At 67.0% G+C, this 56,471-nt stretch carries 50 protein-coding genes, 3 tRNA genes and 1 pseudogene (1 of these 54 only partly in view); 21 read left to right on the top strand and 33 right to left on the bottom strand.

Annotated elements, in window-relative coordinates; genetic code table 11:
* Nucleotides 1-186 precede the first annotated feature (186 nt).
* The 10 genes from IU459_RS27545 to IU459_RS27500 all read right to left on the bottom strand — a co-directional run bounded on the left by IU459_RS27545 (nt 187) and on the right by IU459_RS27500 (nt 12,510).
* Nucleotides 187-1,299 carry a phage tail tip lysozyme gene (locus IU459_RS27545; protein WP_195132484.1) on the bottom strand — a complete coding sequence of 371 codons (1,113 nt, stop codon included), beginning with the start codon at nt 1,297-1,299 and terminating at the stop codon, nt 187-189.
* Between the two features lie 442 nt (nt 1,300-1,741).
* A complete protein-coding gene (locus IU459_RS27540) occupies nt 1,742-2,647 on the bottom strand; it encodes an NlpC/P60 family protein (RefSeq protein WP_195132483.1) in 906 nt (301 codons plus the stop codon).
* Nucleotides 2,648-2,704: 57 nt separating this feature from the next.
* Nucleotides 2,705-5,209 (bottom strand): hypothetical protein, encoded by a 2,505-nt coding sequence (locus IU459_RS27535; RefSeq protein WP_195132482.1) that lies wholly within the window; start codon nt 5,207-5,209, stop codon nt 2,705-2,707.
* Complete coding sequence (locus IU459_RS27530) at nt 5,206-7,734, bottom strand: ATP-binding protein (RefSeq protein ID WP_195132481.1); 2,529 nt, start codon at nt 7,732-7,734, stop codon at nt 5,206-5,208. Before IU459_RS27530 ends, IU459_RS27535 begins: the two co-directional genes overlap by 4 nt.
* The gene (locus tag IU459_RS27525; RefSeq protein WP_195132480.1) at nt 7,734-8,267 is read right to left on the bottom strand and encodes a hypothetical protein; all 534 of its coding nucleotides are present in this window, start codon (nt 8,265-8,267) and stop codon (nt 7,734-7,736) included. The genes IU459_RS27530 and IU459_RS27525 overlap by 1 nt, the downstream gene beginning before the upstream one ends.
* Nucleotides 8,264-8,524 (bottom strand): hypothetical protein, encoded by a 261-nt coding sequence (locus IU459_RS27520; protein WP_040775570.1) that lies wholly within the window; start codon nt 8,522-8,524, stop codon nt 8,264-8,266. Before IU459_RS27520 ends, IU459_RS27525 begins: the two co-directional genes overlap by 4 nt.
* A gap of 16 nt (nt 8,525-8,540) precedes the next feature.
* Nucleotides 8,541-9,545, bottom strand: coding sequence for a conjugal transfer protein (locus IU459_RS27515; protein ID WP_324199050.1), 1,005 nt, complete (start codon nt 9,543-9,545; stop codon nt 8,541-8,543).
* A gap of 69 nt (nt 9,546-9,614) precedes the next feature.
* Nucleotides 9,615-10,739: a GAF domain-containing protein gene (locus tag IU459_RS27510; RefSeq protein ID WP_195132479.1), complete on the bottom strand. Its 1,125-nt coding sequence runs from the start codon at nt 10,737-10,739 to the stop codon at nt 9,615-9,617.
* Nucleotides 10,740-11,114: 375 nt separating this feature from the next.
* Nucleotides 11,115-12,008 (bottom strand): ROK family protein, encoded by an 894-nt coding sequence (locus tag IU459_RS27505; protein WP_195132478.1) that lies wholly within the window; start codon nt 12,006-12,008, stop codon nt 11,115-11,117.
* A gap of 49 nt (nt 12,009-12,057) precedes the next feature.
* Complete coding sequence (locus IU459_RS27500; RefSeq protein WP_195132477.1) at nt 12,058-12,510, bottom strand: hypothetical protein; 453 nt, start codon at nt 12,508-12,510, stop codon at nt 12,058-12,060.
* Between the two features lie 268 nt (nt 12,511-12,778).
* Here IU459_RS27500 and IU459_RS27495 point away from each other — a divergent pair, with 268 nt between their 5' ends.
* Together IU459_RS27495 and IU459_RS27490 are read left to right on the top strand one after the other, a co-directional pair.
* A complete protein-coding gene (locus tag IU459_RS27495; protein WP_195132476.1) occupies nt 12,779-13,510 on the top strand; it encodes a MerR family transcriptional regulator in 732 nt (243 codons plus the stop codon).
* 25 nt (nt 13,511-13,535) lie between these two features.
* On the top strand, nt 13,536-14,582 hold the full coding sequence (locus tag IU459_RS27490; protein WP_195132475.1) for an asparagine synthase C-terminal domain-containing protein: 1,047 nt from the start codon (nt 13,536-13,538) through the stop codon (nt 14,580-14,582).
* A gap of 12 nt (nt 14,583-14,594) precedes the next feature.
* On the opposite strand, the gene IU459_RS27485 is transcribed toward IU459_RS27490, so the two are convergent.
* Together IU459_RS27485 and IU459_RS27480 are read right to left on the bottom strand one after the other, a co-directional pair.
* Nucleotides 14,595-14,671 (bottom strand) — tRNA-Pro (locus tag IU459_RS27485).
* A gap of 47 nt (nt 14,672-14,718) precedes the next feature.
* A tRNA-Gly gene (locus IU459_RS27480) sits at nt 14,719-14,792 on the bottom strand.
* A gap of 1,111 nt (nt 14,793-15,903) precedes the next feature.
* Here IU459_RS27480 and IU459_RS27475 point away from each other — a divergent pair.
* On the top strand, nt 15,904-16,854 hold the full coding sequence (locus IU459_RS27475; RefSeq protein WP_195132474.1) for a GGDEF domain-containing protein: 951 nt from the start codon (nt 15,904-15,906) through the stop codon (nt 16,852-16,854).
* 30 nt (nt 16,855-16,884) lie between these two features.
* Here the strand turns inward: IU459_RS27475 and IU459_RS27470 are convergent, their stop codons facing one another.
* Both IU459_RS27470 and IU459_RS27465 read right to left on the bottom strand, forming a co-directional pair.
* Complete coding sequence (locus tag IU459_RS27470) at nt 16,885-17,697, bottom strand: Fpg/Nei family DNA glycosylase (RefSeq protein ID WP_195132473.1); 813 nt, start codon at nt 17,695-17,697, stop codon at nt 16,885-16,887.
* 23 nt (nt 17,698-17,720) lie between these two features.
* Nucleotides 17,721-18,194 carry a ribose-5-phosphate isomerase gene (locus IU459_RS27465; protein ID WP_195132472.1) on the bottom strand — a complete coding sequence of 158 codons (474 nt, stop codon included), beginning with the start codon at nt 18,192-18,194 and terminating at the stop codon, nt 17,721-17,723.
* A gap of 169 nt (nt 18,195-18,363) precedes the next feature.
* On the opposite strand from IU459_RS27465, the gene IU459_RS27460 reads away from it, so the two are divergent.
* Nucleotides 18,364-19,470, top strand: coding sequence for a M48 family metalloprotease (locus IU459_RS27460; RefSeq protein WP_440446534.1), 1,107 nt, complete (start codon nt 18,364-18,366; stop codon nt 19,468-19,470).
* Between the two features lie 278 nt (nt 19,471-19,748).
* Here IU459_RS27460 and IU459_RS27455 read toward each other — a convergent pair whose 3' ends face one another.
* The gene (locus IU459_RS27455; RefSeq protein WP_195132471.1) at nt 19,749-20,390 is read right to left on the bottom strand and encodes a mycothiol-dependent nitroreductase Rv2466c family protein; all 642 of its coding nucleotides are present in this window, start codon (nt 20,388-20,390) and stop codon (nt 19,749-19,751) included.
* Between the two features lie 177 nt (nt 20,391-20,567).
* Here IU459_RS27455 and IU459_RS27450 point away from each other — a divergent pair, with 177 nt between their 5' ends.
* The 4 genes from IU459_RS27450 (at nt 20,568) to IU459_RS27435 (ending at nt 24,407) form a co-directional block, all read left to right on the top strand.
* Nucleotides 20,568-21,803: an NAD(P)/FAD-dependent oxidoreductase gene (locus tag IU459_RS27450; RefSeq protein ID WP_195132470.1), complete on the top strand. Its 1,236-nt coding sequence runs from the start codon at nt 20,568-20,570 to the stop codon at nt 21,801-21,803.
* A gap of 105 nt (nt 21,804-21,908) precedes the next feature.
* Nucleotides 21,909-22,310 (top strand): YciI family protein, encoded by a 402-nt coding sequence (locus tag IU459_RS27445; RefSeq protein WP_195132469.1) that lies wholly within the window; start codon nt 21,909-21,911, stop codon nt 22,308-22,310.
* Complete coding sequence (locus IU459_RS27440; RefSeq protein WP_195132468.1) at nt 22,307-23,551, top strand: RNA polymerase sigma factor; 1,245 nt, start codon at nt 22,307-22,309, stop codon at nt 23,549-23,551. Before IU459_RS27445 ends, IU459_RS27440 begins: the two co-directional genes overlap by 4 nt.
* A 373-nt stretch (nt 23,552-23,924) precedes the next feature.
* The gene (locus tag IU459_RS27435) at nt 23,925-24,407 is read left to right on the top strand and encodes an NUDIX domain-containing protein (protein ID WP_195132467.1); all 483 of its coding nucleotides are present in this window, start codon (nt 23,925-23,927) and stop codon (nt 24,405-24,407) included.
* A gap of 431 nt (nt 24,408-24,838) precedes the next feature.
* On the opposite strand, the gene IU459_RS27430 is transcribed toward IU459_RS27435, so the two are convergent.
* Together IU459_RS27430 and IU459_RS27425 are read right to left on the bottom strand one after the other, a co-directional pair.
* The gene (locus tag IU459_RS27430; RefSeq protein ID WP_195132466.1) at nt 24,839-25,318 is read right to left on the bottom strand and encodes a hypothetical protein; all 480 of its coding nucleotides are present in this window, start codon (nt 25,316-25,318) and stop codon (nt 24,839-24,841) included.
* Between the two features lie 207 nt (nt 25,319-25,525).
* A complete protein-coding gene (locus IU459_RS27425; RefSeq protein WP_195132465.1) occupies nt 25,526-25,744 on the bottom strand; it encodes a hypothetical protein in 219 nt (72 codons plus the stop codon).
* 219 nt (nt 25,745-25,963) lie between these two features.
* Between IU459_RS27425 and IU459_RS27420 the strand changes: the two genes are divergently transcribed.
* The 4 genes and pseudogenes from IU459_RS27420 (at nt 25,964) to IU459_RS27410 (ending at nt 27,655) form a co-directional block, all read left to right on the top strand.
* On the top strand, nt 25,964-26,296 hold the full coding sequence (locus tag IU459_RS27420; protein WP_195132464.1) for a hypothetical protein: 333 nt from the start codon (nt 25,964-25,966) through the stop codon (nt 26,294-26,296).
* Nucleotides 26,274-26,807, top strand: a complete 534-nt coding sequence (locus IU459_RS27415; RefSeq protein WP_195132463.1) for a DUF6879 family protein — start codon at nt 26,274-26,276, stop codon at nt 26,805-26,807. Before IU459_RS27420 ends, IU459_RS27415 begins: the two co-directional genes overlap by 23 nt.
* Nucleotides 26,807-27,001, top strand: a pseudogene (locus tag IU459_RS38755) (helix-turn-helix domain-containing protein); the annotation flags it as partial. The gene IU459_RS27415 and the pseudogene IU459_RS38755, both read left to right, overlap by 1 nt.
* A 54-nt stretch (nt 27,002-27,055) precedes the next feature.
* Nucleotides 27,056-27,655, top strand: a complete 600-nt coding sequence (locus tag IU459_RS27410) for a DUF5753 domain-containing protein (RefSeq protein ID WP_228838606.1) — start codon at nt 27,056-27,058, stop codon at nt 27,653-27,655.
* 62 nt (nt 27,656-27,717) lie between these two features.
* Here the strand turns inward: IU459_RS27410 and IU459_RS27405 are convergent, their stop codons facing one another.
* Nucleotides 27,718-28,554, bottom strand: a complete 837-nt coding sequence (locus IU459_RS27405) for a phosphoribosylaminoimidazolesuccinocarboxamide synthase (RefSeq protein WP_195132461.1) — start codon at nt 28,552-28,554, stop codon at nt 27,718-27,720.
* A gap of 209 nt (nt 28,555-28,763) precedes the next feature.
* Here IU459_RS27405 and pepN point away from each other — a divergent pair, with 209 nt between their 5' ends.
* A complete protein-coding gene (pepN, locus tag IU459_RS27400; protein ID WP_195132460.1) occupies nt 28,764-31,346 on the top strand; it encodes an aminopeptidase N in 2,583 nt (860 codons plus the stop codon).
* A 206-nt stretch (nt 31,347-31,552) separates the two neighbouring features.
* Here the strand turns inward: pepN and IU459_RS27395 are convergent, their stop codons facing one another.
* The 6 genes from IU459_RS27395 to IU459_RS27370 all read right to left on the bottom strand — a co-directional run bounded on the left by IU459_RS27395 (nt 31,553) and on the right by IU459_RS27370 (nt 36,823).
* On the bottom strand, nt 31,553-32,419 hold the full coding sequence (locus IU459_RS27395) for an alpha/beta fold hydrolase (RefSeq protein WP_195132459.1): 867 nt from the start codon (nt 32,417-32,419) through the stop codon (nt 31,553-31,555).
* Between the two features lie 112 nt (nt 32,420-32,531).
* A complete protein-coding gene (locus tag IU459_RS27390) occupies nt 32,532-33,686 on the bottom strand; it encodes an MFS transporter (RefSeq protein WP_195132458.1) in 1,155 nt (384 codons plus the stop codon).
* Nucleotides 33,687-33,897: 211 nt separating this feature from the next.
* Nucleotides 33,898-34,362 carry a DUF5130 domain-containing protein gene (locus tag IU459_RS27385; protein ID WP_324199049.1) on the bottom strand — a complete coding sequence of 155 codons (465 nt, stop codon included), beginning with the start codon at nt 34,360-34,362 and terminating at the stop codon, nt 33,898-33,900.
* On the bottom strand, nt 34,349-34,627 hold the full coding sequence (gene ctaJ, locus IU459_RS27380; protein ID WP_195132457.1) for an aa3-type cytochrome oxidase subunit CtaJ: 279 nt from the start codon (nt 34,625-34,627) through the stop codon (nt 34,349-34,351). Before ctaJ ends, IU459_RS27385 begins: the two co-directional genes overlap by 14 nt.
* Before the next feature lie 104 nt (nt 34,628-34,731).
* Complete coding sequence (locus IU459_RS27375) at nt 34,732-36,336, bottom strand: glycoside hydrolase family 13 protein (RefSeq protein WP_440446533.1); 1,605 nt, start codon at nt 36,334-36,336, stop codon at nt 34,732-34,734.
* Between the two features lie 82 nt (nt 36,337-36,418).
* A complete protein-coding gene (locus IU459_RS27370; RefSeq protein WP_067468486.1) occupies nt 36,419-36,823 on the bottom strand; it encodes a globin in 405 nt (134 codons plus the stop codon).
* A 236-nt stretch (nt 36,824-37,059) separates the two neighbouring features.
* On the opposite strand from IU459_RS27370, the gene IU459_RS27365 reads away from it, so the two are divergent.
* On the top strand, nt 37,060-37,764 hold the full coding sequence (locus IU459_RS27365; protein WP_195132455.1) for an HNH endonuclease: 705 nt from the start codon (nt 37,060-37,062) through the stop codon (nt 37,762-37,764).
* Between the two features lie 4 nt (nt 37,765-37,768).
* On the opposite strand, the gene IU459_RS27360 is transcribed toward IU459_RS27365, so the two are convergent.
* On the bottom strand, nt 37,769-38,335 hold the full coding sequence (locus tag IU459_RS27360) for a helix-turn-helix domain-containing protein (protein ID WP_195132454.1): 567 nt from the start codon (nt 38,333-38,335) through the stop codon (nt 37,769-37,771).
* 53 nt (nt 38,336-38,388) lie between these two features.
* Between IU459_RS27360 and IU459_RS27355 the strand changes: the two genes are divergently transcribed.
* Both IU459_RS27355 and IU459_RS27350 read left to right on the top strand, forming a co-directional pair.
* Complete coding sequence (locus IU459_RS27355; protein WP_195132453.1) at nt 38,389-39,084, top strand: AzlC family ABC transporter permease; 696 nt, start codon at nt 38,389-38,391, stop codon at nt 39,082-39,084.
* On the top strand, nt 39,081-39,392 hold the full coding sequence (locus IU459_RS27350) for an AzlD domain-containing protein (RefSeq protein WP_195132452.1): 312 nt from the start codon (nt 39,081-39,083) through the stop codon (nt 39,390-39,392). The genes IU459_RS27355 and IU459_RS27350 overlap by 4 nt, the downstream gene beginning before the upstream one ends.
* A gap of 590 nt (nt 39,393-39,982) precedes the next feature.
* On the opposite strand, the gene IU459_RS27345 is transcribed toward IU459_RS27350, so the two are convergent.
* The 7 genes from IU459_RS27345 to IU459_RS27315 all read right to left on the bottom strand — a co-directional run bounded on the left by IU459_RS27345 (nt 39,983) and on the right by IU459_RS27315 (nt 52,072).
* Nucleotides 39,983-40,651, bottom strand: coding sequence for a hypothetical protein (locus tag IU459_RS27345; protein WP_324199048.1), 669 nt, complete (start codon nt 40,649-40,651; stop codon nt 39,983-39,985).
* A gap of 45 nt (nt 40,652-40,696) precedes the next feature.
* On the bottom strand, nt 40,697-41,149 hold the full coding sequence (locus IU459_RS27340) for an acyl-CoA thioesterase (protein ID WP_195132490.1): 453 nt from the start codon (nt 41,147-41,149) through the stop codon (nt 40,697-40,699).
* Between the two features lie 8 nt (nt 41,150-41,157).
* Nucleotides 41,158-46,098: an NAD-glutamate dehydrogenase gene (locus IU459_RS27335; RefSeq protein ID WP_195132451.1), complete on the bottom strand. Its 4,941-nt coding sequence runs from the start codon at nt 46,096-46,098 to the stop codon at nt 41,158-41,160.
* Between the two features lie 560 nt (nt 46,099-46,658).
* Entirely contained in the window at nt 46,659-48,335 is a 1,677-nt protein-coding gene (ettA, locus tag IU459_RS27330) for an energy-dependent translational throttle protein EttA (RefSeq protein WP_195132450.1), read from the bottom strand.
* A gap of 80 nt (nt 48,336-48,415) precedes the next feature.
* On the bottom strand, nt 48,416-48,913 hold the full coding sequence (locus IU459_RS27325) for a single-stranded DNA-binding protein (RefSeq protein ID WP_195132449.1): 498 nt from the start codon (nt 48,911-48,913) through the stop codon (nt 48,416-48,418).
* A 160-nt stretch (nt 48,914-49,073) separates the two neighbouring features.
* Nucleotides 49,074-50,042: a serine/threonine dehydratase gene (locus IU459_RS27320; protein WP_324199047.1), complete on the bottom strand. Its 969-nt coding sequence runs from the start codon at nt 50,040-50,042 to the stop codon at nt 49,074-49,076.
* Nucleotides 50,039-52,072, bottom strand: a complete 2,034-nt coding sequence (locus IU459_RS27315; RefSeq protein WP_195132448.1) for a cytochrome c oxidase assembly protein — start codon at nt 52,070-52,072, stop codon at nt 50,039-50,041. The genes IU459_RS27320 and IU459_RS27315 overlap by 4 nt, the downstream gene beginning before the upstream one ends.
* Nucleotides 52,073-52,273: 201 nt before the next feature.
* Here IU459_RS27315 and IU459_RS27310 point away from each other — a divergent pair.
* The 5 genes from IU459_RS27310 (at nt 52,274) to IU459_RS27290 (ending at nt 56,431) form a co-directional block, all read left to right on the top strand.
* A tRNA-Arg gene (locus tag IU459_RS27310) sits at nt 52,274-52,347 on the top strand.
* Nucleotides 52,348-52,661: 314 nt separating this feature from the next.
* Complete coding sequence (locus IU459_RS27305; RefSeq protein ID WP_195132447.1) at nt 52,662-53,480, top strand: class II glutamine amidotransferase; 819 nt, start codon at nt 52,662-52,664, stop codon at nt 53,478-53,480.
* Nucleotides 53,481-53,842: 362 nt separating this feature from the next.
* Nucleotides 53,843-54,619, top strand: coding sequence for an ABC transporter permease (locus tag IU459_RS27300; RefSeq protein ID WP_324199046.1), 777 nt, complete (start codon nt 53,843-53,845; stop codon nt 54,617-54,619).
* On the top strand, nt 54,612-55,439 hold the full coding sequence (locus tag IU459_RS27295) for an ABC transporter permease (RefSeq protein WP_195132446.1): 828 nt from the start codon (nt 54,612-54,614) through the stop codon (nt 55,437-55,439). Before IU459_RS27300 ends, IU459_RS27295 begins: the two co-directional genes overlap by 8 nt.
* A gap of 2 nt (nt 55,440-55,441) precedes the next feature.
* Nucleotides 55,442-56,431 (top strand): ABC transporter ATP-binding protein, encoded by a 990-nt coding sequence (locus IU459_RS27290; protein WP_195132445.1) that lies wholly within the window; start codon nt 55,442-55,444, stop codon nt 56,429-56,431.
* A 37-nt stretch (nt 56,432-56,468) separates the two neighbouring features.
* Here IU459_RS27290 and IU459_RS27285 read toward each other — a convergent pair whose 3' ends face one another.
* Nucleotides 56,469-56,471 carry the 3' end of a DUF4389 domain-containing protein gene (locus IU459_RS27285; RefSeq protein WP_195132444.1) on the bottom strand. The gene runs 675 nt beyond the window's last position, so 3 of the gene's 678 nt are visible here — the last part of the coding sequence; its start codon lies off the right edge, out of view — the gene reads right to left on this strand; its stop codon occupies nt 56,469-56,471.

Below are 56,471 nucleotides of genomic sequence, written 5' to 3'. Positions count from 1 at the left end.
TACCACCGGCTCACAATCCGCTACGACCGCAAAGGAACTCACTATCTGGGCTTCCTGACGTTGGCGGCCACGCTCACCTGCTTCAAGAAGCTGGCGAAAGCAAAATCAGCCATGTGAGACATGGTCTTAATCGAGGCCTGGTCTACTTGTCTCAGGCGATATCCCCATGGCCGGGAACGCACCGCGCTACGCGGGGACGTTGCGCATAGCTGCCGCGATGGCGTTCGCATACGCCATGCGTTGCCCGCGGGCCTCGCCAGAACTTCTTTCGTAATATTGATCGAATACCGCCGCCGCGGCTGCGGGCGTTTGCGCTGCTCTGAGACGTGCGTAGGCACCCGACTCGCCACTGCGCAATTCGTGCATCATGAAATCGATTTGGACCTTCCAGTCGGTGACCGGCTTTCCATAGGTAGCGGCGAACCGCTCGAGATTCCGCCGTCGTCCACCCAGCCACTGACACAGACCTATGGCGCCTTCGCGCGGGTTGAAAGCGTCGGTCCTGAACCCTGATTCGACCTGGATATTGCCCAGAATTCCGGCTGCTTGCGCAGGTGTGAGCCCATAGTGCGAGACGAGGTACCGATACATGTCGGCGACCTGCGGATTCTGGCCGCCGGGGATATTGTCGGCAGATACGCCCGGCCGGCTCGGCGGTCGGTAGTTTTTTCCTGCGATGTTGTACAGATACTGCTTCGTCAACCGATTGATCGCCGCCGCAGTATCCGCCGACTTCGCCTGCCCCCCCGACACAATCGCCTGCGCCTTCTGCAACGCCGCGGTCAGAATCTGATGAACCTTCCGCTGCCCCGCCTTCGTATACGCCTGCGGACCCAACTCCGCCAACGCCACATTCACCTCACGCACCAACCCGACAACAGCCTTCTTATCGACCTTGTTCGACCCCGCCAACCCCCGCACATACGACACCAACTGGTTATCCAAATTATTGAACGCCTTCGCCGCCGTCCGCTGAAACAACCGCGTCGCCCGAATCGACGCCGCCCCCGCACCCCGACCCGACGAAACCCCCGACCCCCTACCCAACTCCCGCCCCTGCGGATCCGACGGATCACCCCCACCATAAACCGCCTCCAACTCCCGCAACACCTGCAACGCCCGCTGCGCCTCCGGCGACATCCCCCCACCAACCACACCTCCACCAGCATCCGCAGCCACCGGCGCAGCACCACCCCCACCGCCACCACTACCCAACCCCGCCAACGCCGACGCAATCATCGGCAACATCCCCAACGCCAACGGCGCCGCCATCGCCGCCACCGGCAACAAATCCCCCACCAACCCACCATCCACCAACGGCCGCGGCTCCCCCTCACCCCCACCCTGCGGCGGCGGAACCTCCCCCACCTGCGGAGCCACCACACCACCCGGCACCACCTCACCCGGCACCGACTGACCCGGCTGACCCTGACCCGGCTGACCCTGACCCGGTTGACCCGGGTTCCCCTGCTGCCCAGCAGAACCCGGAACCCCCCGCTGACCAGGCGAACCCGATTGGTCCGGCTGCCCAGCACCATGCGACTGCCCCGGACCAGGTGCACCATTCGACTGACCAGGTCCAGGCGACGGAGTTTCCGATTGCCCAGGCGGCACGGTCCCGGGCCGGGAGCGTGGATTCCCCGGTCGACCCGACCACGGCGTCACCGGAACAGGCGGCGCCGCAACGTCCTCACCGGGCACGATCTGGGGCTCTACTTCGGTAGGTGGCATCGCGTACTCGTCACGTCCCGCTGCCGAGGACTCGCTTCACCCGCACGTCACTGCGGCTGGGGATGGTCAGTTGAACGAACCCGCCGGTCACCGAATCGGCGGTGACGAGCTGAGTGGCGCTGACGGCGATTCCGACGTGGGTCGGCGCGTTGTTGCGGTAGTCCCAGAAGACCAGATCGCCCGCCGACACCGCGGACGGATCCACTCGCTGACCGCATGCTCCCTGCGCCGCAATCGTGTGCGGCAGAACGACAACCGCGACACCGGAACTGTCGGACTGTCCGCATGCCCGCCGAGCGGAACCTCCTGGTCGCCCCGCGTCTCCAGCGGGTGGCTGCGCCACCGGCCCCGCGGCGAGTTCACACCGTCCCGTCGACTCTGCGGCCGAGGCCCCGTAGATGATCGATCTGGCGAATCCCGCCGCTTCCTCCTGGCCACCCGTCCCGTTCCGAGCCCCGCTCGCCGACGAAGCTGCGCCCAGCTGTGCGAGCGCGAGCTCACGCGCACACTGGGCGCCGGTTCCCGCACTGCCGGTCAGCAAAGGGGCATTCTGGTATGGCGCGTCTTTCAGCGCCGAGGCGCAGGCGCGCTGCCAGTCGGACGCGCTGGTGTCGTCCGGCGCGATGGTCAACTCCGCGAACGGGTTCGTAGTGGGAGCGGTGTACACACCGGCTGCCGGTGTGCTCCGCGCAGTCGGCCGCTCCACGGCTGTGGCGCGACTCGGAGTCACGGTCTGGGAGGGATCGGGTCCCACCACACTGTCGCACTGGTAGTGCAGGTCCGATGCGATCGACGATGTAGCGCCACCGACCACGAGTACCAGAACGACGACCACACCGAAGAGGCCGGTCGTGACCGCCAACACCACCCACACCCAGGCCGGGATCATCGCGAGGATCAGGAGACGACCGATCATCGAATACCCTTCTGTGAAATCCGGCCGGTTGCCCAGCGTTCGGAACCTCGGTGCTGATCAGGGGCGCCGGAATCTCAGGTCATTCAGCAGACCCTCCGGGATGTGCTCATGTGGGTCCCGATTCCCCGGGTGCACCGGGAGTGGGGTCCTGTTGATGTCCGGTTGCGCAAGCGAGACAGCACCCGTGATATTCCGCCCTGCTTCCAATTGGTTCGTCATGGCGGCTTTGTCGATCTCGGAACGTAGCACCCGGACCCGCTCCAAGTCGGCAGGATTTTGTGCCACCCAATTGGTGGCGGCCTGGACTCGGAGCGCATGCTCGTTCGAGAGCCACTGCCTCAGCCGGTCCGCCTCGTTTTGTGTCACCCTTTCCGTCCCCCCGCCGGCGAGTGACAAGAGTCCGCCGGTTTCCGAGTTGGCAGCGTCTCGCAGGCTATTGATGAACTGTGCGTCAGGGTTTCGGATATACGAATACCCGACATCGTGCAGCCTCTGCCTGCCAAGCTGGACACCGCCGGAGTAATCGCCTCGATACCGATCGACGCTGGCTTCCAACCCGTGGAACCTGGCTATCGCCCTGGTTCCTCCCGGATTCCTGATGGCATCCCGCTCGAAATGCTTGTGGGCGGCGACGACATGACCGAGGTGCGTCGAGGCGAGTGGCTCTTTGTCCGCGTGCCGCATGATGTCCACTCGTACGTCACTGGCCAGCTGCGCTTCCTCCTCGCTCATACCGGCCATGATGAGGGAGTGATAGATACCGCCCGTCAGGCCTGCCGCATGCGAGACATTCTCCGCGGCGAAGGCAGCGTGTCTCGCACGGCCCCGGCCACTCCTTCTGGAGCGTGCGATTCCAGCCCGCGCCTCGTTCGCCAGCCAAACGCGATCGAACACACTAGCATGTGCGGCGGCTCGCAGATCCCTGGTCTTCAGTCCCCTTGCCTTGTTCTTCTTTTCGACCTGGTCCAGCCAGGCCCAACGACTGAGCGGGTTGTTGCGGCCGGCGAGCCAGCCTGTGATCGGCGAGCTGTTGATAGTGGTGGCGGCGGCGAGGACCCCGAGCGGGCCCATCGAGTTGCTCGCATTCGCATCACCCATACCCAGGGCCCTCCCGCCGCCACCACCACCGGCGCCGGCGCCCTGCGCCGAAAGGCCGTTCTGCATCGCCAGCGAGAACCGGTTGGCTATCCAGTCGTTGCCGCCGTCCAAACTCTTGCTGAGGCGCCGCAGCTGCACGATTGCGACGATCTCGACGATCGCTCCGATGACGAACACCGCCATGACCTGGCCCCGTGCCTGTTGGAACAGACTGCCCATGAACAGCTGGTACAAGCCCAGAAAGATGACGAAAACGGCCATCCGAAACGCGGATATGAAGCCGTGGACCACACACCGGACGGTGAACGTCTGCGTCGGCCCGTATACGAACCCACCAGCGGCGAACCCGAAGATCGTCATGAACCCGTAGTAGATCGTGTCCAGTGCAGCCCAGATGATCTTGATGGCCATGTACACGGCGAACAGCAGCAGGATGATCGCGCACAGCAACAGCAGCAGTCCGGCTCCGATCTGGCCTACGCTCGGATTGTCGGCCGCGGCATAGGCGGCACTGTCGCCGCACGCCTTCAGCCCGTCCTTGACCCGCTCTTCATCACCAGCCATGACACCAGCCGACCATGCCGCCTTGCAGGCCGGTCGCTCGTCCACCACGTGCCCGAAGTTCCACACCTGCAATGGAGCCCGCATGAAATTGTCGGCGCCGCTCACCTGTATCGCGGCCACCACCTGCTTCGGATCCGGACTGCTGTTGCCGTTCAAGCCGGCCGCAACCGAAATACCGAGGTCACGCCCCTGCGCCAGCAAGCCGTGCGAAGACAAGACCTCGGCCAGCGGATCGGCCAAGAACACCGGCCCGAGGATCGCCACTCCCACCATCGTCACAACCTGCGCGGTGGCCTTCGCGGAATAGCCGCGCACGATGAACCACCCCACCGGGACTGCACCGATCGTCACGAAGGTCACCAACACCATCGGCGTCGCGATCTGCGCGGTGAGGTTTTCGGCCACCCCGCGCAACGGCGCGCCGAACATGTTCAGCCACCCGAAATCCAGTGCTTCACCGGGCAACCAGACGAATGTCGTCGTGAGAGGGTGCCATATCGCGAAGAAAAGAATGATCAGGCTCCACAACACAAGCCTTCCGAGGTCCAGGCTCCACACGCTGCCGCGATTGCTGACGAACATGTAGCTCGAAACATTGACGCCGGACGAGTCCTTGATATCCATCCAACCGAGCGCGCTGTTGGGCGCGGCCGCCGGCGTCACGGTACCGGTCTGCGCCATGGATATTGCAGAGATGAGGCCTGGGAATACGAACACGACGAAAAGGGCGATGAGAATCCAGGCGGTCCAGCGCCGGGGGCGACTCGCCGCGATCCAGGCACGACATCGCCGGAACACCGCCTGCGGCCGGTAACGCTCCGTATCCCAGAACTGCGGTTCCCACGGCATGCCGAAGGAAGGCTGGTCCGATCGAAAGGTCCGCTGGAGACGCGACTTCATGGCCGGACCGGTCGTTCCGAGAGGGCGGAGCGAAGGCCTGCGACGCTGGTCGGGGTGCTGGTGATCGCCGCGGCGCGGTCCGGACGCGCCGGGCCGAGCACTTTGCCCCGACCGATGCGGTTCAGCGCGTCACGCATGAACATCTCACCGCGACGCTCCTCTGGCACCTGACGCCCTGGGCCGACCGGAGGCGAGGTCTCTTCGCGAAGGATCTGCAACAAGAAGGGCGCCTCCTCCAGATCGACGCCGAGCCACTCCAAGCTGTTGCGCGCCAGGGTTTCGTCGCGCTGCCGGAAGATGAACCGGTTGGGGATGAGGTTGTGCGCGGCGCCCTGGAAGTCGGTGGCCGGATCGTGCGAAGCCAGGCCGATCGCGGCCAGGTGCTTGCGGCCGTCACGACTGAAGTCCGAGGTGACCGCGGCGCCGACCTGCGTTTGTGTGAAGTGATGCGCCTCATCGCCGACCAACAGGCCGAACCTGCCGTTGTCGTTGAGAAACGCCTCCCGCGCGGCCACCCCCACCAGCTCGTACAGCGCGGTGCCCAGCCGTTTGGTCAGCGGCAATCGGTTGTACAGATGCGGGGTGGTGAGTTCCTCGGCCGTCGGCAATTGCAGGTTGTGGCTGCGCACTACGGTAGCGGCGGCATCGAGGCGCAACGGGCGCAGCTTGGGGTCGAACAGCACCGGCACCCGCTCGACCACGGTGCCGATCCGCGCCGCGAGATCGGCGTACTCTTCGCCCTGGCCCGGGTGATCCCGTAACCGCCGCACGACGTGGAATAGATCCAGCAGGCTCTTGATCCCGTGCTCGGCCATTCCTCTCGGCGACAGCAGATTGCTCACCGCGGCACCTGCACCGGAGGTCGGCGACAGGTCGAGCAGCGGCAGGATCGAGTCCAGTGCGCGTTCGCCCGCGATCCGCGGGTCGAACAATCGCAGCGGGTCCAGCGACACCGTCGGATTGGCCAGGTCGATGATGACCGCGTCATCGATCGACTTCGCGAAATGCTCCCATTCGCCGACCTGACTGCGGTCGATGGCGAGGAATTGCCCGCCCATGTCGTGTACGAGCACCGCCATCAGCTTGAGGAAATACGACTTGCCCGAACCGAGTTCGCCGGTCACCGCGAACGAGGCGGACAGGTCGTGCAGCGCGGCCTCCATGATGCCGAAGTGGATCGGCTCGAAATGACCCGACAGCAGGTTGACCCCGATCACCGGCCCGCTGTCGTCGCCGATCTGACTGGTGGTGAACGGCACGAAACCGGCCCACATGTCCGAGGGGAGGATATGGGCGTAATCGTCGAAGGCCCGCCGCGGCGGGCTGCCGGGAACGAACATCGACCACAGGTCGACTTGCGCGCCGACCGGCGCGGTCATCTCTACCTGGAACCGCTTGTAGCGGCGCTTGAGCGTGTTGACGGCATCCATGGTGGCGTCCCGCGACGGTCCGCCGATGGCGATGACAGTGGTGAACGAGACCTCCGATTCACCGCCGTTGACCTCGAAGTGGTGGTTGTACTCGCCGAGCATCTGCGCCTTCGAGGTCAGCGTGTTCTGCGCGAAGGAGATCTCCTGGTCCCGCTGATCCATCTGCTCACCGAGCCGTCGCAGGCTGAGCTCATTGTTCTTGAGCACCTGATCGGCGGGTTTGGTCGAGATCCGCATGGCCCAGTCGACGGTCACGTCGCCGAGGCCCTCGAGCACGTTGAGGAACTCGCTGCCGCCGGGAAATGTCATGCCCGCGTATGGGAACGAATGCGGCGTCAGCATCGCCTGATAGGACGGGCGGTACTCGAAATCCGGCTGCACCACCTTGATCACGGGGACGAAGGACGGCCGGATACGCCGATTGCTCTCGGCCTGGGCGCCCTCGTCGAGCGCGGCGGAGCGGAACACCGCCGCCGTCGCGTCGTCCAGCGCGCCCGCCCGGGTCGGCGCCACCGGGTCCCCTGCGGCACCGCGCGACAGATAGTGCTCCCACAGCCATTGGAACAGGGCGGCGGGCACCGGCACGGGATCGAAGTCACTGCCGACCCTGGACAGGATCTCGTTCGCCTTCTCGTCGTAGGCGTCCAGGTCGGCCCGGGAGATCGCCGTCGCGTCGATCGTGGCGGTGCTGCCGCGCCACAGGCGCGACAACGCGGACATGCTGGAGTTACTGGCGCCGACCGGGATCGACAACAGGAAGATGCGCGTCTGCGGCATGATCGCGTTGACGCGCTCGTAGGAGGCGACCACCTCGTCCGCGTAATCCTCGCACTCGTCCAGGTCGACGCCCTCCACCATCTTGGTGAGCACGTCGATCGTATTCAGCCGCGCCTGGATGCCGAGCAGCAGCGAGCCATTCGGCAGATTGGTCACCAGCGCGTGATGCGCCGCTTTCACGTCGTGCTTGTCGCCGGCCTTACGCAATCCGTAGCCGAGCGGATTGATGAAGTAGGTCGCGGTGACCAGACCCGAATGGGTGAACTGGAGATTTCCGCGAATCGCCGCGGTGGGCTGCAGATCTCGTCCGAGTGCCATCAGGCGCGTCCTCCGGAAGCCGGGCCGTTGCCGTTGCCGTTCAATCGCTGCTGCAGGTCGGCGCCGCTGCCGCCCCCGGCGACCGCCTCGAGCAGCCGGCGATCGGGCTTCGGTTGGGCAGCCGCGGCCACGCCCGGGCGGTCGGGCAGCAAGAGCACCACGGTCTCCTCGATGAACATGGTGTGGCGCACCGAGTCATTGTTGATCGGCATTCCCGAGGCGGACACCGGCTTGCGGTAGACGATGAGCCTGCCCAGCCACAGGGCGCGCGAGGTCATCCGCACGCCGGTGTACGGCACGAGTCCGACCGCGAAGACGGAGACAATGGTCAGTGAGAGACCGGCGATGAAGGTGACCGCCGGGTTGACCGGAAGAGTCATCGCGGACACCGACGTGATCAGCAGCAACACCGCGCCGGTGCCGACCTGAGGCAGGGTGTAGGGACCGAACGGGAGTTTCTGCCCGTTCTGCGCCTTGCCGATCATCGTGGGAACACGTTTGATCGGCGTGAACACCTTGATTACCTGGGTCACCGATAACCGCCGACCGGGTGATCAGGAACGATGAGGTTCGCATCGGTCCGCGCGTAGTTGATCGTCGTAGGCAGAATCCAGATCACCACCCCGGCCATGATCCCGGAGAAGAAGACGACGATGATCCTGGCCGGAGACAGCCTGGATTTCGCTCCTTCGGAAATCACCACACCGATGGTGATAATGGCGATGATGATCAGCCCGCCCCATCGGACAAAGATCAGGATGCCATAGAGGATGTTGCTCAGATTACCCATCGGGCTGCCTCTCTGATCAATTCTGTGTCGCCGGCGGAATCTGCACCGACGTCGAGGGTGACGAGGTCGAAGTGGGCGGCGAGCCGCCGCGGGAATCCTGACCGACGACCACCGCCAGCGGACTCGACAGGGCGGGAATCGGATCGATGGACGCCACCTGCCACTGGCCGGCATTGCGGATCATCGTCAGCGGGTAGGCCAGCGTGGCGGTGGCGCCGGTATCGGCTTTGGGGTTCACGGTGGCCAGCACTTGGGCCTTCGCGGCGGAGGATCCGCAGCCCGCGTCGTCCGCGCTGAGCGAAACGAGCTCGACCGCGGTGAAGGGGGCGGGTTTCAGCGCGGCCAAGCCGGCATCCGGTGTGGTGTAGCGCGCCACGTCACCGGTTCCTGCCAGCAGGGCGCCAAGGAACCCCGCGGCCACCTGCGCCAGCGGCGTATCCGCTGCGCAGGGCGAACCATAAGCCAGTTTCAGATCGACGCCCTTCGCGGGTGGTTGGACCACCGCGGGCACCGACAGCGCACGTAATCGTCCGTCCGACACCGACACCGCGACCCGGTAGAACTGCCGCGTCTCCGGAGCCGTGGCCGCACCGCTCTTTCCGACTCGCACCGATACCGTCACCGACCAGACATCGAGCCCACCTGTCGATACCGCGCGCGAGACATAGACGACCGACGGGTCGGAGACTTGCCGTGCGGACGAAGGCAGCGCGATCTGCTGATTCGAGCCGACGAATTCGCCGATCCGATCCTGCTGCCCCGCAACGGCGGTGAGGTAGGTGACGACGAACTGCTCGGCGAAAGAACCGGCCAATTGCGCACGCCCGACAATTGCCGTGGTCGAATCGTCCGACGGCGGAGGCGGGCCGGAATCGAAGACGCTGAGAATCGCGTGGCCACCGCCGAGTACGGCGAGTACGGCGAGCACCGCGACCACCACATTGTCGCGACGGCGGCGGGCGGCCATCCGGCGAAGCAGAGCCTCACCCGAATCTGCCGGCCCACGAACCACTGTCCTCACTCCCGAAATGGTAGAGAGCACAGGCCATCCCAACCGGCCGGTAGTTCCCAGCAGTGGGAACCAAAAGGCTCAGCAGGCCGGGCTGCTTTTCATCCTGCCCGCCAGCCAATGCCGCAATTGTTCGTCATAGCCGATCGGCGCGCTGCGCTGCCGCGGCTCCACGACTTGGCGCTGGGTTTCCAGCAGCGGAACGTCATCGGCGGCCCGGACCAGTTGCGCGATCGCGAGCTGCCTGCTCGAGTACCCGGGGTATGGATAGAGCAGCAGAGATGTCGGCGTGTATCCGCCGCCGTAGTTGAGTACCCGAAGGGTTACGCCCGCACTGTCGCCCGACCGCAGCCGTTCACCCAGTTCGACCAGGCGAGGCCGGTCATCGGGGTGGAACACGTCGACGGGCCGGAAGAGATAGTCCCAGCGCACCCACGGCGCGGGATCGGTGAGCCAGTGCGAAATACTGGTGCGCTCGAGCTGGATCACGGCCAGATGCGTACCCGCGCGACGATGCGCCTCGCGCAACCCGATCCGCTCCAGGGTCGGCCACGCCGACGGCGCGTTTTCCGAGGTGACGTCCTCGATCAGCAACCAGGCGCCGCGAGTGCGTTCGTCGTCGCGGGCACGAATGGTGAGCCGCCACTGCGCCGGACGGCCGAACCCGTGCACCACGGTGGTGTCGAACTGCATCCGGTCCCCAGGTTTGGGGTCATAGAGGAGATCGAGGACCTCCGCGTGCCGATCGAAGCTCGACACGCGGTGGAACAGTTCCGCGATGGACATCCTGGGCACGTACTGCTCGGCCGTGCTACCGGACAACCGCGTGATACCGCTGGGCTGCTGGATGGTCTGACTGCTCAGGTCCCAGATGGCGCCCACCGCGGGGCGCAGCACCGGCACCCGCTCGGCGGCCGGGCCGAGCCACAGGCGCACCGCATGCACGTCAGCCGCCGGACCGAAGACCGGCCGGATGAGCAATTGGTGCGGGCCGGTGCGCGTCTGGATGACCAGGTCGACGTCCTGTGCCTGGTCATGCGCCGTATGAATGGCCTCGGTCAGTCCCGCGGTCGTGAGCTTGTCGTAGAGGGCGGGCGTTTTGGACAGCGTCCGCTGCAACACCCGCTGCCAGTTCGCGAACTCACGCGGCGCATCCCCCACCGACGCGACGGACATGCCGTCCGGCGCCAACGTCTCGATCGTCACCCATGGAATCACTGCGCCACTTCGCTTCGCACTTGCCCGTACCAGCCGTTCCTCCGGATCCGCCTCAATCCGGATGAGACATCATGTGACATTAGGCAATGTACCGTTATTCAGCGGCGCAATCAACTCGTAAGGCTCAAGTCTTTGTTCCTATCAAGTCTCCATCATGTTCATCGGACACGCCGCAGCGTGTTCATTTTGTTCAGGTTTCGTTCAGTCGACCAGGCCCACAGACGGCACGTGGTCCGGCGGCACACCGCGCGCAAACCGACCACACACCAGCATGGGCGACACGCGGGCTTCCGCTCGGCAAATCATCCGACGTGTCCGGAAACCCTTTCTCACACAGTGCATTACGCGACTGTGAGGATGCGATCAAGCGCTCTGCGCGCTGAGCGCAAGCAGACCTGCACCTGCAAGCAACGCGACATCGCCGAGCTGCGAAGGAACGACGCGCAATCCCGGTAGGAAGCTCAGCCTGGCATGGGTGGCGACCGCCTCGTTCAGGGGCTTCCACAGCACCGGACCCGCTTCGACGAGCGGGCCGCCGAGTACGACGAGATCCATGTCGAGCAGTGCGGCCACCGACGCGATCGCCCTGCCGAGCGCGGTACCAGCCCTGCCCAGCGCGGCGGCGGGAATGCCTTCGCCCACACGGGCGGCTTCCACCAACTCCGCCACCGAGTTACCCGCCCACCCTTGCTCCTGAGCCCAGCGCACCGCCGATGCGCCGCTGGCGACGGCTTCCATACAGCCTCGTCCGCCGCATATGCAGCGATCATCGAAGCCGGGGACCAAGACATGACCCACATGTCCAGCATTACCGGTCCGCCCCACGACCGTGAATCCGCCCACGATGATCCCGCCACTGATGCGATGAGATGCGATGATGGCCATCGCGTCCACCACTTCGGTCATGGCGCCGAAGTTCCGCTCGGCCAGAGCCAGGCACACACCGTCCAGAGCGAGATGCACCGATGCCGAGGGAAACAACTTCCGAGCGGCGTCCACGATGGCGAACCCCGTCCGCCATTCGGGAACTTCCACGGGCGCGACCACCCCTGCAGCCATGTCGATCGGCCCGGCCGAGGCGATGCCGAGGGCGGTGACCTCGGCACCGCCCGCGGCCTCGAGCAACATCTCCTGGCACCGCTCCCACGCGCCGGAGGCCGGGACCGGAATCTGCACCACGTCGTCGGTGCCGACGTCGTCAGCGATTCGGCTCGCCGCGAACCTCGATGAACCGATCTCCAACGCCAGCACTGTCATGACTTACGCACCACCAAGGACTCGACGCCAAAAGGTCCACGCAGCATAGTCACAGGCCGTCGGTGCCAGTCGGTTTGAGGGGTTGCCCGAGCACGATGTGCCTGCGGGGCGCGGGCAAGGTGGACACAGTACGGAGCGGGCGCGGCCCATTGCGGATGATGCGCATGGGGCGCTTGTGGTCGATCGGCGCGGCGCGGTGCCGGTCGAGGTTCTCGATGACGCTGCCGGAGTTGTCGTAGGCGACGCCCGCCCAGATCATCGCGCGGGGACCGTCACCGCGGGCTGTGAGCGTCTGCGCCAACTGGCGGCATTGCACGAAGAGGGGGCAGCTCTGGCAGGTTCGCACGGCTGACCGCCAGGCATCCGGATTCCCGGTGTCCATGTCCCAGTTGTCCGGGACGTCGGCGCACGGGGGCCGCTGGTTCGACTTTGCCGGAATCGACGAGATCTTTGCTGGCGCAAGGGCTCCCGTGTCCATCGGAAGGGTTCGCGTAATGCTCATAGCCATCTCCGGAGATGCCGAGGGCACACCTGTGGCAGGTGTTTGGCCCATGGATCGGACGGTCATCAGGGCTGCTCAACAGTCCCCGGAACCCAGCCGCGATAAGCTGGTCTACGCCACGGTAGCCCACTGTTGCCCAGCACACAAGATCTTGTACCGCTATGTAACGGCTCGTTGACCTTCGAGCAACACCCAGCTACCGTTTTTAACGGCACGTTATGAAACGGCCCATTTTCCACGGGGGCCCAACTATGGTTTCCTTTTAAACATGGCTGCAGACTCTGAATTCACGATCGACGAACTGGCACGGGCAGCCGACACCACCGTGCGCAGCGTCCGCGTGTACCACGAGCGAGGTCTTCTGCCCTCGCCGGAGGTGCGTGGGCGGATCGGGTACTACGGGTCGGACCACCTCGACCGGCTGCAGACCATCAGCCGCCTGCTCGGGCGGGGCATGAAGCTGAACGGGATCAGGGAGCTGCTCGAGGCCTGGGACCGTGGCGACGGACTCGCGGACGTCCTCGGCGTGAAGGACGCGGCCGCGGCCGCCACCGCCGAACCGGACCCGGAAGCCATCACCGAACCCAACGACGAGTACGCCGAGTTGCCGGAGTATGCGAAGCAAGCGCTGGCCGCCAGCGACGATCCGCTCGAGGCGTACCGGGTCACGAACCCGCGTTGCTGCGATCTGGCCACCCGGCTCACCGACACCGGACTGCCGATGCGGGACACGTTCCAGTTGGTCGAACGTCTGCGCGCCGACTGCGATCGCATCGCCGACCGCTTCGCCACCGAGCTGTTCTACCGCTTGGCGGGGCAGACGTACGAGGAATCCGCGCGGACGCCGCGGGATCGCACCAAGCTCGAGACCGACCTGGCGATCGCTCGGCTGATCGTCACTCGCGCCACCTCCGAACTGATCGATCAGGCCTTCGCCAGGCACTCCGAACTGCCACCGCCCTCGATGACCTCGGGCACGCAGGCACCGTCCGATCGGTGACGGCGCAGCGGTTCGCGCCCGTGCGGTGAACAACGAGACAAACACGGAAGCACAGACTTCCGAGCCGATCCAGTTCGTCACCGATCTACTCGGAGACACCGTCGCGACACCCGATCCCGCGGTACGGACCATCACCGACCCCCGAGCCGCGGCCGCACTCATCGCGGAGGAGACCCGATCGCGCGTGCGCGCGGTGGTCGAACGCTTCGACGGCGTCCCGGCGGTCTTGCTCAGCGGCGGGGTCGACTCGATCTATCTCGCCGCGGTCGCGGTGCGCCTCGGCGTCCGGCCACATGCGATCACGATCGTCACGACGGGTGACACCGACGCCACGGGCGCGGTGGCGGCCGCGGCGGCGCTCGGCCTCCCCCATGACGTCATCCGGCTGACCGGGGCCGAAGTGATCGACCTCGCCCGCGACGCCATGCGCAGGCTCGGCACGTCAGAGCTGTGGGAGGTGGCGGCGGGCATCCCGCTGCTCGCCGCGCGACGCAGCCTCGACCGGCTCGAGCGCGTCGGCGCCATCCTCACCGGCTCCGGCGCCGACGCGATCTTCGGCGGTGGCCGCTCGCTGCGCCACCCGCTCCACTCCCCCGCGGCCCGCGCGGAACTCGACCGCCTGATCCGTGCCGAGTCGGCGGCGAACTTTCGCTACCGGCGGCTGGTGCCGCATTTCCATCCGGCACTGTTGAATACTTACGCAGACAAACTCGTTCACGTCTTTCAAACGGTGCGCTGGTGGCGGCTGGCCGAAACTCTCGCGCCGCCGGCATTGTTCGGCGAACACAATGGCCGGCGAATCGACAAACTCGCCTTACGCATGGCCTGTGCCGAAGAGTTGCCCAGCGGCGCAGCAGACCTCGCCTGGCGGGCGAAAGCCCCGATCCAACGCTCCTCCGGGCTGTTCACCGCACTCGCCGCGGCCGCACGTTCGCACGCGGCGAATCTCCCTGGAGCACGTACGTATACCGATCCCATGACCGAAGACGCCGAAGCAGTCGCCATCCGGCTCTACCTGACGCTGCTGAATCAGAATGAACACGGCCCCTCCGCCCCGGGCCGCGAACGATGATCGCCTGAACGATGGTCGGGGTGACAGGATTTGAACCTGCGACCCTCCGCTCCCAAAGCGGATGCGCTACCAAGCTGCGCTACACCCCGTGGCCCTCGCGGCGGCGGGGCCGCCGCCGACGAGGATGAATGCTCCGTGGAGCGGGTGACGGGAATCGAACCCGCACCATCAGCTTGGAAGGCTGAGGTTCTACCATTGAACTACACCCGCAGGCATACGACACCGATGGGATCGCCACGATGTCGTGTGCGATCCGACTGTACCGAATCCGGCTTCCGGAACGCCAATCAGCCCCCCTGAGCCGCCTGATCTCGACGGTGCGGACCGGAGCGCTCCAGGGTTGCCGCACCGAGTGTCGCACGAGTCGTCCGCCGGACCGGACCGGCGCGCGGGCGGTGAAATTTTAGAGGTGATTTTTCATTGAAACTCTGGCGTGTCGGATGCCGGTGGGCGAAACTCGAGTGACGCGCGATGACTCCGCCGGGGAACATCGCCGACCCGCCGCCGACCAGGCCAGGAACATCGCTCAGGGGATTTCCGATGAGGACCGCACGACTCGCCGTCACAGTTGACTTGTTCGGCGTGTTGCCGAGCGTCGGGCGCTGCACCGGCGGGTCGGCGGGGCAGTGTGCCCCGAGAACGTCCCGCCACCGCGCACGGTCGGCTAACCGCGCGGCAACCGGCTGCGTCTCCCGGCCGAACGTGGGAGCGACGTCCACCCCGGCCATCGCGCCTCAGGCACCGCCGTTCATCGTGACCGCGCGTGCCGCTGTCCGGCATCCGGACGACGGCCTCGGCGGGGGTGGAGCAGTGCGCGATGCGGAACATGCAGTGCAGGCGGCGAGGACGCGAGCGCCGACCCGAGAACATCCGGAACAGTCATTCGAAGCTCGACAGGGAAGACAAGGACGTCGCGTGCGAGAACGAATTCTCGGAGAACCGGTGGCGCGGGGTGGGTTCGGGCCGCACTCATGGCCCGCACGCCCCTTCCCGCCCACGTCCTGCAGCGTGTCACCAGCGCGTCGTGGCGCGATTTCGCAGCGAACGGAATTCGGGTGTAACACCAACGCGAAGGGTACGATCACAATCCCGATCGCTATTCGCGAGGTGTCGAGAACACGTTGTAAAACGGTGCTTTTCGATGCCGAGTGGCTTGCTAGGATCCTTTTTGCCGGACGGGGGTATCTGGAAAGGGGGCGGTGAGCGTGCGCCGAACCAGGTGGACACAACCGCGTAGCAGTGGGCACGATCAGCGTGACGCCGGCGCCTGTGTCAGCACAGGGCAGCTGGGCACCGACGTCACCCGTACCGGGTGAGTCCGATGTCCGCCGACATCGAACCCCCGGTAGCCACCATGGCCCGAGCATGGGCTCGTGCGGTCTGCGCCGAGCCCGGGTCGGGCGCCACACCCCAGCAGCTGGAGCCGGTGCTGATCGAGATCATCGAGCGGCTGCTCACGCTCGCGCGGACCGAGCCGTTCCCCTGGCTCGAAGCGCGGATGCTCGGAGCCAGGCTCGCCGAGGCGCCGTTCGAGCGGATCCGGATGTTGGCGCAGGCCACGCGATGGCTGCTCGGCTTCCCCTCCGGCACGCCCGGTTCCTTGGTGGCCACGCGCTGGCCGTTCATAGCCAGCCAGGCCATCGACAGTTACGCGCAGGCGCTGCAGGAGCGGGCGCTCGCGCAGCAGGAGCAGAACCTGTCGGCCAAGGTGTCGCTGCGGGTGCAGGAGATCGCCGCGTTGCAGCACCGGCTGCGCCACGAGGCCACCCACGACGCGCTCACCGATCTGGCCAACCGCACACTGCTGCAGGACAAGGTGCGGCTGATGGCCACCGACCCGACCCGCGGCGTCGGGCTACTGCTGATCGACCTGGACCGGTTCAAGCAGATCAACGACGGATACGGGCACGCGATCGGCGACGAGGTGCTGGTCGAACTGGCGGGCAGGCTACGCGAAGCCTGTCCGCCGGACACCGTGATCTGCCGGTACGGTGGCGACGAGTTCGTCCTCGCGATCAACGCGCACCGCAACACCCTCGGCGACCTCGCACACCGGATCGTGGCCGCGCTCCGCGACCCGGTCTGGTCGTCGGCGGGTCCGGTTCCGGTGTCGGCCAGCGTCGGAACCGCCTACAACCCGCCGGGCAGGCCGATCGATTTCACTGATCTGCTTCGCCGCGCCGACCGGGCGATGTATTCCGCCAAGACGGCGGGCGGGCGCCGGTTCGCCTTCGCGGACGAGCCGGATATCGACACCGCCGTCGCGGGATGACCGGTATAGGCGGCCTGCGATCGGTTCGGGTCAGTCCGGTTGGCAGGTCGGGCACCAGAAGAGGTTGCGGCCCTGCATGACCTGATCCGCGACCGGCGTGCCGCACAGGCGGCACGGCGCGCCCTGGCGGCGGTAGACGTAGGTACGGGGACGATCGGGCGCATACGAAGGCTCGCCGTGGTCGTGTTCGGGCCGGACCACGACCATCTTCCCGACGCGCACCCCCACCCGCATCAGCGCGACGAGATCGGTCCACATGGCCGTCCATTCGTCGGCCGATAGCGCCGTTCCCGGGCGATGCGGCGAGACTTGATGGCGGAACAGCAGTTCCGCACGATAGACGTTGCCGACACCGGCCACCACCTGCTGATCCATCAGCAGTGCACCGATCGGCCTGCGCGAGCGATGGATACGTCGCCAGGCACGGTCCGGGTCGGCGCCGCGGCGCAGCGGATCCGGGCCGAGCCGATCGGTGAGCGCGGCGACTTCGGGCGCGAGCAGGATCTCGCACGCGGTGGGCCCGCGCAGATCGGTGCCGAAGCCTGACGTTCCGTCCGGTCCCCCGATCATGCGCATCCGGACTTGCCCGACCGGTTCCCCCATCGGCAGCTCGGATTCGGTGAATGCGCCGTAGAGGCCGAGATGCACGTGCACGACCAGGCCGGAGTCGTAGTGGTGCAGCAAGTGCTTGCCCCACGCCTCGGCCGCGAGCAGCACCCGGCCGTCCACCCGGGCCGCGCCCGCGGCGAACTTGCCCTGCGGGCTGGATACGCGCACCACACCGCCCGCGAGACGGCGATGATGCAGCCGCGCGAGGCGGTGCAGCGTATGTCCTTCCGGCACAGGCAGTTACAATCCCGTCGAGATCAGTACCCGGGAACGGCCGGTGCCACGCCGGACTTCTCGTACTCGGCCAGGATGTCGATGCGCCGCTGATGGCGCTCCTCGTCCGACCACGGGGTGCTGAGGAACGCGTCCACGATGGCCAGCGCCTCCTCGGTGGAGTGCATCCGGCCGCCGATGCCGATCAGCTGTGCGTTGTTGTGCTCACGGGCCAGCTTCGCGGTCTCGACGCTCCACGCCAGCGCGCAGCGTGCGCCGGGCACCTTGTTCGCCGCGATCTGCTCTCCGTTGCCGCTGCCGCCGAACACCAGGCCGAGGCTGCCCGGGTCGGCGACGGTACGGCGGGCCGCCTCGATGCAGAACGCGGGGTAGTCGTCGAGGGCGTCGTAGACGAGCGCGCCGCAGTCGACGACCTCATGGCCAGCCTGCTCGAGATGGGCCTTGACGTGATTCTTCAATTCGAAACCGGCATGGTCGGCACCCAGGTATACGCGCATGGCAGGCATTGTGTCAGGCCCTCGCGGCGCGGCAGGCAACAGGGCGCACCCCCATGATTAACACCGGCGCTCGCCGCGGCGAATCGACTGATACGCCAGCTGTGTTCGCGGCCATGGTCGCATGGCGTGAGGCCCTACCTGTTCCCGGTGACTGAATAGAGTTCAATCCATGCAGCCGCACGAACGCCAGCCGCACGACCAGGCGGCCCCGCAGGCAGACCCGTATGCCGAGCAGGCCGGATGGGCGCAGGTTCCGAACCCACCCGCCGCACCCTATGGACAGCCGTACCCGTCGGGCACGTATCCGCCGGCGCCCACCGGCTCGTATCCGGCCTACGGCCCCTACCCCGGTGCGCCGATGCCGCCTGTGGCGCCACCGCGGCAGCAGCCGCGTGGTCTGTCGCCGTTCGGCATGCCCGCGCGGCACAGCTGGGAGATTCCGATGCTCGTGCTCGTGATCGTGCTGACCGTCTTCGCCTACTTGATCGCCGTGCTGCTCCTGGTGACCGGCAACGTCGACCAATACGTCGTGGCGTTGGTGGCCGCGCCCCTGCTGCTGTGGTTCGGCCGCGGCATCACCTACGCGACGCAGCGGGTGAACGGCGTGAGAATGTCGCCGACGCAGTTCCCCGAGGGCTACCAGATGGTGGTGGATGCGGCCGCCCGCTTCGGCATGGCGAAGGTGCCGGACGCGTACGTGGTGCTGGGCAACGGCCGGATCAACGCGTTCGCCAGCGGGCACGGCTTCCGGCGCTTCGTGGTGGTCTACAGCGACCTGTTCGAGATCGGCGGCGCCGCACGCGAACCCGACGCGCTGGCGTTCATCATCGGCCACGAGGTGGGCCACATCGCGGCCGGGCACACGTCCTACTGGCGGCAGCTGGGCATGTTCCTCGTTCCGTTCCTGCCGATCATCGGTAGCACCCTGATCCGCGCGCAGGAGTACACCGCCGACAACCACGGTTACTGCAACCGGCACACCGGCGCGTCCGCCGCGATGGGCACGTTGGCCGCGGGCAAGTACATGAACCGGCTGGTCGGCTTCGACGAGATGGCCGACCGGGCGGCGTTCGAAAAGGGGTTCTTCGTCTGGATGGTGAACGCCCTGTCCAGTCATCCCGTGCTCACCTGGCGAATGTGGGCGCTGCGCGACCGCAGCAGGCACGGCAAGCTCTTCCTGCGCCCGAACCCGCCCGCGGGCGCCGCCGTGCCGACGGGCGGCTACCCGAGTTCGTACGGTGAGGTACCGGCGAATCCGCCGAAATCCGTACTGTGACCGCGCCGGGTGCGCCGCCACGCGGCAATCCGGCTCCGCAACGGACGGCGGCGGCGAATCCGCCCAAGTCAGCGCTGTGACTGCGCCGGGTGCGCCACCTGGCGGCAATCCGGCTCCGCAACGGACGGCGCCGGCGAATCCGCCCAAGTCAGCGCTGTGACTGCGCCGGGTGCGCCACCTGGCGGCAATCCGGCTCCGCGACGTGCGGCGCCGGCGAGCCCGCCGGAATCCATACTGTGACCGGGGCGAGTGCCGCAGGGGCACTCGCCGTTCGGTGCTCAGTCGAACGACGGATCCTCGGTTCGCGTCCGCTTCAACTCGAAGAAGTGCGGGTAGGACGCCAGCGCCACGGCGCCGTCCCACACCTTGCCCGCTTCCTCACCGCGCGGAATGCGGGACAGGACCGGGCCGAAGAACGCCGTCCCGTTGATGTGGATGGTCGGGGTCCCGACGTCCGGTCCCACCTTGTCCATGCCCTTGTGGTGGCTCGTGCGCAACGCCTCGTCGTACTCGGTGCTCTCGGCGGCCGCGGCCAGTTCGGCGGGCAGGCCGACCTCGGCGAGCGAGTCGGCGATCACCGCGGCGAGCGTCTCCTTGCGGCTCTCGCGTTCGTACTCCGCGCGCCGGTTGTGAATACGCGTGCCCATCGCGGTGTACAGCGGCGCCAGCACCTTGTCACCGTGCTCCTGCGCGGCGGCGATCGCGACACGGACCGGTCCCCAGCCCGTGTCGAGCAGTTCCTGGTACTGCGGGGGGACGTCCTTGCCCTCGTTCAGCACCGAGAGGCTCATCACGTGGAATCGCACTTCGATGTCCCTGACCTGCTCGACCTCGAGGATCCAGCGGGAGGTGATCCAACACCAGGGGCACAGCGGGTCGAACCAGAAATCGGCGACGTCCTTGGTGGCTTTGTCGGTCACGGGCGGCTTCCTCTCGATCGCATGCTCACGGGCGGCGCACAGCAGGCCGCCTTACCGAGCAACCACACCGGCGGGCGATTCGTTCCCGTCCGGAGCGCCGTTTTCCCGAGCCGCCCAGGCGGCTGCCAGTAGGGTTGGTCGGCAGGAGCCTGGTTCCCTTCGGAGGAGGAGTCCGCGATGAGTTCTGACCGGCATTTCGTCATCGTCGGCGGCGGCCTGGCCGCGGCCAAGGTCGCGGAAGCATTGCGGGACAAGGACTTCGACGGAACCGTGACGCTGATCGGCGCCGAGGAACACCTGCCCTACGACCGGCCGCCGCTGTCGAAGGAGCATCTCGCGGGCAAGAAGGCATTCACCGAGTTCATCGTGCAGCCCGCCCAGTGGTACCGCGACCACCACGTCGATGTGCGTCTGGGTACCACGGTCACCGGGCTCGACGCCGCGGCGAAGACGGTCACCCTGCCCGACGGCTCCACGCTGCCCTACGACAAGCTCGCGCTCGCCACCGGCTCGACGCCGCGCACCCTGTCCATTCCAGGCGCCGACGCGCCCAACGTGTACACACTGCGCACCATCGAGGACTCCGACACGCTGATCGAACTGTTCAGCGGGGCCACCCGCCGGATCGTCATCATCGGGGCGGGCTGGATCGGTCTCGAGGTCGCGGCGGCGGCCCGCGCCGCGGACGTCGAGGTGACCATCGTCGAGCTCGGGGACCTGCCACTGCGGGCGGCGCTCGGACCGGAGATGGGCCAGGTGTTCGCCGATCTACACCGGGCCAACGGCGTCGATTTCCGTTTCGGCGCGCAGGTCGAGGCGATCACCACCGAGGATGCCATCGCCACCGCGATCGCCAACGGTGTCCGGCTCGCCGACGGCAGCACGATCGAGGCCGACGCGGTGCTGGTCGCCGTCGGTGCGCGCCCGAACGTGGAGCTGGCCGCCGACGCCGGGCTCGCGGTGGGCGACGGCGTGCTCGTCGACGAGCGCTTGGTCACCAGCGATCCGGACATCGTCGCGGTCGGCGACATCGCCGCACACCGGCATCCCGTCCTGGACCGGCGGATCCGAGTGGAGCACTGGGCGAACGCGCTCAACCAGCCTGCGGTCGCCGCCGCGACCATGCTCGGCAAAGAGGTTTCCTACGACCGGCTGCCCTACTTCTTCACCGATCAATACGACCTCGGCATGGAGTACACCGGATACGCGGCACCGGGCGAGTACGCCAGGGTCGTCGTGCGCGGCGATCTGGCGGCCCGCGAATTCGTGGCGTTCTGGCTGGATTCGGACAACCGCGTGCTAGCCGGGATGAACGTGAACGTCTGGGATGTGACCGACCGGATCAAGGAACTGATCCTGGCGGGTGAGCCGGTCGACCCGGACCAGCTGGCGGACACCGAGAAACCACTGTGACGTGAATCACTCAAAGATGTGTCGAATCCGTGTGCAGGGCTCCGACCTCATCGGGACGCCACAGGCCGCGGGACGCGGCCGGCGCCGGAGGAGAGGAAACGAACCATGAAGTACATGCTGTTGAAGACCTACGGACCCACAAGCTTCTGCGACACACCGGTCAACGAATGGTCGCCGGAAGAGATCCAGGCGCACATAGACTTCCAGCGCGCGCTGGGTGCGCAGCTCGCCGAGTCGGGCGAGCTGGTGGACGCGCAGGGATTGGCCGGACCGAGCGAGGCGAGGGTGGTCAGTTCGGACGGGCGGTCGGCGCCGGTGATCACCGACGGACCGTTTCCGGAGACCAAGGAGTTCCTGGCCGGGTACTGGCTCGTCGACGTGGACAGCCCCGAACGGGCCTACGAGATCGCCGCGCAGGCCTCCGCCGCACCCGGCCCCGGCGGTAAACCGATTGGCGAGTACATCGAAGTTCGCGCGGTGATGGGCGCCCCCGCCACCGAGCAGTGAGCGACCGGCGTGCGGTGCCCGACGACACACCGCTCCCGGCGAGCACCGAGGACCTGCTGCGCACACTGGCGCCGCAGGTCCTCGGAACGCTCGTCCGCCGGTTCGGTGATTTCGACACCGCCGAGGACGCACTGCAAGAAGCTCTGCTGGCGGCCGCGACGCAGTGGGCTGGACAAGGCCTCCCGGATAATCCACGCGCCTGGCTGACCCAGGTGGCGCAGCGGCGGATGGCCGACGCGGTGCGCACGGAGGTGGCCCGGCGGCGCAGGGAAACCACCGCGTTCGACCGTGAGGTGACCGACGCCGTCCCGGTCGACCACGACGACACGCTCACCATGCTATTCCTGTGCTGCCACCCGGCCCTGTCCCCGGCCGCCGCCATCGCGCTCACGTTGCGCGCGGTCGGCGGGCTCGGCACCGAACAGATCGCGCGCGCCTTCCTGCTGCCGGAAGCGACTATGGCCCAACGGATCACGCGGGCGAAGAAGAAACTGGCCACCGTGGAGCGGCCTTTCGCGCGGCTCGATGACGAGCAGTGGCGCGAGCGCCTCGGCGCGGTCCTGCACGTCCTGTACCTGATCTTCAACGAGGGACACACCAGCAGCTCGGGGCCGACTCTGCAACGCACGGATCTGGCCGACGAGGCGATCCGGCTCGCCAGGGCGGTGCACCGGCTGCTGCCCGACGATCCGGAGGTCACCGGGTTGCTCGCGCTGATGCTGCTCACCGATGCTCGCCGCGCCGCTCGCATCGGCGCGCACGGCGAGCTCATTCCGCTGGCCGAACAGAGCCGCGCGCGGTGGAATCGGGCCTTGATCACCGAGGGAACCACGCTGGTCACCGGCACGCTCGCCGGCGGCCTGCGCGGGCCGTACCAGATCCAGGCCGCCATCGCCGTTCTGCACGCCCAGGCCGCATGCGCCGAGGACACCGACTGGGCCAAGATCTCGGCACTGTACAACCGGCTCGAGCAGTTCACCGACAACCCGATGGTGACCCTCAACCGGGCGGTGGCGACGGCGATGGTGTCGGGGCCCGAAGCCGGTCTCGCCCTCGCCGCGACACTCGACGGCCGACTCACCGGCACACACCGCCTCGACGCGGTGCGCGGTCATCTGCATGAGATGGCAGGCGATATCGCCGCCGCGATCACCTACTACACGAGTGCCGCCGCTCGCACGACCAGCATCCCAGAACGCGACTACCTGACCATCCGCGCCGCCCGTCTGCGCTCTGTCTGATTTGCAGCGCCTGCGGCGCTGCGTGTTCGCGGCGAGGCTCGATCTCGCTGCGCTCGAGACCGGGAGTCGGACCGATCCGCATGCGTGGCGCGGTATCCGCTGCGGTCTCTACGGGCGATCGAGTCACCGACCGCCCCCACGACTTCGGCGTGGCCCCTCGGACGCGGGCCGTGCCGCGCACGAGCAGTGCGCGATCTCGCTCCACTCGATACTCGGAGTCGCGCCGACGTCGTTAGGTGCAGCGGAGCGGCAGTACGCACGGCTTGCCGTTTCGGGCTGTATTCGATCGACCGCACGGGCTGGCGGTGCCGCGGCTTCCGACACGAGCGGGCTGGGACAGGTAGCCGGGTGCGGCCGGGGCAGACTACGCGGTGTGGCAGAAAAACACAGTGCGGGCGTCCTGCTGTTTCGCCGAAGTGCGGCCGGTGCGGTCGAAGTTTTGCTCGGGCACATGGGCGGGCCGTTCTGGGCGCGAAAAGACCTGGGCGCGTGGTCGATTCCCAAGGGCGAGTACGAGCCGGAGACGGAGGACGCGCGCGTCGCGGCGGGTCGCGAGTTCACCGAAGAGCTCGGTCTCCCGGTTCCCGATGGCGCGTGGGTACCGCTGGGCGAGGTGCGCTACGGCAGCGGCAAGGGAAAGAAGATCCTCACCGCCTGGGCTCTCGAGGGCGACGTGGACCCCGCCGACGTCGTGCCGGGAACCTTCCAGCTGGAGTGGCCGCCGCGGTCGGGCCGGTTGGTGGAGTTCCCGGAGATCGACCGCGCCGAGTGGTTCGATCCGGCAACCGCGCGGAACAAGCTGGTGGCGGGCCAGCGGCCCTATCTGGACCGGCTGACCGAGCACTTGGCGGGCTGACCGGCCGCTACGCCCAGCCTTCCCGGCGTGCGCATGCTTCAGAATCTATGCTGGTGACCGCAAACTCGCCACGCCAAAACCGGGCACGACGGTCACGGTTGTATGGCCGTACGAGCTTGTTTCCGTCAGATTCCGAGAGACGCGACCATCCAGTTCCGGGCTGCCTCGAGATCGTTGCGGGGGGTGGCCCGGGTTGCGTAAGTCGGCTTGCTGACCCATCGCCGTGATCGCCACCCGATCATGGGCCGCACTGTCCACCTTCCCATCTCGCGAAGCAGCATGTGGCCCGCACCCGTGTAGCGCGGGTTCACCCATCGCCGGGGTCGTGGTCGCGTTGCCGCCCTCCACAGGCCGGTCAGGTGATCGCGCATGGTAACCGGCCCGTCGTAGTCGGCGTACCGCCGTCCATTCGGCAATCGCATGTCATCCGCCTATTTGCAGTCGTCGGCCGAAACATCTCGCGCACCGGATACGGTCTCGATCGGGCCGTATGGCCTGCCCTGGATCGTACCCACTACCTGGGCGTACATACGCCACTTCCCCGGCACGCACGGAGCAGTTGCGGTGTAGGTCTGACGCGACCACGGCACCAGCCTGGTTCGTACGTCCTGGCCAACGGATTCCCACCGGCCCGAGTTACCGAGCCGCTGCAAGCTCAGGTAGTAGTCACGCGTGAGACCAGGGTCGCCTTCGCGGGGCATGTCGCATTTCGCCCATGCATCTGCATAAACCTCCGGCGGTACGATCGTCGGCTTTGAGAAGATGAATCCGTTGCCACACAGCTGCCTTCGCACATCGATCGCCAGCGGCCCGCTGGGACCGGCGTTCGCGATGGTGCTGCCTGCGCCGGAAATCAGCATCGCACCCAGCGCCGCAACGATAGCGCAGAGCCGAGAAATGGTGTACTGCAACGTTTCCCCATTTCAAACAGCCTGATCAGCCGGGAGCCGATCAGCACTCTCGTGACCCATCGGGCTTCATCCGGCCCGTGTCCTCGCGTTCGATCCGTTCGCGGATTCCCCTGACGGTCCGGTCCTTCGGTATCCGCTCAGGCCAGAACACCGCTGCGGCGAACACCGCCAGCGGAACCCCGATCGCGATGAACCATCCGAACGTGATCACGGCAGGTCTCGCAGCAGTCGCAGCACACGCCCGCACAGTTCGGCATCGGCAGGCTCGAACGGGCTACCCGGCGGATCTATCTCGTCAGCACCCGGAACCCGTCGCGGCAGAGTACGCAACTCCAGATACACAAAGCCGTCGTCGTAGGCGTCTTCGCAGTCGGCGACCTCCAACAGTCCGCCGTCGAACACGAACACCCTCGTGTGTCTGTCCATCGCGACCCCTCGTAGGCAGTTGGTAGGCACCCCGTGACCGGTTGGGCGTCACATGTCACGGGGGCCGACTCCGACGCTACGAAGCGGCAACCAGACCGGTCTATCAACTTGCGGATACTTGCAGAAACTACTGAATCCGTCCACATCTGCAGCAAAGCAACGGAACAATAGGCAATGTCATTGCAAGCAGGCGCAAGCCGCTAGACGGGAGAGCCGATCATGCTCTTGCATTTCCTCGGAAGCGGGGGGTCCGACAGGAACGGATGCCCCACCTTGTTCGTTACTGACCAGGGCAATTACGCGATCATCGGATGGACTACCGACCAGTCCGGCAGGGTGGAGATCCCTCACCTGCTTCTCGGCTACCTGGAGCCGGATACGTTCATCGAGGCTCGACTCGAAGACACAGGCAGGGGCACCTTCCTCGTGTCCGGTCGCCCGATCACAGACCGTGAGACGCTGGATCAGATGACCATGGAGACCTACGAAACCGCTATCGAGGTTCCGAAGGCAGAGAGGACTTACTACGGTGGAGTTTCGCGGAGTCGATGACTGGGTTCATCCGTTCCACGAGTGCCGACATTCGGCCTTCCATATGGAGGTTCGCGACTCCTACGCCGAACCTGCTGAATCGGAGGCACTGCGGCGGTTCCTGAACGGTGAACCGCCGCCGGAGTACGACAAAAGCGATTGGCTCGGACTCATCCGGGACATGACCGGCCGAGGTGTAACGGTCAGTCGCATTCGTGTGGTCACTGTGCCGCACACCGGGTATCAGCGTTGGCTGCTTTCGGTCACAGGTGAAAACGTTGAGGCCGGCGAAGACATTCGATATGTCCCGCGTCATTCGGTAGACCCCGAGATCGTACCGAGTGACGATTGGTGGTTGTTCGATGACGAATTGGTAGCCTTCAATATTGCACACCCGGACGGAAGACCGGCCGGGACCGGGACGACAACCGATCCGGGAATTGTCGAATACTGCCGAGAGGTCAGGAATAAGCTCTGGCCGTTTGCGACACCTTACCAGGATTACTACGCCAACTCAGCGAACGCTCGGTAGTGACGAATTCAGTTCAGGAGGCAAGAGAGGCTTTCGGCCTGAGACTGCGAGAACTCCGAAAGGATTCGGGAATCTCAGGCCGGGAGCTTGCCGCTCATCTCGGCGTACACGAGTCGAAGATAAGCCGAATAGAGCACGGTAAGGCCACACCTTCACCCGACGACGTGCGTGCATATTGTCGGCTTTGCAATGCCGAGGACGAGTTGCCGGAACTCCTAGCGAGTCTGCACAACATCGACGCTGCATACATGGAGTGGCGACGGGTACTCGGCGCAGGAATCAAACGTGCTCAGCAGCTCGTCATGAAAAACGAGGCCGCCGCCGAGTTCATACGAAACTACGAGCCGCAGGTAATTCCTGGGCTGCTTCAGACTGCCGAATACGCCGAAGCCAAGCTTCGAAGCGTCATCCAGTTCTACAACCTTCCAGATGACTTGGACATCGGCGTGTCGAAACGTATGGAGCGGCAGCAAATACTCTATAAGCGCGGGCACCGATTTCATTTCCTGATCAGCGAAAAATCGCTGTACGGTACGGTTGGCAATGACGCTGTCATGATCGGACAACTAGACAGGCTGCTCTCGATAATCGGAATGCCGAGAGTCACGTTGGGAATCGTCCCTCTCACCGCTGAAGTCATCGTATCGGTGGAGAACTTCATGATGTTCGACAACCGTTTGATCAAAGTCGAGGGTCATACGGCAGAACTGACTATTACCCAGCCCCGGGAGATCGCCCTCTACGGACGGGCATTCGATACCCTTGCCCGGCAGTCGGTCACTGGCGAAGCTGCGCGGAATCTGATCAGGGCAGCACTCGACAAGCGTCGCGCACGGCCGAAGGAATGATGAGCCGGGGCACTGCGCCCCGGCCTGCTGGAATTGTTACGACCTACCTACTCGATTTCGGGCTATCGCGGCACGCCCGTCCAGCTCCGGCCGGTGATGAGCTCATATGCCTCCACGTATTTCTGGCGGGTAGCCGCAACCACGTCGGCGGGGATCTCCGGGCCGGGCGGTTCCTTGTCCCAGCCGGTCGAGGTGGCCCAGTCGCGGACGAACTGCTTGTCGAACGAGCGTTGCACCCGGCCCGGTTCCCATTCGGCGGCGGGCCAGAAACGCGAGGAATCCGAGGTGAGCACCTCGTCGCCGAGGGTGAGGACGTCGCCGTCCCAGCCGAACTCGACCTTGGTGTCGGCGACGATGACGCCGCGTTCGGCGGCATGTTCCGCACCGCGGGTGTAGATGTGCAGAGTCAGCTCGCGCAGCCGGTCGGCGACCTCGCGGCCCTCCTGGTTCACCACGTCGGCGAAGGTGATCGACTCGTCGTGCCCCTCGGACGCTTTGGTGGTCGGCGTGAAGATCGGCTCGGGCAGCTTGTCGCCCTCGCGCAGCCCCGCAGGCAGCGCCACCCCGGACACCGTGCCCGTCCGCCGGTATTCCGCGAGACCGGACCCGGTCAGGTAGCCGCGGGCGATGCATTCCACCTGCACCATCTTCAGCGGCTTGACCCGGATGCCGCGGCCGGCGAACTCGGCGGGCACGTCGGTGGCGGAGACCACGTGGTTGGGCACGTCGGTGAAGTACTCGAACCACCAGTTCGACAGCTGCGTCAGCAACGCGCCCTTGTCCGGGATCGGCGTCGGAAGCACCACGTCGTACACCGACACCCGATCGGAGGCGACCAGCACCAGCGTGTCGCCGTCCTCGTACAGGTCACGCACCTTCCCGGCGTGCACATGCTTCAACGTCGAGCCTCCGAATCCGTGATGGTGAACCTGCCCTGCACCAGGCACAATACCGCCGGCCCTGGAGCAGGCCCGGCACGCCGTCCGCGTCCGCCGACCGTGACGCCCCGGCTCGCCCGGGTCGGTCCGGAAAGTCCCGCGCGGCACACCGCTGCGAGGTGGCATTGTTGGTGGCGCACGTGCCAGTTCTTCGACTACGAAGGAGCCTTATGTCCGCACCCAACCTCACTCGTGAACAGGCGATCGAACGAGCCTCGACGGTGTCGGTCGAGAACTATCGCATCGAGCTGGACCTGACCGATGGGACGGGCAAACCTGGCGAGCAGACCTTCTTCTCCCGCAGCACCGTCACGTTCACCGCGACGCCGGGCGCGAGCACGTTCGTCGATATCGTCGCGCGCGGTGTGCGCTCGGCGGTGCTCAACGGCGCCGCACTGGACGTCTCCGGCTATGACGAGTCGATCGGGATCGCGCTGAACGATCTGGCTGAGCGCAACGAGCTGGTGGTGGAGGCCGACTGCGAATATTCGAACACCGGCGAGGGCCTGCACCGGTTCGTCGACCCCACCGACGACGCCGTATACCTGTACTCGCAGTTCGAAACCGCCGATGCCAAGCGGATGTTCGCCTGCTTCGACCAGCCCGATCTGAAGGCCAGCTTCGACCTCGCCGTCACCGCGCCCGCGGACTGGCAGGTCGTGTCCAACAGCGCGGTCGTGGAAACGCTCGCGGCGGACCCGGGCAAGCACGTCTTCCGCACCACCCCGAGGATGAGCACCTACCTCGTCGCGCTCATCGCCGGCCCGTACGCGCGGTGGACCGACGTCTACACCGACGAGCACGGCAGCATCCCGCTCGGTCTCTACTGCCGCGCCTCGCTGGCCGAGTACATGGACGCCGAGCGGCTGTTCACCGAGACCAAACAGGGCTTCGGCTTCTATCACGGCAATTTCGGCGTCCCCTACGCGTTCGGCAAGTACGACCAGCTGTTCGTGCCGGAGTTCAACGCCGGCGCCATGGAGAACGCGGGCGCGGTGACCTTCCTGGAAGACTACGTCTTCCGCTCCAAGGTGACCCGCGCGTCCTACGAGCGTCGCGCGGAGACCGTGCTGCACGAGATGGCGCACATGTGGTTCGGCGACCTGGTCACCATGAAGTGGTGGGACGACCTGTGGCTGAACGAGTCCTTCGCCACCTTCGCCTCGGTGCTGTGCCAGTCCGAGGCCACCGAGTACGCCAACGCGTGGACTACCTTCGCGAACGTCGAGAAGTCCTGGGCCTACCGGCAGGACCAGCTGCCCTCCACCCACCCCATCGCCGCGGACATCCCGGATCTCGCTGCCGTCGAGGTGAACTTCGACGGCATCACCTACGCCAAAGGCGCCAGTGTCCTGAAGCAGCTGGTCGCTTATGTGGGTTTGGAGCCGTTCCTGGCGGGACTGCGCGCGTACTTCGCCGAGCACGCCTACGGCAACGCCACGTTCGACGATCTGCTGGCGGCGCTGGAGAAGTCGTCCGGGCGGGATCTGTCCACCTGGGGCGCGCAGTGGCTGAAGACCACGGGCCTGAACATCCTGCGCCCCGACTTCGAGGTGGACGCCGAGGGCAGGTTCAGCTCGTTCGCCGTGGTCCAGGAGGGCGCCCAGCCGGGCGCGGGCGAGCGGCGCGTGCACCGGCTGGCCATCGGCGTCTACGACGATCAGGACGGAAAGCTGGTGCGCACCAAGCGCGTCGAGCTCGACCTCGACGCCGCCGAGCGCACCGAGGTCCCCGAGCTGGTCGGCGTGCCGCGCGGCCAGTTCGTGCTGGTCAACGACGACGATCTCACCTACTGCTCGATCCGGCTGGACGCCGGCTCGCTCGACGTGCTGGTCAACCGCATCGCCGACATCGCCGAGCCGCTGCCGCGCACACTGGCCTGGTCGGCGGCCTGGGAGATGACTCGCCAAGCCGAGTTCCGCGCCCGCGATTTCGTCGCGCTGGTCCAGCGCGGAGTCGGCGCCGAGACCGAAATCGGTGTGGTGCAACGACTTCTGATGCAGGCCAACCTCACGCTCGGCAGCTACGCCGACCCGGCCTGGGCCGATGCCACCGGCTGGCCGGACTACGCGAACCGGCTCCTGGAGCTGGCTCGCGAAGCCGAATCGGGCTCGGATCATCAGCTGGCCTTCGTCAACGCGCTGACCGGCGCGAAGCTGTCGGATTGGCACACCGAGGTGTTGCGCGAGCTGCTCGACGGCGACCCGGCGAAGGTCGGACTGGCCGGACTCGTGGTCGACACCGACCTGCGCTGGCGGCTCGTGTCCGCGCTCGCGGCCGCGGGCGAGATCGATGCCGATGGGCTGGAAACACCCGTCATCGACCAGGAGCTGGCGGGCGACCCCACCGCGGCGGGCAAGCGCCAAGCGGCCGCGGCCGCGACGGCCCGGCCGATCGCCGAGGTGAAGGAACAGGCGTGGACCACCGTGATGCGCGACGATTCGGTGCCCAACGTCACCGCCCGCTCGATCGTCGGCGGATTCGCGCCGGCCGGACAGGGTGACCTGCTCACCCCCTACGTGGAGCGGTACTTCGCGGAGATCCCCAGCGTCTGGGAGCGCCGCTCCAGCGAGGTCGCCCAGACCGTTGTGGTCGGCCTCTACCCGCACTGGGCGATCAGCGAGGACGCGGTGTCCGTCGCCGACAAGTTCCTCGCCGGTGACCACCCACCCGCCCTGCGCCGCCTGGTCAGCGAGGGCAAGGCAGGCATCGAACGGTCCCTGCGCGCCCGCGCCTTCGACGCTCGGGACTGAACCGGCGCCCTCCGTCATCCCGGCGCCCTCCGTCATCCCGGCGGACGCCGGGAGCCGACGGACGGCCGATCGATCCTCCGGCTCGACGAGTCGGACAGCCGAAGCAGGGCATGCTCATTCATCATGGTGAGCATGCCCTGCCGGCACTGTGCACCCGGTGCGGTTCCGACCCGGCGCGATGTCAGTCCGGCCCGAGCTGCGCCGGGTCAGCCGAGTTCGCGGGCGAGGAAGCCGCGGATCAGTGCGGCGATCTCGGTGCCGTGCGTTTCCAGCGCGAAGTGGCCCGTATCCAGCAGGTGCAATTCGGCGTCCGGCAGATCACGCAGGTAGGCGCGGGCGCCGTCGGCGCCGAAGATCTCGTCGTGCTCACCCCAGGTGATCAGGACCGGGGGCCGGTGCTCGGCGAAGTACTTCTGGAATTCCGGGTAGCGGTCGAGGTTCAGCTTGTAGTCGGCGAAGAGCTGGAGCTGAATCTCCTTGTTGCCCGGCCGATCGAGGTAGTGCTGATCCAAGGTCCAGGTGTCGGGGCTGACCTGCGCCAGCCGGTCGGCCGGAACGCCGTGCGTGTACTGCCATTTCGTGGCGTCGAGTTCGAGCAGCTTGCGCACCTCGGGCTCGTGTGCCGCACGGTCGTTGGCGTGTGCGAACAGCACCTCCCAGAACGGGGTGAAGCCCTCCAGGTAGGCGTTGCCACTCTGGGTGATGATCGCGGTGACGCGGTCCGGATTCCGGGAGGCGATGCGCAGCCCGATCGGCGCACCGTAATCCTGAATGTAGAGCGCGAACCGCTGAATGCCCAAGGTATCCAACAGTTCCGATGTGATCTCGGTGAGCTTCTCGAAGCTGTAGTCGAAGGCGAGCACGGACGGCATGGCCGACTGCCCGAAACCGATATGGTCCGGTGCGATCAGATGATAGTCCGCGGCCAGTTCCGGCAGCAGATTGCGGAACATCGCCGAACTGGTCGGAAAGCCGTGCAGCAGGACGAGTGTCGGCTTGCTCGGATCTCCCGCCTCGCGGTAGAAGACCGGCAGGCCCTGGATCTCGACGGTGTTGTGACGTACGGCGTTCATGGTGATTCTCCTTGTTGTGTTGATGGGACACTTGCGTTCGGTCGCAGGTCGGCGATGACCTCGACGAGGTGGTGTGGCAGAAGCACGGATCAGACCGGTGCCGGGGCCCGAATCAGGCCGTGCTGGTGACGAGTTCGGTTCGGGGTTTGCGCACTGGGCCGACCAGTAGCGCCGCGGCGATACTGAAGGCCATGCCGAGTGCGAAATAGCCTCGATAGCTGTCGGTTCGGGCGTGAATCGCACCGGCGACCGCCAAGCCGGCGGCCGCGGCGAGCTGATGGATCACCCACGCCGGTGCCAAGGTCCGGCCCATCCGGGCGGGGTCGAGGCCGCGGGAGATGATCGCCATGGTCAACGGAATGACCGGAAACGAGGCCGCGCCGAACACGACCGCAACCGCGATGGTTACGCTGGGCCCGGGAAGGCACACGGCAAGGGCGAGCGCGACTGTCCGCATCCCATACAGGATCTGCACCAAGGCCTCGGGTCGATACCAGCGCTGCAGTCGCGCCATGACCGCCGACATCAGTCCCGCCGCCACTGCCGCGACGGCCACCAGGCGACCGGCCTCGACGATCGACCAGCCGGTCTCGACCGCATGTTCGGGCAGCAACAGGACAACCACGTAGAGGGTCGCCGAATGCAAACCGAAGGAGATCAGCACTCGCCCTCGACCGGCCAATGACTCGGCTCGGCGGGCGACGCCGACGACATGATCGGCGGGCAGCACCCACCACAGCACACCGGTGACCACCAAGCCCGCGCCGCCGAGCAGTGCAAAGGTGACCCGAACTCCGACCGGCTCGAACAGCGCCGTGGCAACCCATGGCGTGATCAGCTGCCCCAGATTGATTCCCACCGCGGCCCTTGTGAGCGCCGGACCGACCTGATTTCCGAGCGCCCGCCCGATCAGCGTGGTGACCGCGAGCGTGGACGACGACGCGAACCCGATCCCACCGAGAAGGATGTAGACGGTGACGAATTCCCAGGTCGTGCGGACCGCCGCGAGCACAAGATAGCTCGCCGAGAGCAACGTCAGACCTCCGGTCAGCACTCGCTTCGCCCCGGCCCGGTCCAGCAGGCCGCCGACGAACGGCTGCGCCAGCCCCGTCGCCATGGTGGCGAGAGCTGCGGCGACGGCCAATGCCGTCGCATTCACCCCGTACGAGGCGGCCGCGGGCACGAAGAACACGCCCATGGAGAAGTTCAGCCCGAACGACACCGTCATAGCCGCCAGGCCGGCCCAGGCAATCCGTTCACGCCGCATGCCAACCACATCCTCTAACCGCTCAAATATATTTCAGTGGTTAAGAGTGGCTCCGCTAGATCTAACCTGTCAATGTGAGATAGATGGTTAAAATCCGGGAATATCGTCAGCGCCGCCCGGCAACATCACCACGCGGAATCGCCGCCCGAAAAACGACGGCGCGCCCACCCGAAAACGGGTGAGCGCGCCGGAATGCGCTGTACCGGATGAATCAGCGACCGATGGCCGCTGCCATCACGCGGACCGCCGAGACCAGGCCGTCGATCAGCTGGCCCTGCCGGAACGAACTCAGCGCCGCGGTGACGCCGAGCTGGCAGACGCGATCGTTCGCGCGGTCGGCGACATCGCGGCCCGCGCGCACCTCGATCGCCTTGTCGTTGGGCGAGACCGCGATGAGCACCGAGCGCGCCGCCTCCGGTGTGTCGGGGAAGATCGCGTCCGCGCCCGCGGCCGGGTCCTGGCCCAGATCGCCGATGTAGACGTTGAAGCGCACCTTGGTCGCGCGGGTCGCCTCGGTGAGCACGTTGTCCATCGTGAGCCGCTCGTGATCGTTGAACGGCGCCTCCTTGAACACGTCACCCGCCTCGTGCACGCCGGAGACGCGCCCGCTACTGGTGAGCGCGTATCCGTGCGGAAGATCGGCTTCGACCACCGCGGGCCACTTAGAACCTGCCACTTGCCCGTCCTCCGATCAGCTCCACCTCGGTGGCCTCGATGGCCGCATGGTGTCCATGCGAGGTCTCTGCGATGTGGTGACCCGGGACGGTCACCTCGTCGGTAGCACTCCACAGCACCGGCGACTGGGTCCACTTCTGGCCGAGGGCGAAGTGGACCGGCTTCTCGCCAGGCAGTGGCTTACCGAGAAACGACAACCCGGCTATGACGCCGTAGATCACCAGCGGAATGCCGGCGAAGATCAGCACTGTCTCGAGAATGCTCACGGGTCAAAGGTAGACGATCGTGTGTAGTAGTTCTTCGTCCGGTCGAGCCGTTCGCCTGTCCGCGTCCCTGCCGCCCTGCCGCGACCTGGGCTTTTTGGTCGTTCTCAGACCAACCAGGCCGTCGCGTTCGGCGGCAGCTGTCCGCCGTCGGACGGGGCGCTGGCCAGCAGCACATCCCCGGGCGGCAGCTGGATCGGCGCGTTCGAGGCGTTGAGCACGCAGACCAGTCCACCGGGCCGCCGGAACGCCAGACAGCCCGGCGGGCTGCCGTACCACTCGATCCGGTCCCCGGCGAACTCTGGCCGCAGCCGGCGCAGTTCGATCGCCATGCGGTACAGCGACAGGGTGGAGCCGAGCTCTTCCAGCTGCGCTTCTACCGTCAGCCCCGCCCACTCTGAGGGAATCGGCAGCCAGGGCGTGCCGGTGGTGAACCCGAACGGCGGCGCGGCGCCCTCCCACGGCAGCGGCACCCGGCAGCCGTCGCGGCCACGCTGGGTATGCCCGGAGCGCTCCCATACCGGATCTTGCAACACCTCGTCCGGCAGGTCGTCCACGTTGGGCAGTCCCAGCTCGGCGCCGTTGTAGATGAACACCGAGCCCGGCAGCGCGAGCTCCAGCAGGATCATCGCCCGCGCCCGCGCGACGCCGACCGCGCCGCCGCCGTACCGGGTTACCTCGCGCTCGATGTCGTGGTTGGACAGCGTCCAAGTGGGCACGGCGAAGACCGGCCCGACGGCGGCGAGCGAGTTGTCGATGGCGTCGCGCACCGCCTCGGCGCCGAACGCGGACTCGGCGAGACGGAAATTGAACGCCAAGTGCAGTTCGTCGGAGCGCACGTACTCGCCGAAGCGGATGTTGTCGTTCACCCACACCTCGCCGATGGTCACCGCGTCCGGATACTCGTCGACTACCTTGCGGATCCGGCGGTGGATCTCGTGGACCGCGGGGTTGTTGAAGCGCGGGTCGGTGTCGTCGTGTGCGAGCAGGGCCGAGACGGCGAGCTCGGGCATGTCGGGCAGGCCGTCGGGTTTGGCCATGCCGTGCGCCACATCGAGCCGGAACCCGTCCACGCCACGGTCGAGCCAGAACCGCAGGGTCTGCTCGAAATCGGCGGCGACCTCGGGATCGGCCCAGTTCAAGTCCGGTTGCTCGCGGGCGAAGATATGCAGGTACCACTGGCCCGGCGTGCCGTCGGGCTCGGTGACCCTGGTCCAGGCGGGTCCGCCGAAGATGCTCGGCCAGTTGTTCGGCGGCTCGGCGCCGCCGGGTCCGCGGCCGTCGCGGAAGATGTACCGCTCGCGTTCCCGGCTACCGGGGCCCGCCGCCAGCGCCGCGCCGAACCACGGGTGCTGATCACTGGTGTGGTTCGGCACCAGGTCCATGGTCACCTTGATCCGGCGGGCATGCGCCTCGGCGATCAGCGCGTCCATCGCGGCGAGACCGCCGAAGAGCTGGTCGATGTCGCGCGGATCGGCGACGTCGTAGCCGCCGTCGGCCATCGGGGAACGCATCACCGGACAGACCCACAGCGCGTCGACGCCGAGCAGTTCGAGGTAACCGAGTTTGTCCCGGACTCCGCCGAGATCACCGATCCCGTCGCCGCTCGAATCCGCGAAGGATCTCGGATATACCTGGTAGAACACGGCCGACCGCCACCACGGCTGGGTGGCGCGATCCACCGGGGCAGTCACGGCTGGTGCATCACTCACATCCGCCATAGTGCCAAAGCCGAATTCGCCCCCACCGCAATGCGGTCGACACACACCTCTCCCGGCGCGCGCGGACGCGTTGTCAGAAGGGGGCGTTCACCAACGAGTTGGCGGCCATTTCCAGGTAGTCCAGCAGCGCCTTGCGGTGCTCGTCGTCGAGGATTTCGGGCTCGATCTCCGCGACCGCGATACGCATGCAGCGCAACCAGGCGTCGCGCTCGATCGGTCCGATGGTGAACGGCATGTGCCGCATGCGCAGGCGCGGATGGCCGCGCTCGTCGGAGTAGGTGCGCGGGCCGCCCCAGTACTGCTCGAGGAACATCCGCAGCCGGCGCTCGGCCGGACCGAGGTCTTCCTCCGGATAGAGCGGACGCAGCACCTCATCGGCCGCGACCTCGCGATAGAACGTCGCGACGATCCGCCGGAACGTCTCCGCCCCGCCGACCGTCTCGTAGAACGACGTCGCTGTCTGCTCGCCCGAAGTCATAGACCCTCTCGATTCACCGGATGCGCCGCTGTCCATTGTGCCCGCACCGGCGCGCGGCTGCCCTCCCGCGGCCGCTCAGCGCCGGGAAACGTCGCGGGTGAGCTGCTCTTCAGCCACAGTTAACCGGACATTGTTGGAAATCACCGTGCAATGCGCGACGTTCCATGGTCAACTGGGTGACAGTCTCTGCTCCGCAGATACCACATGATCCTGCCAATCATGAAATCGAGGTCGAGATGAAGCAGCGACACAGTGCGCGGTCACACGAGGTGCGAGCGCACCGACAACTCCAGCCCGCCGACGTCCACAATCGTGGGTCGGGGGCTACTCCGCTGCACATCTTGTCCGAACACCACCCGGGCGGACATCGTGGCCATCACGACCACGGCCCCCGCCCCACCGCACCGCCCGCCGAGGGCACGAACTGGCTCAAGACCAGGGTGCTGCTTCTGAACGCCACCTACGAGCCGCTCACCGCTTTGTCCGCGCGCCGCGCGATCGTCCTCCTCATCTGCGACAAGGCCGACGCCGTTCACCACAACGACGAGGGACCTGTGGTGCACTCCGCCGAGACGTCGGTCGCCATTCCGTCGGTTATCCGCCTGCGCAGCTACGTCCACGTGCCCTACCGCGCCCGGGTGCCGATGACCCGCGCAGCCCTCATGCACCGGGACCGCTATCGGTGCGGCTACTGCGGCGGCAAGGCCGAGACCATCGATCACGTCATCCCGCGCAGCCGCGGCGGGGAACACTCCTGGGAGAACTGCGTCGCCAGCTGCGCGCCGTGCAACCATCGCAAGGCCGACAAGCTGCTCAGCGAACTGGGCTGGACCCTGCGCTCCCCGCTGGTCTCGCCGAAAGGCCCGCACTGGCGCCTGCTGTCGACCACCGCCGAACTCGACCCGGTGTGGTTGCAGTACCTCGGCGAAGGCGCGGCCTGAGCCCTCAGGTGTATTCGATCACCAGCGTCGCCCAGGTCGGCGACGCCAGGGCTTCGAACACATGCGGTTGATCGCCTGGGTAGGCGATATAGTCGCCGGGATGTAGCTCGACCGGCGCGTCTACCGGGCCGACCAGCGCGCGTCCCTCGGCGAGTAGCACGTGCTCGACGACGCCCGGGATGTGCGGGTCCGATCTGCGCGCATGCCCGGGTTCCGCGGTGATGCGGAACAGATCGCGGCGCGAGTTGGCCGGACCGGCGGCCAGCAACGTGGCTCGATACTCCGATTGCTCGGCGGCCACCACCGGGCCCTCCCCCGCCCGGATCACGTGCACGTTCGGGCGCGGCGGGTCGAGCAACCGGGAGAACGGCATGTCCAGCGCGACGCACAGCGCCCACAATGTCTCCAGGCTCGGGTTCCCGGTTCCCGATTCCAGTTGCGACAACGTGGATTTCGCGATGCCTGCACGATGGGCGACCTCGCTCAGCGACAACCCGGCCCTGGTGCGCTCGCGGCGCAGCGCGGCGGCGATCACCGCCTGGGGTGTCGTCGTCGCGTCCTGCTGCGTCATGCCAACAGAAAACCATATTGACGAACCGGCCTGCCATGTTCACCATAGGAAACATGCGTTCGATATGGCGAACACTGGGCCGAGATGGGCTGCTGGGCATCGCGGCCGTCTGCGCCGCCGTCGGCGTGATCGGGATCTCCTACGGGGCAACCGCGGTCGGTGCGGGCTTCCCGATCTGGCTGCCCGTCCTCCTCGGCTGCGTGGTGCTCGCCGGAAGCTCGGAGTTCCTTTTCCTCGGCATCGTGGCCACCGGCGGTAGCCCGCTCGCGGCCGTGCTCGCCGGGCTGCTGGTGAATGCCAGGCACCTGCCCTATGGACTGTCGGTTCCCGACGTGGTCGGCACCGGCTGGCGGCGGCCGCTCGGGGTGCATCTGATGAACGACGAGTCCGTGGCGCTGGCCATCGCGCAGCCCGACGCGCGGCGCAAGCGGACGGCCTACTGGGTCACCGGCGCCGGGGTGCTGCTCGCGTGGCCCGGCGGCGCGGCGATCGGAGCGTTGATCGGGTCAGTGGTCCCCGACACCTCGGCCCTCGGATTGGACGCGGTGTTTCCCGCGGTGCTGCTCGCGCTGGTGTTGCCCGCCCTCCGCGATCGAGCCACGCTCGGCGCGGTGGTCGCCGGCACCGCGGTCGCGCTGGCCAGCGCACCGTTCCTGCCCACCGGACTGCCTGTGCTGCTTGCCCTTTCGGGGGTGCTCGTCGCGGCGCGCGAACGACCGGCTCCAGCCGTCACACCGGAGGCGCGATGATGCTGGCCGCCGGAATATTCGCCCTCGCCGCGGGCACCTACGCCTTCCGCTGGGCCGGTCCGGCACTGCGCGAACGGGTCCGCATTCCGGCACGAACGGTGCGCCTGCTGGAGATCGGCGCGGTCGTCCTGCTCACCGCGCTGGTCGCCGTCACCACCCTGCCGCTCGGCTCGAGCGATCTCGGATTCGCCATGCCCGCAGGCGTTCTCGTCGGCGGAGCACTCGCCTGGAAGCAGCAACCCATCCTGGTCGTGATCCTGGCCGCCGCCTCGACCACCGCGCTGTTGCGATTGGTCGGCGTCTCCTGACCTGCCCGAAAGCCGTTCTCGGCCAGCGTTCTTCACCACTAATGCAGGGCGGCGCCGTCCCCTCCTGCTGACGGCGCCGCCCATCCTATCGATCGTTCCCGGGTGGCCTTCTGCTACTACGGAACTCGCCGCAGCACCCGGCACACACTCGGCCGCCCACAAGGCCCTCGCGCGCACTGCGGCGACAACGCGGCCGCCCGGCAGCAATGCACAGCGACAGCTTCAACGCGGCACCGGTGGCATCGGCGAAGTGCCCCGCATATGCCCAACCTCGACTTTCGAGCGAAGGGAGACGCCAACACCGTTCGTGGCCAAGTGGCCGCCACGTCCGCGACCAACTCGCCACAGGCACCCACCAGCACACCTCCACAGACGGCGGCCTCGATGCCGCGCTTTCCATCTCGCGCAACCACACCGGCTCCACTCCCGTTTTCGAGCGCAGCGAGATCGAGCATTGCCCGTTCGCGGCCCGGCTCGCGTCCGAGCGGCCGACGCGCAAGCGACGAAGTCGCGAGCGGCGGTCGCTCGGACGCGAGCCACAAAGGGGCCGCGAACACGCAGCGCCGCAGGCGCTGCAAATCGAACACAGCTCAGTGCGGCAGGAGTGGAATTCCACCGCCGAGGCGGCGAGCGACCGAGCCGTAGCGGGCGTCCAGCCGCAACCATGTTCTGGTGGCGCGCACCCGGACGATCTCGGCGGGCGGGATGCGGCGCGGATCGGCCTGCTCGCCCGAATGCGGGATGAAATCCATAGCGGTGAGCGCGAAGACGACCCGCATCGGCACCTGCACCTGTGTTCCCGCACCGGACACGGTCAGCACGGCCTGGTCGAGTAGCGAGGCCGGCGGGCCGTGGCTGCTACCGTGCTCCTTCGCCAGCCGCGCACCCTGTTCGGCGAGTTCGACCAGAGTGCGCGCGGGCACGTCGTCGACATGCGCGAAGCCGTCCGCGGGCGGCAGTGCGCCACGCCAGGCGGAGTCCATCGAATATCCGAGGTCGATCGGGCTGCCGCCGGCCAGCCCGGCCAGCACCAGATCGGCGCCGACGGTCACATCGTCGACGCCGAGCTCGGCGACCACGGTGCGCACCGCCAGCGCCTCGAAACCGGTGGCCACCCACGCGGCCACGTAGCCCTCCCCGCGGCGGCGCAGACGCACCACCGTCGCCGGGTCCAGCCGCGCGGCCCTGGTCAGGAACGTCGCGAGATTCTCCCGCTCCGCCGGATCGGACACGTGCAGCACTCGTTGTTCCGCCTTCACGGCTGCTCCGCGGTCACCACTGGACGATCACCGACCCACCAGGGCTCACTCCATCCACTCGGACAGATAGTCGCGTTCGGCGTCGGTGAGCCTGCGCAGCCGCTGCGCCCGCATGTCGAACGCCGCGATCTGGGTGGACGCGACCACCGCCGCCGGTGAGTCGGGCTCGGCGCCGGAGGCGCGCACCTCGTAGCCGATGGTGAAGTCGACCGCGCGCACCTGCTCGATCCACATCGCGATATCCAGCGGCGTGTCCTCGTGCCGCAGCTGGCCGCGGTAGCGGACCCGCAGGTCGGCGAGTACACAGCCCTCGCGTAGCGGGGCGGTCGGGCGGCCGTCCTCGAACAGCCACGGGATCCGCGCCTCCTCCAGCAGCGTCACCATGCGGGCATGGTTGACGTGCTGGAACACGTCCATGTCCGACCATCTGACGTCCACTTTGGCGTGGAAGCGCTTGGGCAGCACCAGACTGCCCGCGGCTGTCCCGTCTCTGTGCATCGACCTCGTCACCGTGGTACCTCCGATTGAGCGCCCACCCCGCTCACCATGCTCCGCACTTGCCGCGCTGCAACCGACAGCGTGGCGAGATCGTGGGTTCCGGACTCGAACAACTCCGACAGTGCCGCCCTGGCTCGGCCGAGGCGGGACTGGTTCTTCGACTCCCAGTATGCAATCTTCTCGTCCGCCGTCTCCTCGGGGTCGCCGCCGGAGAGCACGTCGAGGGTGAGTGAACGCAACGACCCGTACATGTCGTCGCGCAATGCCAGCCGCGCGAGTGCGTGCCAGCGGTCGCCGCGCTCGAGGTGGCTGACCGCCTGCAGCAGCCAATCGATCTTGAGGTGATCGTTGAGCGCGTAGTACAGCGAGCCGACCTCGTCGCCGTCTCGGTCGGTGATGTCGGCGATGTCCACGATGTCCAGCAACGGGAACAGATTGAGCAGGGCGAACACCTCGGTGGCCAGATCGGTCGGCGCGCCGCGCGCGATCAGCTCGGCGGACTGGTCGGTGAGCGTGGACACATGGTGCCCGCGCAGCCAGCTCGGCACCTTCGGTGCGAGTTCGCGTACCTCGTTGCAGTACCGGCTGATTTCCGAGCCGACCGCAATCGGCTGCGGCCGGTTGCTCAGCAGCCACCGGGACGCTCGATCCAGTGTCCGCTTGGTTTCCAGCTCGAGCAGGTCGCGCACCGAGGCGGGCGCGTCGCATGCCCGGATCCGCACCCACATCTCATGCAGGTCGAAGATCCCGCTGGCCGCGGCGAAGGCGCGCACCGCGTCGGTGGTGGTCGCGCCGATCTCCTCGTTCAACCGGTGCGCGTAGGTGACGCCGCCGTAGTCCACCATCTCGTTGGCGATCATGGTGGTGACGATCTCCCTGCGCAGCCGGTGCCGCTTGATCGCCGCGCCGAACCGGCTGCGCAGCGGCGTCGGGAAGTACTCGGGCAGCCGCGCGGCGAAGTACTGGCTGTCGGGCAGATCGGAATCGAGCAGATCGGCCTTCAGCGACAGCTTCACATGCGCCATCAAGTTGGCCAGCTCCGGCGATGCCAGACCCGCGCCGTCCTCCAACCTGCGCTTCATCTCCTGATCCGAGGGGAGCGCCTCGAGTTCGCGATCCAGGCCGCGGCGCTGCTCGAGATCCTCGATGAGCCGCATCTGGACGCTGAGCATCTGCGCGGCCTCGGTGCGCGATATGCCCATCAGGAAGTTCTGCGCCACGTTGTCCCGCAGAACCAGCTGCGCGACCTCGTCGGTCATCGAGGCCAGCAGGGGGTTGCGGTCGGTGTCGGGCAGCTGTCCGCTGGAGACGACGGCGTCCAGCAGAATCTTGATGTTCACCTCGTGGTCGGAGCAATCCACACCCGCCGAGTTGTCCAGCGCGTCGGTGTTCATCTTGCCGCCGTTGCGGCAGAACTCGATACGGCCGAGCGCGGTCGCACCGAGATTGCCGCCTTCGCCGATCACCTTGACACGCAACTGGTTTCCATTGACGCGGACCGCGTCGTTGGACTTGTCGCCCACCTCGGCGTTGGTCTCCGCGCTCGCCTTGATGTAGGTGCCGATGCCACCGTTCCACAGCAGGTCTACCGGCGCGAGCAGGATCGCGCGAACCAGTTCCGGCGGCGACAGCGATTCGACGTCGTCGGCCAGTCCGAGCGCCGCCCTGGCCTCCGGGCTGATCGGCACCGCCTTCACCGTCCGGTCCCACACGCCGCCGCCGGTACTGATCAGCGAGGCGTCGTAATCGGCCCACGACGAGCGCGGCAACGCGAACAGCCGCTGTCGTTCTGCGTAGGAGATGGCCGCATCCGGATTCGGGTCGAGGAAGATGTGGCGGTGGTCGAACGCGGCCACCAAACGGATGTGCTCGGACAACAGCATGCCGTTGCCGAACACGTCACCACTCATGTCACCCACACCCACAACGGTGAAATCCTGCGTCTGCGTGTCGATCTCCATCTCACGGAAATGCCGCTTGACACTCTCCCACGCACCCTTGGCCGTGATCCCCATCGCCTTGTGGTCATAACCCGCCGACCCACCCGACGCGAACGCATCACCCAACCAGAACCCATAACTCAGCGCCACATCGTTGGCGATATCCGAAAACGTCGCCGTCCCCTTGTCCGCGGCCACCACCAGATACGTGTCATCACCATCCCGGCGCACCACCCGAGCAGGCGGCAACACCTCACCACTCGCACGATCCACATTGTCGGTGATATCCAACAGACCCGAGATAAAGGTCCGATAGCAGGCAACACCTTCCGCACCCAGCGCCTGCCGATCCGCGACCGGATCACCAGTCGCCGCGGGCGGTTGTTTGACCACGAAACCACCCTTCGCACCCACCGGCACGATCACCGCGTTCTTCACCGCCTGCGCCTTCACCAAACCCAGGATCTCGGTGCGGAAATCCTCCAACCGATCCGACCACCGCAACCCACCACGCGCCACCGGCCCGAAGCGCAGGTGCACGCCCTCGACCCGCGGGGAGTACACGAAGATCTCGAACTGCGGACGGGGCCTGGGCAGTTCGGCGATCTCCTGCGGTTCGACCTTCACCGAGACGTAATCGCGCGACCTGCCTTCCCTGTCCGTCACGTAGTAGTTGGTCCGCAGCGTCGCTTTGACCAAGCCCAGCATCGCGCGCAGGATGCGGTCCGCGTCCAGGCTGACGACATCATCGATCCGGCCGCGCACCTTGACCTCCAGCTCGGCGGCATGCTCGGCGGAGACGGTATCGGGATCGAAACGCGCCGCGAACAGGTCGACGAACAATCGCGCGATATCCGGATAGGTGAGCAGCACCCGGCAGATGTTCGCCTGGCTGTACGGAAAACCGGCCTGCTGCAAGTACTTCGCGTAGGTCCGCAGGACCGAGACGGCCCGCCACGGCAGCCGGGCGCGCAGTACGAGCTCGTTGAGACCGTCCGCCTCCGCGCGCCCATACCACATCGCGTCGAACGCTTCCACGAACCGTTCGCGCAGACCCCGCACCTCCTCCTCCAGCACATCGGCGCGCTTGGAGGACTCGAGCAGCTCCGCGTCCAAATCCCGGTCCAGCGAACTGCGCAGCAATTCGGGACGGGCCAGCAGACCGAAGTCGTAGATCCACCGCTCACCGCCCGCGCCGCCGTCGGCCGCCGTCTCCAGCTCGACCTGGTACGGCCGCTCGTCCACCACCTCGACGCCGAGACTCTGCAACACCGGGAGGACCTGGCTCAGTGAGATGCCCCGGCCGCCGATGTAGAGCGTGAAGCGCCACGAACCCGGTTCCGAATCCGGCTTGCGGTACAGGTATTGGTCGATGCCGCCGTCCCGCAGCCGCTCCAGTCGCACGATGTCGGCGAGTGCGCGGGCGGCGGCGAAATCCTGTTTGTAGCCCTCGGGGAAGGCTTCCGCATACCGTTGCACCACGGCGGGATCGAGCACCGCCGACGTATTCACCTCGTCGTTCAGGTGGTCGTCCCAGGTGCGGCTCGCCTCCGCGAGCAGGTTTTGCAGCCGCAACCGATTGCCCTCGGAGGTATCGGCGGCCGGCACCGCCGGACGCGGAGCGCCGGACTCGGCCTCCGCCATCCGCACCGTGAAATACACACGGGCCAAGTCGCTTTCGCCCACTCGCGCGGAGTAGTCGATGGACACGCCGCCCAATTCGCGGACCAGGATGTCCTGCATCTCCAGCCGGACCCGGGTGGTATACCGGTCGCGCGGCAGGTAGACCAGGCAGGCGACATAGCGGCCGTAGGCGTCCGCACGCAGGAACAGGCGCACCTGGCGGCGCAGGCCCACGCTCAGCACGGCGGTCGAGGTGCGTCGCAGCGTCTCGGCGTCGGAGGAGAACAATTCGGTGCGCGGGAAGGACTGGATGACCTCGAGCATCGCCTGACCGGAGAACGAATCCAGATCGAATCCGCTCGCCTCGATCGCCGACCGCACCCGGCGTTCGATCACCGGGATATCCAAGACGTTCTCGTGTACCGCCGTGACGGTGAAGACGCCGATGAACAGATGCTCGCCGATGATCGTCCCGGTCGCGTCGAAGTCGGCGACGCCGACGAAGTACGGGTACACCGAGCGGTGCACGGTGGCGGGCACCAATCCCTGGGTCAGCGTGAGCAGCGGACGGTCGCCGCCGTTGACCGGAACGTGGAAGTCGGTGCCGACGTCCGGGCGCAGCACGCCGAGGCAGGTGCCGGGCAGCATGGTGGACGTCTCCTGGCCCTGGCCTGCGCTGAGGCGGTAGCGGGCATAGCCGAGGACGGTGAAGTTTCCCTGCGCCAGCCAGCGCAGCAGATTGGCCGTGTCGACCAAATCGGTCGCGGCGAACGGCGCCGTCCCGGACTGCGCGGCGAGTTCCAGGTCGTCGGCCAGCTTGCCCTGCACGTCCCGGATGGCTTCGGTGTCGCCGATCACCTGGCGCACGTCGTCCACCACGTCCGGGACGGCGGCCTCGACCCTGGCCAGCAGCGCCGGGCTGGTCGACGGATGCAGTTGCACGTGCATCCAGGATTCGCGGAGCCCGGCCGGGCCGGTGCCGTCGACCTCATGCGGTGCGGCGTGCGTCAGCCGCCCGTCCGCGTCCCGCTCGACCTCGAAGATCGGGTGGATGATCTCGCTGACGCTGACACCCATCCGGCTCAACGACGAGCTGATCGACTCGACCAGCAGCGGCATGTCGTCGGTGACGATCTGCACCGCGGCGCCGACCCCGAATTCGTCATCAGGGTGGTACACCCGTACCAACGCGCGACGGGGGAGGCGAGTCACCGCCAGCTCCATGTGCCGGCGGAAGATCTGCGTGATGCCGGTGATCGCACAGTCCACATCGCCCGCGTCGACGTGGCGGAAATACGCTTCCTCGAGCGTCGCGAGGTCGCCGCGCAGTGACTGCGGCAAACCCGCGGCCCACGCCGCGCTGGACAATTCGGACGAGACGGTCATTTTTCGCCAACTCCCTCGGATATCGGTTCCGTAACAAAGTGACGCCGGTCCGAGAGTAACTGTGCGCCGAAGACGCGTGGGTGAGTTCCCTTCCGATATCCGGGTATTCACCACGACCGCGGAGTTCGCCGCTCAGGTGCCGAGGCCCAACGGTCGGCCTCGGCGCAGTACAAGATCGGACCCGCGAACGTCAGGTGAGCGCTACAGGTCGTATCCGCGGCAGTGGCGCCGTACCGGTACCTCGGGTCAGCTCGGCCACCGCGTCGGTGGTCCCGGCCACCGATTGCTCGAACTGCGCCTGCGCATTCACAACTCCCACCCTAGCGAGCTACGCGCGGGTAGGTGTCACTCCTGGTCCGGGTTGTCGGCGAAGGTTCAACGCGCCGCTTCGTCGGGGCAACCGTCCACCGCGCCGCCCTGAGACTCGTGGCGTCCCAAGAGACTCGCGCGACCGAGGCTCGCACCACAAACTGTGCAATACGCGGCCCGCCGTCAGAGACGAGCGGGCCGGTCGAGCGGGTGGGTGCAAAACCAGCCGCACCCACCCCTCCGTAGCCGACTCAGCCGCGAGTCAGCTTCCGGTGCGTAACCCGGTGCGGGCGGGCCGCTTCCGGGCCGAGACGCTCCACCTTGTTCGCCTCGTACGCCTCGAAGTTGCCTTCGAACCAGAACCACTTGGCGTCGTTGTCCGCGTCGCCTTCCCACGAGAGGATGTGGGTGCAGGTGCGGTCGAGGAACCAGCGGTCGTGCGAAATGACCACGGCGCAGCCGGGGAACTTCTCCAGGGCGTTCTCCAGCGAGCCGAGGGTCTCCACGTCGAGATCGTTGGTCGGCTCGTCGAGCAGGATCAGGTTGCCGCCCTGCTTGAGGGTCAGCGCCAGGTTGAGGCGGTTGCGCTCACCACCGGAAAGCACGCCCGCGGGCTTCTGCTGGTCGGGACCCTTGAAACCGAAGGCGCTCACGTAGGCGCGCGACGGCATCTCCTGCTGGCCGACCTCGATGTAGTCCAAGCCGTCGGAGACCACCTGCCACACCGTCTTCTTCGGGTCGATGCCCGCACGGTTCTGGTCGACGTAGCTCAGCTGGACCGTCTCGCCGACCTTCACTTCGCCGCTGTCGGGCTGCTCGAGCCCCACGATGGTCTTGAACAGCGTGGTCTTGCCGACACCGTTCGGCCCGATGACACCGACGATGCCATTGCGGGGCAGGGTGAACGACAGATCTTTGATCAGCTGGCGGTCGCCGAAGCCCTTGTCCAAGTGCTCGACCTCCACCACCACGTTGCCCAGACGCGGGCCGTGCGGAATCTGGATCTCTTCGAAGTCCAGCTTCCGCATCTTCTCGGCCTCGGCCGCCATCTCCTCGTACCGACCGAGGCGGGCCTTGTTCTTCGCCTGCCTGGCCTTGGCTCCGGAACGCACCCAGGCGAGTTCTTCCTTGAGCCGCTTCTGCAGCTTCTGGTCCTTCTTGCCCTGCACCTCGAGGCGCTCGGCCTTCTTCTCCAAGTAGGTGGAGTAGTTGCCCTCGTAGGGGTAGGCACGGCCGCGGTCGAGCTCGAGAATCCACTGCGCGACGTTGTCCAGGAAGTACCGGTCGTGGGTGACCGCCAGCACGGCGCCCTGGTACTGCGCGAGATGCTGCTCGAGCCAGTTCACGCTCTCCGCGTCCAAGTGGTTGGTCGGCTCGTCGAGCAGCAGCAGGTCGGGCTTGCTCAGCAGCAGCTTGCACAGCGCGACCCGGCGGCGCTCACCACCGGAGAGAGTGGTGACCGGCTCGTCCGGCGGCGGGCAGCGCAGCGCGTCCATCGCCTGCTCGAGCTGCGAGTCGATGTCCCACGCGTCGGCGTGGTCCAGCTCCTCCTGGAGCTTGCCCATCTCGTCCATGAGCTCGTCGGAGTAGTCGGTGGCCATCAGCTCGGCGATCTCGTTGAACCGGTCCAGCTTGACCTTGATCTCGCCGAGACCCTCCTCGACGTTGCCGCGGACGGTCTTCTCCTCGTTCAGCGGGGGCTCCTGCTGGAGGATGCCGACCGTGGCGCCGGCGGCGAGGAACGCGTCACCGTTGTTCGGCTGGTCCAGTCCGGCCATGATCTTCAGCACGCTGGATTTACCCGCGCCGTTCGGGCCGACGACGCCGATCTTGGCGCCGGGAAGGAAGTTCAAGGTGACATCGTCGAGCACGACTTTGTCGCCGTGCGCCTTGCGAACCTTCTTCATCTGGTAAATGAACTCAGCCATAAGTGTGCAGCCTATCGGTGCGGGAAACGAGAGGACGAAGCAGAGCTACCACTGCCGCCGGACGAAAACCGGTCATGCGATCAAGTACCGACGGGCTCGGGCGCGCTGCCGCGGGGAGGTGTGGAGCCTACGGCCGCGACGTCCTCCCCCAGCGCGCCGCCGGCCGGCTCCCGATTGTCAGCGCTCGAACCCGCCGAAGTATTCCGCGGGGCCGGATCGGACCATCGCGTCACCTGCGCGGCACAGCGGGACAGGTCTGGGCCGACCGCGGTGGCACGCATCTCCAGATCCCGGCGCTCGACGCCGTCCTTGCTGCGGTATTCGTGCGAGCGCAACTGACCGTAGGCGATGATCGGGTCGCCGCGGCGCAGGGACGCGTCGACCCCCGCCACCAACCTGCGCCAGCAGCTGACGGTGAGATACAGCGTGCCGTTGTCCACCCACTGCCCCGAGCTGTGCTCGAGCCTGCGGGAGTTACTCGCCAGCCGGAACGTGACCACCTGTTCGCCATTGGTCAGATCCCGCTTGATCGGATGAGTAGCGATCGTTCCGATGACGGTCGCGTTCGCCTCGTACATGGTTGGCCCCTTCGCATTCGGATCCGGGCTGGTCCGGATTTCCTCCCCCTCCAGGAGGGCACCTCCAGCGTGCTCGGAATCCACGCGCGGCGGGAGACTCGATCCGCGAATGTGCACAACTGTCCGACTTGTGAAAATCGGATCCTTCATAGGCGCTCGGTCAGAACACAGCCACGTCGGTGTTCGCACCGCACAGGACGACGATCGGCCGCTCATCCGGCGCGGGGACGTACGCGCCGCTGTGAATGGCGGCCAGCGCCGCGGCCCCCGTCAACTCGACCAGGATGCGGAACTCGCGCCACAGGTACTCGCGCGCCGCGCCGATCGCATCCTCGCTGACCAGCAGCGACCGCACACGGTTGCGGCGGGCGACCTCGAGCGCGATGTCACCGATCCGGGTCGGGCCGAGCGAATCCACGGTGACGCGGGAGCCGGCCACATCCACGGGATGGTCCGCCTCTAGCGCCGCACCGAGGATGGCGGCCCCCTCGGGCTCGATCCCGATCACCTGCTGACGGCGCCCGAGTGCGGCCGCGATCCCGGCGACCAACCCGCCGCCGCCCACCGCGGCCAGCACCGGCGGTCGTCCGCGCACCTGCTCCTCGAGCTCCAGCCCGATCACGCCGATCCCGGCGACCACCGCGGGCAGGTCATAGGCGTGCAGTAGCAGCGCACCGCGATCGGCGGCCAGTTCGGTCGCGTGCCGCCGCGCCTCGGCGTAGCTGGTTCCATACCAGAGCACTTCGGCGCCGTGCGACCACATCGCCGCGACCTTGGTGTGCGGCGCGGTCTCCGGCACCACCACGGTGCAGGACTTGCCCAGTCGCGCGGCGGCCAGCGCGGCCGCGATGCCCGCGTTGCCGCCGGACGCGATGACGACCTGATCGATGCCCTGCCCCGACTCCAGCAGCGCGTTCAGGCTGCCGCGTACCTTGAACGTCCCGGCGTGCTGGAGGTGCTCGAGCTTCAGCGTCACCGGCACCGGACCGGACGGGCTCGCGACGGACGTGTGGAAGACCGGGGTTTTGCGAATCTGCCCGGCCATCCGCCTGCGCGCGCTTCGCACGTCCGACCGTTGCACCCGCCCGACCGGTCTGTGTGCGGAGACCGTGGTGGCGCGTTCACTCACTTACGCACTTCTCCATCTCGCTTGGCCAGTTCGGCGAACATGGCGTTGTGTGCGGCGAGGGCGGCGTCGTTGTCGCGTTCGGCGGCTCGGTCGGTGCGCTGCGCGAGCCGCTGGTCGCTGCGAGACCATTGGATCAGCAACGCCAGCATCACCACCACCAGGGGAACCTCGCCGCTGGCCCAGGCCAGGCTGCCGCCGGTGCGCTGGTCGCCGAGCAGGTCGGCGTTCCAGCCGAGGCCGAGACCGCGGTAGAACCAGCCGCCCAGCACCGTGGCCATGCTCATCAGCGCGATCCCGAAGAACGCGTGGAACGGCAGCGAGCCGAACACCATGGCGAGCTTGGTCAGCGGCTGCACCTGCCGAGGTTTGGGATCGATGCCGATCACCACCCAGTAGAACAGGTAACCGCTGAGCAAGAAGTGCAGGTTCATCAACAGGTGCGCCGCGTGCGAGTCGGCGTAGGTGTCGAAGATGCCGCCCAGGTACAGCGCGTAGAAACCGGCGACGAAGATCGCCGAGGCGACGACCGGATGGGTCAGGAAACGCGACACCGGGTTGTGCACTGCCGCCAGGAGCCATTCCCGCGGACCCGGCACGCCGCCGCGGCCGGCGGGCTTCAGCGCCCGCAGCGCCAGCGTCACCACCCCACCCAGCGCGAACAGGATCGGCGCCAGCATCGACAGCGCCATGTGCGCACCCATGTGCACGCTGAACATCGCGGGCGAATACCGGCCGACTCCGGAGGAGGTAGCGATCAGCAGCACCACGCAGCCGGACAGCCAGGCGAACGTGCGCCCGACCGGCCACGCGTCCCCGCGCGCACGCAGCCGCCGCACACCGAGCAGATACAGCACCGCAAGCACGATCGACAGCGTTCCGAAGATCAGGTCGAACCGCCAGTCGAACAGCAGCCGCGCGAGGGTCGGAGGCCCGGCCAAGTTGTAGCCGAGTTCCACTTCGGCCGGCGTGGGGACCGAGTCGGGCGGTGGCGGCGGCGTGCGCCCGAGCCCTACGGCGAGTCCGACGGTCGCGGCGAAGATCAACACCTCGACGCCCGCGTACCGGACCAGCGCCGCACGATCGCCGGCATCCGCCGCCAGAGCGGGCAGCGCGGCGCGGCGCTGGAGGTAGCCGAAAACCCCCAGCAGCACCAACGCGGCGGCTTTGGCCAGCACCAGCCTGCCGTAAGTGCTGGTGAAAAGTTCGTCCAGTGGTACCCGCACCCACGAGTTGAGCACGCCGCTGACCGCGATCACGGCGAAGGCGACGGTCGCGGTCAGCGAGAAACGCCGAGCCGCCACATCGGTGTGCGCCCCGCTGCGCAGGGCATGCGCCAGCACCGCGAACAGTCCGCCCACCCAGACCGCGGACGAAACCAGGTGCAGGATAAGGCTGTTGGTGGCGACATCGTGCGATCCACCCGAGGACGAATGTCCGGTCAACGCCAACGGCATCATCGTGAGGATCGAGGCGCCGAACAACGCAGGCGTCCAGCCCCAGCGCAACGCCAACCTGCACCCGACCGCGACGATCAGCGCGAAGATCACGGTGGTGCGCCAGGCACCGGCCAATTCGACCTGCGCGATCGCCCGCCACAGACTCTCCGGGCGGAGGATGCCGGTCACCGGCTGGCCCGTTGTGTCGGAGACGGTGAGCGGCACGAGCAGCGCCGCGCAACACGCCCAGACCAGCGCGAAGTTCGATGCCCTCCGCACCGCGCGGTATCCGCCGACGTCCAGCAGGCCGTTCGGCTGTGGCGGCGCCAAGAACGCCGCGAACAGCAAAGAGCCGACCGTCAGCGCCGCGGACAGATCGGCCAGCGCACGGACCGCGGGCAGGCCGTAGGTGGTCGACGCGCCCGGGTCCGGAATGCCGAGCAAGCTCAGCGCCTGCGCCGCGGACAGCCCCACCACCAGTGCCGCGACCACGGCCGCGACTGCCCCGGACAACGCCGTGACCGCCGCGAACGTCGCTCCGGACCGGGAAGCCTCGGCATCGGGAGCGGCGGACGGGGTAGACGCGGACGACATGCGACTGAGCGTAGTTCGGCGAGTATTCCGTGGCCCGGTCGGGTTTGGGCGGATATTCTGGGCCGCGGATCAGCACAGTGCGTCGACTACGGTCTCGGGGTGGCTGAAACGTTGCTACTGCTAAGAAACCAGCGACCTGGACGGTCGCTATAATTGGCCCGCTGGACAGCACGGCCAATGTCGGCCATGGTGGAACCCACTGCCTCCGTAGCTCAGTTGGATAGAGCAAGGGCCTTCTAATCCCTAGGTCGCAGGTTCGATTCCTGCCGGGGGCGCAACAGCACTGGTGACCTGCAAAGATGCCGGTCCCCAGTGCTATTACCCGGTAGCCGCGAAACTCAAACACCAAGAAATCTTCGCCGGGTGGCCCGTTCCCCGTGTTAGTGGTGCGCAGATCCAGCCCGGCTCTCCCGACATCTTCGCGAGCGGGTTGCGGGGCGGCACGCCGCCGCACTCGCGACGGTGCTGCCCGGTGCGTATGGCCGCTCGCCGTGGACGCGGAGTACACGCCGCAGTCGATTCGAACCCCATCGAGCAACCGGCCCCGCTACAGCGGGCGTTCTGCTTCAATCGATATATGTGCAGGTGGATGGCTTATTCAGGGGAGCCGATCCTAGCCGAGGCGCTTCTGTTCCGGCCGAAGCATTCGCTGATCGACCAGAGCTTGCACTCCCGGCTCGGCGCGACGACCACCAACGGCGACGGCTTCGGGATCGGCTGGTACGGCTTGGGCGGGCGACCGGCGGTGTTCAAGAACATCGAACCGGCGTGGAACGACGAGAACCTGCGGGAAGTCGCGGCACAGGTCCGGACGCCGATGCTCTTCGCACACGTGCGCGCGTCGACCGGTACTCCGGTGCAACGCAGCAACTGCCACCCGTTCCGGCACGGACACTGGTTGTGGATGCACAACGGGGCGCTGAACGGTTTCCACGAGACCAAACGGGACCTGATCAACGCGGTGGGGCCGTCGCTTTTCCCCGACATCCAGGGTTCGACCGACTCGGAGCTGTTGTTCTTCCTCGCGCTGACCTTCGGGCTGCCCGACGACCCGCTCGGCGCCGTCGCCCGTGCGGTCGGCTTGGTCGAGGAAGTCGGCCACGCCCACGACATCGCCGCCCCGGTCCAGATGACCGTCGCGACCACCGACGGCAAGTCGATGTGGTTCTTCCGTTACTCCAGCGAACGGCAGACGCGAACGCTGTACTACTCCACCGACATCGCCACCCTGCGCGCGCTGCATCCCGAGGTCGAGGTTCTGTATCAGCTGGGGGAGGAAGCACGGTTCGTGGTCTCCGAGCCGCTGCGCGACCTACCCGGAGCCTGGAACGAAGTCCCGGAATCATCGGCCGGTGTGATCTATCCAGGCCACGACGAAATCGTCCGCTTTCAGCCGATCGCTCCGTGACGCGGTGCGGCCCGCGTCCCGCCGCCCTCGCGTCATCCACCTCGCCGAGCGTGCCGCCGCTGGGCGTTCCCACGACGACGGATAACTCGCGATTCGTTCTGGTGCGCACGGTTTTACGTCGACGAGCTGCACACCGACCAGGACGGTATGGACGACCGCCGCCACCGTGCTCCTGCGTCGTGCGCGGTTCGTCTCGGTGATCATCGCGACGCAGGGATAGTGTCTCCGAAAGAGTGCCAAGCCTTCCCCGCCTGCGCACCGGGCGGTAGGGTGAACTCTTTGTGCGCGGCATACCGGAGGGGGACGGACAGTGTGCCGTCGGAGAACGAATTCGCAGCGCCGTCGTCCTCTACGCAGCTCTGGTGGGCGCCGGATTCCGCAGACAGTGGCAGTACAAACTGGCCATGTTCGCCGGGCTGTTCACCAACTGCGTATTCGGCTTCGTACGTGCGGCCGTGCTGGTCGCGGCGGTGGACGCCGCGGGTGACTTCGGCGGTTACGACCAGGGCAGCATCGGCGCGTACGTCTGGATCTCCCAGGGACTGCTCGGTGCGGTGCAGTTCATGGCAGCCCCGCTGGGCGAGCTGGACGATCGGGTGAAGACCGGCGACATCGCGATCGACTTCCTGCGCCCGGTCGACATCCAATGCGGTTATCTCGCCGATGATCTCGGACGGGCGGCCTGCACGTTCCTGCCGCGCGGGCTGCCGAGCGTCCTGGTCGGCACGCTCACCTTCGGCCTGGCGATGCCCGCGACGCCCGGCCCCTACCTGCTCGGCATGGTGAGTGTGCTGCTTGCCGTAGTGGTTTCGTTCCTGTGCCGGTTCGTCGTGGTGCTGATCGGGTTCTGGGTCGTGGACACCCGCGGCATCCGCGCCCTGTACTACGCCTCCGGGACGTTCCTCGCCGGACTCTTCGTGCCGGTGCACATGTTCCCGTCGTGGCTGGCCGCGCTCGCGGCGGCCACTCCCTTTCCGTCGATCCTGCAGGTGCCGGTCGACGTGCTCTCGGGGCGGATCACCGGAGCGCAGGCCTGCTCGGTCGTCGCCGTCCAAGCGTTCTGGGTGCTGGCGATCGGGATCGCCGGGCGCGTGCTGCTGCTCGCCGGACGCCGCAGGCTCGAGGTGCAGGGTGGTTGAACTCGCTCCGCCTCGCTCCGGTACGTGGTCGACGCCCTATGTGGCGGTGTTGCGCTCCAGGATCCGCGCACAGCGCAGCTACCGATTGTCGTTCGCCAGTGATGTTGTCAGCGCGTTCATGTTCGGCCTGATAGAACTCGCCGAAGTGTGGCTGATCTTCCGTAGCGCGCGGGTGCTCGGCGGGCTCGACCTGGACGCCGCGCTACTGCTGTTCGGACTGAGCCACACCAGTTTCACGTTGTCCCAAGTGTTGTTCGGCCATCTCGACACGCTGCCCGTCCTGATCAGGCTGGGACAGCTCGACGCCTATCACCTCCGCCCGCAACCGCTGCTGCTGCAATTGATCACCAGCGACATCTCGCTGCGCAGATTCGCCCGCGCGTCGGTGTCGATCGTTGCGCTCGGAGCCGGGTTGGTGCGCAACGACATCGAGTGGGGAGCAGGCACCACCACACTGCTGACGCTGACGCTGCTCGGCGGTATCGCCCTGTTCGGCGGAGTGTTCGTCTGCGCCGCCGGGCTGCAGTTCTATCTGATCGATGGTTCCGAACTCACCAACAGCTTCACCTACGGCGGCTCGTTCGCCGCGACGCAACCGGCGTCGGTGTTCCCCACGCCGATGAAGCTGTTGTTCGGATTCGCCATACCGGTCGCCTTCACCGCCTATCTACCCACCCTCGCGCTCCTTCGACTGCCCGGTCCGGCCCTGCTGCCCTCCTGGTTGGCCTGGCTGACTCCGGTCGCGGCGCTGTGGGTGTGGCTACTGGCGCTGGGTTTGTGGCGCTCGGGCACACGGCATTACCAGGGAGGCGGCGGATAGGCATGGCGCAGTCGGGGCGCGCGGAAGCGATCATCGACATGAACGACCTGACCAGGCAATTCACTCTGTACCGCAAGGACGGCCGACGCTGGCGCCGACGCCGCGAAACACTCACCGCGGTCGACGGGATGACCGTCCGGATCGAGCGGGGCGCGGCCGTCGGCTACATCGGCGCCAATGGCGCGGGCAAGTCCACCACCATCAAGATGCTCACCGGCATCCTGGTGCCCACCTCGGGCAATGTGCGCACCTGCGGGCTGGACCCGGTGCGGCAGCGGCGCGAACTGGCCGGGCGGATCGGCGTGGTTTTCGGGCAACGCTCCCAGCTGTGGTGGGATCTGCCACTGCGCGAATCCTTTTCGATTCTCGCCGCGATCCACCGGCTGGAACCGGATGCCGCGCGCAAGCGCGCGCACGAGCTGATCGAGCAGCTGGAGATGGCGGAGACCCTCGACACACCGGTGCGGCAACTGTCGCTCGGCCAGCGCATGCGCGCGGAAGTGGCGGCCGCACTGTTGCATTCGCCGGAATTGGTGATCCTCGACGAGCCGACGATCGGTCTCGACGTGCTGTCCAAACAACGGCTGCGGGAGTTCCTCCGCGCCGAGCGCGCCGAGCGCGGCACGACCCTGCTGCTCACCACCCACGACATGGGCGACATCGAAAGGCTCTGTGGCCGTGTGCTCGTCGTCGACCACGGGCGGCTGGTGTACGACGGTTCGCTGACCGGTTTGGCGGCCACGGTCGGCGCCCGCCGCGTCCTGGTGGTCGATTTGGCCGAACCTGCGCCGGACTTCGACGACCTGCCCTCAGCCCAACTGCTCAGCAGTGAAGGCAACGGCATGCGGCAGCGGTTGGCCTTCGATCCGGAGCGGATCACTGCCGCACAGTTGCTTGCCGCCGTGTCCGACCGTGCCGAAGTGCGGGATCTGTCGATCGAAGAGCCGGAGATAGAGGACGTGGTCCGCCGGATATACGAATCCGCCCGCTGAGGCGGGCGGATTCACTATGGATGACCGGCATCCGGGTTCA

Source organism: Nocardia amamiensis (assembly GCF_015477605.1).
Taxonomy (GTDB): domain Bacteria; phylum Actinomycetota; class Actinomycetes; order Mycobacteriales; family Mycobacteriaceae; genus Nocardia; species Nocardia amamiensis_A.
The sequence above is the reverse complement of the archived record's forward strand: the minus strand, read 5'-3'. Positions and strand labels throughout refer to the sequence as shown.

What these genes read in the sequence shown, in the direction of transcription:
- IU459_RS27495 (WP_195132476.1), top strand. Translation starts at nt 12,779, where the DNA reads ATGGCTGCAGACTCTGAATTCACGATCGACGAACTGGCACGGGCAGCC.
- IU459_RS27315 (WP_195132448.1), bottom strand. Translation starts at nt 52,072, where the DNA reads ATGTCGTCCGCGTCTACCCCGTCCGCCGCTCCCGATGCCGAGGCTTCC.
- IU459_RS27425 (WP_195132465.1), bottom strand. Translation starts at nt 25,744, where the DNA reads ATGGACAGACACACGAGGGTGTTCGTGTTCGACGGCGGACTGTTGGAG.
- IU459_RS27365 (WP_195132455.1), top strand. Translation starts at nt 37,060, where the DNA reads ATGAAGCAGCGACACAGTGCGCGGTCACACGAGGTGCGAGCGCACCGA.
- IU459_RS27540 (WP_195132483.1), bottom strand. Translation starts at nt 2,647, where the DNA reads ATGATCGGTCGTCTCCTGATCCTCGCGATGATCCCGGCCTGGGTGTGG.
- IU459_RS27395 (WP_195132459.1), bottom strand. Translation starts at nt 32,419, where the DNA reads ATGAACGCCGTACGTCACAACACCGTCGAGATCCAGGGCCTGCCGGTC.
- IU459_RS27535 (WP_195132482.1), bottom strand. Translation starts at nt 5,209, where the DNA reads ATGAAGTCGCGTCTCCAGCGGACCTTTCGATCGGACCAGCCTTCCTTC.
- pepN (WP_195132460.1), top strand. Translation starts at nt 28,764, where the DNA reads ATGTCCGCACCCAACCTCACTCGTGAACAGGCGATCGAACGAGCCTCG.
- IU459_RS27465 (WP_195132472.1), bottom strand. Translation starts at nt 18,194, where the DNA reads ATGCGCGTATACCTGGGTGCCGACCATGCCGGTTTCGAATTGAAGAAT.
- IU459_RS27370 (WP_067468486.1), bottom strand. Translation starts at nt 36,823, where the DNA reads ATGACTTCGGGCGAGCAGACAGCGACGTCGTTCTACGAGACGGTCGGC.
- IU459_RS27520 (WP_040775570.1), bottom strand. Translation starts at nt 8,524, where the DNA reads ATGGGTAATCTGAGCAACATCCTCTATGGCATCCTGATCTTTGTCCGA.
- IU459_RS27325 (WP_195132449.1), bottom strand. Translation starts at nt 48,913, where the DNA reads ATGTACGAGGCGAACGCGACCGTCATCGGAACGATCGCTACTCATCCG.
- IU459_RS27530 (WP_195132481.1), bottom strand. Translation starts at nt 7,734, where the DNA reads ATGGCACTCGGACGAGATCTGCAGCCCACCGCGGCGATTCGCGGAAAT.
- IU459_RS27410 (WP_228838606.1), top strand. Translation starts at nt 27,056, where the DNA reads ATGGAGTGGCGACGGGTACTCGGCGCAGGAATCAAACGTGCTCAGCAG.
- IU459_RS27360 (WP_195132454.1), bottom strand. Translation starts at nt 38,335, where the DNA reads ATGACGCAGCAGGACGCGACGACGACACCCCAGGCGGTGATCGCCGCC.
- IU459_RS27305 (WP_195132447.1), top strand. Translation starts at nt 52,662, where the DNA reads ATGGCTTATTCAGGGGAGCCGATCCTAGCCGAGGCGCTTCTGTTCCGG.
- IU459_RS27390 (WP_195132458.1), bottom strand. Translation starts at nt 33,686, where the DNA reads ATGCGGCGTGAACGGATTGCCTGGGCCGGCCTGGCGGCTATGACGGTG.
- IU459_RS27505 (WP_195132478.1), bottom strand. Translation starts at nt 12,008, where the DNA reads ATGACAGTGCTGGCGTTGGAGATCGGTTCATCGAGGTTCGCGGCGAGC.
- IU459_RS27450 (WP_195132470.1), top strand. Translation starts at nt 20,568, where the DNA reads ATGAGTTCTGACCGGCATTTCGTCATCGTCGGCGGCGGCCTGGCCGCG.
- IU459_RS27500 (WP_195132477.1), bottom strand. Translation starts at nt 12,510, where the DNA reads ATGAGCATTACGCGAACCCTTCCGATGGACACGGGAGCCCTTGCGCCA.
- IU459_RS27420 (WP_195132464.1), top strand. Translation starts at nt 25,964, where the DNA reads ATGCTCTTGCATTTCCTCGGAAGCGGGGGGTCCGACAGGAACGGATGC.
- IU459_RS27335 (WP_195132451.1), bottom strand. Translation starts at nt 46,098, where the DNA reads ATGACCGTCTCGTCCGAATTGTCCAGCGCGGCGTGGGCCGCGGGTTTG.
- ettA (WP_195132450.1), bottom strand. Translation starts at nt 48,335, where the DNA reads ATGGCTGAGTTCATTTACCAGATGAAGAAGGTTCGCAAGGCGCACGGC.
- IU459_RS27355 (WP_195132453.1), top strand. Translation starts at nt 38,389, where the DNA reads ATGCGTTCGATATGGCGAACACTGGGCCGAGATGGGCTGCTGGGCATC.
- IU459_RS27475 (WP_195132474.1), top strand. Translation starts at nt 15,904, where the DNA reads ATGTCCGCCGACATCGAACCCCCGGTAGCCACCATGGCCCGAGCATGG.
- IU459_RS27350 (WP_195132452.1), top strand. Translation starts at nt 39,081, where the DNA reads ATGATGCTGGCCGCCGGAATATTCGCCCTCGCCGCGGGCACCTACGCC.
- IU459_RS27340 (WP_195132490.1), bottom strand. Translation starts at nt 41,149, where the DNA reads ATGCACAGAGACGGGACAGCCGCGGGCAGTCTGGTGCTGCCCAAGCGC.
- IU459_RS27460 (WP_440446534.1), top strand. Translation starts at nt 18,364, where the DNA reads ATGCAGCCGCACGAACGCCAGCCGCACGACCAGGCGGCCCCGCAGGCA.
- IU459_RS27445 (WP_195132469.1), top strand. Translation starts at nt 21,909, where the DNA reads ATGAAGTACATGCTGTTGAAGACCTACGGACCCACAAGCTTCTGCGAC.
- IU459_RS27290 (WP_195132445.1), top strand. Translation starts at nt 55,442, where the DNA reads ATGGCGCAGTCGGGGCGCGCGGAAGCGATCATCGACATGAACGACCTG.